Source organism: Brachybacterium sp. AOP42-C2-15, from assembly GCF_052377065.1.
Classification (GTDB): domain Bacteria; phylum Actinomycetota; class Actinomycetes; order Actinomycetales; family Dermabacteraceae; genus Brachybacterium.
The window spans coordinates 1-57671 of the sequence record NZ_JBQSWK010000023.1 but is presented as its reverse complement, the minus strand read 5'-3'; the positions used below and the strand labels follow the sequence as shown (position 1 = coordinate 57671).

The window sequence follows — 57671 nt, the reverse complement described above, 5'->3', positions numbered from 1 at the left end:
CATCGAGGCCCGCGGCCGCGCCGAGGCCGAGGTCGAGCTGCAGCGTCGCTCCAAGGACGCCGAGGCTGTTCGGCTCGAAGGCCAGGCAGAGGCCGACGCCCTGCGTGCCAAGGGCGAGGCCGAGGGTGCGGCGATCCGCGCCAAGGGCGACGCCGAGGCGGAGACCACTCGTGCTCGCGCCGAGGCCTACAAGCAGTTCAACGACGCCGCGGTGCTCAACCAGGTGCTCGAGGTCCTGCCTGCCGTCGCGAACGAGCTGGCAGCCCCGTACTCGAACATCTCCAACCTGTCGGTGTTCTCCACCGACGGCGAGGCGAAGATCGGACAGAACATCTCGGTGGGCCTCGCCCAGGTGCTCGACATGGTCAAGTCCACCACCGGGGTCGACTTCCAGGACACCCTCAAGCGCGCCGCCGACGGCGGTCGCGTGGTGCGTGAGCAGGCCGAGCACACGGAGGGCGCCTCGCGCACCGTCCCGTCGGCCGCTGCTGGCACCGACGCTGAGTCCGGCTCCGGCTCTGACGCCGACGCCGGCTCCGACAGCAAGGCCTGATTCGTCGGAGCGATTCTCCTGAGCGCCCCGGTCCCTCCACGCGGAGGGGTCGGGGCGCTCTGCTGTCCGGGCAGCTCCGGGCGCTTCGCTGTCCGGGAAGCTCCCTGCTCCGCAACCTGCTGTTCACCACCAGGTTTCCCGGGGTCTCAGCAGGCCGGTAGTCCTTCCTCTGCCGCCTCGAGAAGCTCTAGGGTGGAGCCATCTGGCGAGACGGTACGCACCGTTCGCCGCCCCACGCGAGTCAAGAAGAGGCCCTCCCCCATGAAAATCGGAATCCTGACCTCCGGCGGCGACTGCCCCGGCCTGAACGCCGTCATCCGCGGCGCGGTGATCAAGGGCGACAAGTACTTCGAGGACGAGTTCATCGGGTTCAAGGACGGCTGGCGGGGCGTGATCGAGAACGAGTGGATGACGCTCCCCCGCCGGCGGGTGCGCGGCATCGGGCGCATCGGCGGGACCATCCTGGGGACCTCGCGTTCCAACCCCTTCGCCGATGGCGAGGACGGCGCCGAGCTCGTGCGCCGCCATCTGGATGAGAACGACATGGACGCGATCATCGCGATCGGCGGCGATGGCACCCTGTTCACCGCGAACCGGCTCTTCGAGGCAGGCATCCCGGTGGTCGGGGTGCCGAAGACCGTCGACAACGACCTCGACGCGACCGACTACACCTTCGGCTTCAACACGGCGGTGGAGATCGCCACCGAGTCGTTGGACCGGCTGCGCGTGACCGGGGACTCCCACCATCGCTGCATGGTCGCCGAGGTGATGGGGCGCAGCGTGGGCTGGATCGCCCTGCACTCGGGGATGGCCGCGGGAGCGCACGTGATCTGCCTGCCGGAGTTCCCCCTGTCCCTCGACGAGATCTGCGCGCATGTGAAGTCAGCCTTCGACCGTGGCCGAGCCCCGCTGGTGGTGGTCGCGGAGGGATTCGTCCCCCGGGATGCCCCTGAGGACTTCATGAAGTACGACCTCGACGAGTTCGGGCGGCCGCGCTTCGGCGGGGTGGCCGAGGTGCTGGCCCCGCTGATCGAAGAGCGGCTCGGCATCGAGTCCCGAGCCACAGTGCTGGGCCACATCCAGCGCGGCGGCGAGCCGACCGGCTACGACCGGGTGCTCGCCACCCGGCTCGGCACCGCTGCCGTGGATCTCGTCCATGAGGGCGGCTTCGGTCGGATGGTCGCGCTGCGCGGCACCGAGATCGTGAACGTCCCGCTCACCGCGGCGATCGACAGCGTCAAGCGGGTGCCGGAGTCCCGTTGGCGCGAAGCCGAGGTGCTGTTCGGCTAGCGCCGGAGCGCCGCCACAGCGTCCTCGAGGTGGGGGTACTGGAACCGGAAGCCGACCTCGTCCAGCACGCGCGACGTGGCGTGGCGCCCGGTGAGCCCCAGTGCGGGGTCGGTGCGCAGCAGCGCCGCGCCCAGCCGCAGCAGCGGCGCCGGGGTGGGGAGGCCGAACGGCCGGCCGACGGCTCGGCGCAGGGTGCGCATCAGCTCGGCGTTCTGCACCGGGTGCGGGGCAGAGGCGATGACGATCCCGGCGGGCAGCCCCGGCTGTTCGAGTCCGAGTGCAGCGAGCACGATCCGCACCCAGTCCTCGACGTGGATCCAGCTCACCCATTGCCGCCCGGTGCCGACCGGTCCGCCGAGACCCCAGCGGGCCAGCAGCAGCAGCCGCTCGAGTGCCGGGGTTCCGGCCTCCAGCACGATGCCGGTGCGCATCACCACCACGTGGTCGCAGTGCGCTCCGTCCAGAGCGCGCTCCCACCGCTCGGCGACTCCGGTCATCTGCGGCAGCCCGACAGGTATGGGGCTCGACTCGTCCAGCCGTTGCTCGCCGGCGTCGGACCAGATCGCTGTCGTGGAGGCTTGCACCCAGTGCTCGAGCGGTCGCTCGAGCTACTGGGAGGCGTCGACGAGCGCGGTGGTCGCCTCGACGCGGGAGCGGGTGAGGTCGGCGATGTTCTCCGGCGTGGGCCGTGCATCCACCAGTTTGCCCGCCAGGTTGACCACCGCGGTTCCCGGGGCGTCCAGTTCGCGCGCCCAAGGGCCCACGGTGCGGCCGTCCCAGGGCACTTCGCGCACCCCGCCGCGCTGGGCGGGTGGGTGCGGTGAGCGGGTGAGGACTACGACGTCATGACCTCGCTCCGCGAGCGCTGTGCTCAGTGCGCGGCTCAGGGTCCCGGAACCGCCGGCGATGACGATGCGCATCCCTCTGCTCAGCTCTGCAGCGGCGTGTGGTCGGCACCGATCTCGCCGAGCAGTGCCTTGGCGTAGGAGGCGTGCACGGACTCCTCGTCGGAGGGGTGGTACATCCCGGCCCGCACGTCCCGGGAGAGTCGCTCGAGCTCGCTGCGGCGGAAGTACTGGGCGCCGCCGCTGGCGCGGAGCACCTGGTCCACTGCCCTGATCGCTGTCTCGGTGGCCCGGGACTTCACCCCGGAGAAGTGCAGGAACCAGCGCGGGCCGTGGTCCGTGAGACCCGGCCCCTGCACCCCCGTCCCGAGGGCGTCGAGATCGGCCATCACCTTCTCGATCTGCAGGATCACGCCGTCCACCCCGATCGCGGCATCGGCCAGGCGCCAGCGGATATCGGGGTCATCCGCGTGGACGATGCCCTTGGTGGCGTTGCGGCGGGTGGTGGCGACCTGGGTGCCGACGGCGAGCGCACGCTCGGCGATCCCGGTGTACACCGAGGCGATGAGCAGCTCGAAGGCGCCGAAGATCCCCATCACGAAGAGATCGGGGTTCGGGCCGACGGGGGTGGTGGTCAGCACCCGGTCCGCGCCGACGGGCGCCGCGTGAAGCCTGGTGGTGCGGGACTGTGAGGCGCGCATGCCGTGGGTGTCCCAGTCGTCGAGCACCTCGACGGAGTCGCTGCGCTCGATCACGCCGAAGACGAGTCGCGGATCCGCTTCGGTGGCCTCGGCGACCCTGCCGTGCACCACCAGCCGGTCCCAGACCGGGGCAAGGGAGGTGAAGATCTTGGTGCCGGAGAGGCGGAAACCTCCGCCGGACTGCACCTCGGCGCGGGTCGCGGAATCGAAGAGCATCGCGTCGTTGCCGGGTTCGGAGATCCCGAAGGCGAACAGCTTCTCCGCTGCGGCGTCCTCGAGGACGGTGCGCACGGAGTCCACGCCGAGCCGGTGGGCATGCAGCGCCGCACCGGTGACCACCAGGTGCATGTTCATCGACAGGGCCGTGGCCGGTGCCGCCTGGGCCAGGCGGCGCTGGATCCGTGAGGCCTCCAGCAGGGAGGCACCGAGCCCGCCGAGCTCAGTGGGCACCAGCAGGCGAAGATAGCCACGTGCCCGCAGATCCGCGAGGTCGTCCTCCGGGAAGGTGTTCTCCCGGTCATGGGTCACCGCGCGTTCGCGAAAGGTGCCCAGCAGCGCGTCCGGCAGGAAGGCGTCAGGAGCGAGGGCGGGGTCTGCGGCGTCGGGGGTGTCAGAGGCGTTCATGACCCCACGCTAGAGCACCCGCGCTGAAGACGTCTGCCCCTCAGACGACGGCGAGCGCGCTGTACTTCCCCTCCGCGTCCACTCCCCGGATGAAGAACTGCACCTCACCCGTGGGATCGTAGGGAAGGGTGAAGGCGCCGGTGCCTCCGATTGAGGTCCAGGCGTATTTCTCGGTACTGCGCCATTCATAGTTCACTGCCCCGAAGTCCGTGGGCTGAGGCATGATCCTGTCCCCGGTCTGGAAGGGGGCGCCTCTCTCGATCGTGATGCTGATCGGTTCGTACGGCACATCGCCCCAGGCGGGGGTGGTGAAGGTATGGGTGACGGTCTCGCTCTTCAGGCCCTTCTCGTTCACCGCATAGGCCGTGACGGTGTAGGTGGTCGATTCGGCGGGTTCGCACGTGGTGTTCATGTTCGATGAGCTCACGACTGTCCGATTGCAGGACAGGCCCTGCGGCTCGACCACGACGTGCTTGAACGGAACACCTCCGGAATCCGCCGGTCTGGTGAGGTAGACAGCGATCCGACAGTTCCCCGGTGAGTGACAGATGAACCCGGAGTCGTCGGCCTTGATCACCGGCGTGCCGGGCTTCGCGTACGGGGTGACGGAGGCCGTGGGGGCGGAGGGGGCGCTCTCTCCGCCCGCGAAGCGGTTGCGGGCCTGCACGGTGAAGCGATACGCGGTGCCGTTGTCCAGTCCGGTGATCCGCACCGCTTCGATCTCGCCGTCCACCGTCTTGGATCCGCCGTCCCAGCGGATCACGTACTCCTTGATCGGGGTGCCGTTGTCCTCGGCGTGCTCCCAGGACACCGCGGCGGTGCCGTTCGGTCCCTCCCCCTCTCCTTCGCTGGGCAGGGTGGCGGTGACCTGGGTGGGTGCCTCGGGCACTGCGAAGGGGACCACTTCGTTCGAAGAACTGGAGACCGCGCCGCGGCCCACCACATTCACGGCGGTCACGGTGAAGCTGTAGCTGGTGTTGGGATCCAGGCGGTGGAAGGTGTGCGACGTGGCATCTGCATCTGCCGTCTCGCTGGTCCCGTCCGAGCTGGTGACGATGTACGAGGTGATGTCCTCGCCGTTGGCGGTGTCGTCATCCGCCGCCGGCCAGCTGACCTTCATCCCGCCGCCGAGCGGATCGTTGACCCGTTCCGCGGTGACCTTCCCCGGCAGCTTCTTGGGCACGCCCGCCGGGTGCTCCGGAACTGACCAGTCGGACCATTCCGAGGGCTGCTCGGACAGGTTGCTGGCGCGCACCCGGAAGCGATGGACCTCGCCGTTGCGCAGGGGCTCCCAGAGCACCTGCATCGTCGCGGCGTCCACGGTGCGCTCCTTGAGCGCTCCGCTCTCGCTGATCTGCATCTGGAGCGTGTACTCCTGGAGCGCAGATCCCTTGTTCACCGGGGCGCGCCAGTCGACCGTGAGACCGCCATCGCCGCGGGTGACGGCGGGCGCTCCCGGCGGCTCCGGCCGCACATCCGGGGTGGCGGGTGCCGAGGGCGCCGAGATCGGTGAGTCCCCGACCTCGTTGTGCGCGATGACCTGGAAGGTGTATTCGCTGCCGTTGGCGAGGCCGGTCAGGGTGCAGGAGGTCGAGGGGCACTCCCGGGACACCGCCGGGCCGGTGGCCGAGGTGACGGTGTATCCGGTGATCGGGGCGCCGTTGTCGTCCCCGGCGGTGAACACCAGCTCGACGCTCCCGTCCCCGACCTGGCCGATCCGCGGGACCGACGGGGCCGCGGGCTTGCCGCGCACCGTCGCGAGGATCTCGCCGCTGACCCGGCGCTCCGGGTCCCCGGTCTGGTCATCCACGATGTAGGACGCGCTGAGCACTCCGGCGAAGTCCTCGTCCGGGGTGATCACCACCTGGTCACCGCTGATGTCCACCGATCCCTCGCCGTTGATCAGCTGCGCCGAGACCAGGGTGAGCGGATCACCGGGGAAGGGGTTCGAGTCGTTGGCCAGCACCGGCAGGGAGGCGGTGCGGCCGGCGTCGATCTCGGCGTTGTCCAGCACTGCGGAGGGCAGGGGGCGCTTGCTCCCGCCGACGAGGAGCTGGAAGTCGGCAGACACCGGGTCGGTGCTGCCATCGGTCACCGTCACCGGGACCTCCACGCTGGCCCCGCGCACCGCCTCCGCCGAGGCGCTTGCCGTGAGGGTGCTCCCGTCGACCGCGATGCTCACCCCGACGGGCAGCTCGGCCCCGGCGAGCGCGAACCGGAGGTCGTCCCCGTCCGGGTCCTCCGCGGCGGCGGTCAGATCGAAGGTGGTCGCCGCACCGCCCTGCTCGAGCTCGAGCGAGGCACCGCGGAAGGTGGGTGGAAGGTTCGTGTCCCCCGGCAGCACCTCGATCGGGATCACCAGCTGACCGGACGCGGCGGTGGCATCACCGGCTGGCCCGTCGGAGACCTCCAGGGAGATCGAATCCCGGCCGGCGAAGTCCTCGGCGGGCCGGTAGCTCAGCGTGCTCTGGTCCACGACCAGCTGACTCCCGTCGGTGTGCTCCGCACTGACCGTGGCCGCATCGAGGATCTGCGCGCCGGCAGCGCCAGGACGCACCCTCACCAGCAGCGGGTCGCTCAGGTCGATGCTGAGCTCGCTGCCCGCGACCACCTCGAGGGTGCCGCCGGCCCATACCGGGGCGATCATCGAGGTGCCAGGCACCCAGACATAGCCGGTGGAGGACTGCCCGTCGACGTCGGTGATGCGGTAGCGCAGCCGCTGCTGCTGCGCGGAGGGCACCAGGGTCAGGATCCCCGACTCGTCCAGTACGGCGTCCTCGCCGCCCTCGCTACCCTCGCCGACGTCGCCGTCGCCGAGCAGCTCGACCTCGAGGTCGTTGATGCTGCCGTCGGGATCGCGGTCATTGGCCAACACATCGACCTGGATCTCGGTCATCTCGGGGTCCAGGACATCTCTGGGGTCCACGAAGTCATCGATCGCGACCGGTGCCCGCAGCGGTGCATTCGGATCCACCCGCACGGTGAGGGTGGCGGCGCTGCTGAGCTGCCCATCGGAGATCTCGTGGAGCACCGGATGGGTTCCCGCCTCGGCAGGCGTCACCACCGTGATCAGGTCCGTGCGCTCACCCTCTGCCTGTGGAACCACCTCGAGGTCGGTGGTGGCGGAGACGGTCTCATGCAGCAGCGTCAGGGCGTCGCCCTCCGGATCGGAATCGTTCTCGAGCACCTGGGCCTGGACCTCGCGCTCGGGCCGGACGTCGATCACGTCGTCCACCGCGTAGGGCGGCTGGTTCTGCGCGGACGGGGCGGCGGTGCCGATGAGCACCTCGGCGGTGCCCACGGCGCCGGAGCGATCCATCACCTGGTAGCGGAAGCGGTCGGTGCCCACCGATCCCTCGAAGGGCACATACTCGATCCAGTGACCGGTGGCGCTGGTGACCTCGCCGAGCTCGGGGACGGGGTCCGAGATGCCCATCAGCATCACCGAGTCGCCGTCGGGGTCGATGCCGGTGGTGGAGACCGGGATCCGCACCGGGGCGCCCGCCACGGCACGCGCGACCAGGTTCTCCGGGCGGGGCGGGGCGTTGGAGGCATCGATCGGGACGATGCGCACGGTCAGCCGGGCCGCGCCGCTGCGTCCGGTCTCATCCACCACCTCGTAGGTGAGGGTCGCCTCGCCGCTCGCGTCGGGTGCGGCGGAGAAGCGGATCTGCTGATCATGGAGCTCGGCCTGGCCGAGGTCCTCGGATCCCGCGATGTCGGTGAGGTCGCCGAGGTGAAGGTCCGAGTTCGTGGGAGAGAGGTCGTTGTCGAGCACGTCGACCAGGACCATGTCACCGGCGCGCACCACGGCCTCGTCCGGGGCGCCGACGGGGTTGGCGAACTGGGTGTCGGTGCGGGCGAGCATCACCCGGATGGTGCCGGTGGAGCTGCCGGTGGAGTTGGCGACTTCGTAGGTCAGCGGCACCGGTTCCTCGGTGACCTCCGCCCCGGGGGATGCCTCGACCCGCACCAGGTGGTGGCCGACCACGGTCGCCTTCAGCCCGCTGCCCTCGGGGAGCTCCACCGAGCCCAGCACCAGCACCCCTCCGGTGGGGTCCACATCGTTCTCGAGCGGATCCAGCAGGGTGTCGCCCCCGGTGGTGACCAGCCCCATGTCATCCACGGCGACCGGCAGCATCGCATCGCGGCCCGGCGGGACCACGTCGATCCGGATCAGACCGCGCGAGCTGGCCGCCGGAGCGGAGACCGTGTAGCCGACGTAATAGGTCCCCTCCGCTCCGCTGACGCTCACGGAGCCGGTGACCAGGTCCGCGTCGATCTCGAGCCCCTCGACCTCGTCGACATGGGTGAGCTCGAGGGAGCCGCCTGCGGGGTTGATGTCGTTGGCCATCGGCGCGAAGGTCGCAGAGCGGCCGGCGACCACCTGCACATGGTCCGTGGTGGTGATCGGCTCGAGCTCCGTATCGGTCACCGACTCCACCTCGAGGACGTCCTCGGAGGTCTTGCCATGCTCGTCACGGAACGTGAGGGTGATCTGCTTGGTGCCGATCACCAGGCCGGCGTCGTCGAGGGTGACGGTGCCATCGGCACGAAAGCTGAGGAGGTCCTCGGGGGCGATGCTCGCATCGGCGAGGTAGAAGGCGTCTCCCTCCGGGTCCTCCCAGTAGGGCAGCACGTTGAGGGTGACGGTGCTGCCGGAGAGCACCTGCACCCGGATGGCCTGATCGGCGGGGACCGGGGCAGTGTTCTGCGAGGGTGGGTGCACGGTGAGGGTGACGGTGGCGGTATCGGTGCCGCCGCGGCCGTCCTCGACCTGATAGGTGAAGGTGGCGGTGCCGCTCGCGGAGTCCTCGACCGCGATCTGCAGCTGCGTGCCGCCCCGGATGGGGGTAACGGTGCCGATGCCCGGCTGCTCGCCGCTGAGCTCGGCGAGCAGCACGTCCCCGTCGGGGTCGCTGTCATTGCGGGTCACCGGCAGCACCACGTTCGCTCCGGCGCGCACCCCGTACTCGTCGTCGTTCGCGGTCGGGGGGCGGTTCTCCTGGTCGCGGTCCGCCTCGACGTCGGTGATGGTGGAGGTGACCGTCTCGGTCTCCTTCTCCTTGTCGTTCTGCTGGATGTCCTGCGTGATCACCCAGTCATCGACCATGGTCATGTCATCCCGGATCATCCAGGAGAAGCCTTCGACGTGGTCGTTGAGCACCACCAGGTCGCGATTGACCCGCAGCACCAGCTCGGAGGAGGCCGTCGCCTCCGGCACCACGCCGGAGGCCGGCTCCGCTCCCTCGCAGAGGCGGAGGTAGCGCTGTGAGCCGTTCCAGGCACCGTAGCTGCAGCCGGCGACCTGGGCGGGTGCGGCCGGGGTGCCGGTCCCGCCCGCCGGGTGCGCCACCGGTGTGCCGCCGTCCATCGGGACCTGGAGCAGCGAGTCCGTGGTCGCGAGCACCACCTGGTCGGAGTCACCGCCCGGCTGCTGGAGGGCGACGCCGCTGGCATCGGCGACCCCGCTGGAGGTGAGGTCGACGGTGCGCAGCTCGGTGCCGAGGCGCAGCAGTCTCTGCTCCCGATCCAGCACCACGGGCTGCTCCGCGACCGCGGTCAGGGCGACCGAGCCCTCCCTCGTGGAGATCCCGCTGACGGTGATCGGGTCCCGCGTCTCGGGTTTCGCGGTGTCCACGCCGCGTGGGAAGGTGTGGAGCTGGTCGCCGTCGAGCACGAACACGGTGCCGGAGGTGGTGACGGTGACCTCCACGGCGGAGCCGCTGGCCTCGTGCACGGGCTCGACTCCTCCCGGGGTGAAGGCGGCGGCCTGCTCCGGGGTGAGGATCCAGACCCTGCCATCGGCGGCAGCGATCGCCACCCGGTCCCCGCCGAGCGCGAGGGAGGACTCCGGTGGGAGCTCGACGACGCCGCCGCGCAGCACGGAGGCGGTGTTCAGGACGCTGTAGCCACGGGCACCGACGGCGAGGACGACGTAGCCCGACTGCACGATGTCGAGGTCGTCACCCCTCAGCGAGAGGCGGGCGTCGAGCTCCTCGGCGTCCACGTTCAGGCGGCCGACGAACCCCTCAGAGCGATTGGTGACCCAGACCCCGCCATTGGAGACGTCGATGTCGGAGGACTGCAGTCCGGGATAGCGCAGCGCGAACGCTGTGAGCACGAGGGCGAACAGGGTGATCACGGCACTCGAAGCAACCGCTGTGCGGCGTCGACGTGCGGCTGCGGCCCTGGCGCTCACTGCGGTGTTCCTCCCCCGCCGCAGTGCATCCCCGGAGGCCCCCCGTCCGGGCGCCTGCCTGCGGCCGTCACATCGTACCGCTCGGTCGGGCGCCGCGGACAGCACCGCCCGCGATGTCTACCCCGGATCGCTCAGCAGCTCATCCCCCAGCAGCTTCAATCACCAGCAGTTCGCCCTTCAGCCCTTCACGCACCTGCACCTCAGCCGGTCATGCGCACCGTCGCGACCACGGGGCGATGGTCCGAGGAGCGTCGGGTTCCCACCTCGACGCTGCTGACCTCGATCTCGCCGCGCACCCAGAGCGAGTCAATGCGCCGCACGGGAAAGCGGGCCGGATGGGTCGCGAGCCTCAAGCTGCGCAGCGGCGTCATGACCACGTCGAGCTGAGCGTGAATCTGTGAACGCGGGCCTACCCTCCGAGCGGACTCCACGACTCGAGCCGTGGACGCGCCGTCTCCTGAAGCCGCCTCCTGGGCAGCATCTCGCCATAAGGTCTGGGCAGCATCTCGCCATCCGGTGGCGGCGAGAGCGGCCAGCTCCGGAGCGGAGGGATCGGCGTTCATGTCCCCCATCAGCAGCGCCGGACCCGTGAGGTCCGCAGCGAGGCGGATAATGCCCTGCACCTGGGCGGTGCGGTGCGCGCGGCCGGCATTGTCGAGGTGGGTCACCAGCACGTCGAGCTCCTGCTCCCCCGGCCCACGGATCCGCGCATGGAGCACGCCGCGGGGCTCCGTCGGCGGCGCGCAGCCAGGGTGGGCGGGCAGCAGGGCGAGGGAGTGCCTGAGGATCTCGTGGCGGGTCAGCAGGGCGAGCCCGTAGCGGCGGGGCGGCTCACTCTCACGGGCGGGCGGCAGCTCGAGAGCGGCACCGAAGCAGACCTGCATCCCCAGCAGCTCCCCGAGTCGTGCGGCCTGATCCTCGTGCCCGGAGCGGGGTCCGAAGCCCTGGTCCACCTCCTGCAGGCCGATCACCTCGGCATCGAGCGCCGCGATCTCGCGGGCCGTGCGCGCGAGATCCACCCGGCCGTCGTCGCCGAGCCCGTGGCGGATGTTGTAGGTCGCCACCCGCCACGTGCTCATCGCATCACTGCAGGCAGCTGGGGCCCAGCAGCGTCTTCAGCGAGGCGTACAGCGCGGCCGAGGGGTTCACCGAGAGCCGCTTGTCCAGCTGCATCAGGGTGGTGCGGCCCGGCTCCTGCAGGCGCAGCCGCACCTCGCTGGCGCCGGGATTGTCCTCCAGCACCCCGCGCAGCTCGCTGACCACACGCTCGGTCGCGCGGGTCGCCGGCAGGGCGATGACCACGGGCCCGTCGGCCCCTCCCCCGGTCTCGGGGACGGTCATCTCCATCACCCGCAGCTCCGGCATGCCCTTGGAGGTGTCCACCCGCCCCTTCATCGAGACGATGAGATCCTCAGCGAGCTCCCCGGCGACCGTCATATAGGTGGAGGGGAACAGCAGGCAGTCGATCGAGCCCTCGAGGTCCTCGACGGTGACGATCGCCCACATGTCACCCTTCTTGGTGGTCTTGCGCTGCAGGGTCGTGATCAGCCCGGCGATGGTCACCATGGCGCCGTCCTCGACGGCACCGTCATCGGCCAGGGCGCTGATCGTGGTCGAGGAGTTCTGGGCGACGACATGCTCGAGCCCGTACAGCGGATGGTCGGAGACGTACAGGCCCAGCATGTTCCGTTCGAACGCGAGCTTCTCCTTGCGGTCCCACTCGGGAAGATCCGGGATCGTGATGGTCGCTGCGGAGCCGGTGGTCATGTCTCCGTCGTCCGCGCCGCCGCCGAACACATCGGCGAACAGGTCGTACTGGCCCTGAGCCTCCTTGCGCTTCACATCGACCACGGAGTCCACGGCGTCCTCATGGATCAGCACCAGCGAGCGACGGTTCGCGCCGAGCTGGTCGAAGGCACCGCCCTTGATGAGGGACTCGATGGTGCGCTTGTTGCACACCGACAGCGGGACCTTGTCCAGGAAGTCGGTGAAGGAGGTGAAGGCGCCCTTCTCCTCGCGGGTGCGGATGATCTCCTCGACCACGTGGGCACCGACGTTGCGGATCGCCGAGAGCCCGAAGCGGATGTCCTCGCCGACGGCGGAGAAGTACAGATCGGACTCGTTCACATCCGGCGGCAGCACGGTGATGCCGCGGTGGCGGCAGTCGCCCAGGTACAGGCCCAGCCGGTCGCGGTTCTCCTGGGTGGAGGTCAGCAGCGCGGCCATGTACTCGGTGGGATGGTTCGCCTTGAGGTAGCCGGTCCAGTAGGACACCACCCCGTAGGCGGCGGAGTGCGACTTGTTGAAGGCGTAGTCGGCGAACGGCATGAGGGTCTCCCACAGCGCCGTCACGGCGGCCTTGGAGTACCCGTTGTCCTGCATACCGGCCTCGAAGGAGGCGAACTGCTTGTCCAGCTCCGACTTCTTCTTCTTGCCCATGGCGCGGCGGAGGATGTCGGCCTGACCGAGGCTGTAGCCGGCGACCTTCTGCGCCGTCTGCATGACCTGCTCCTGATAGACCAGCACGCCGTAGGTCTCGCCGAGGATCTCCGAGAGGGGCTCCTCGAGCTCCGGGTGGATCGGGGTGATCTCCTGCAGCCCGTTCTTGCGCAGCGCGTAGTTGGTGTGGGAGTTCATGCCCATCGGGCCCGGACGGTACAGCGCCGAGACCGCGGTGATGTCACCGAACTGGTCGGGCTTCATCTGCCGCAGCAGGGTGCGCATGCCGGAGCCGTCCAGCTGGAAGACGCCCAGGGTGTCGCCGCGCTGCAGCAGCTCGTAGGTCTTCTGGTCGTCGAACGGCAGGGTCTCCAGGTCCGGCGGGACCTTCCCGTTGCGCTCCATATTCGCGATCGCGTCGGAGAGCACGGTGAGGTTCCGCAGCCCCAGGAAGTCCATCTTCAGCAGGCCGAGGGTCTCGAGCGTGGGGTACTCGAACTGGGTGATGATCTGGCCGTCCGAGGGGCGGCGCATCATCGGGACGATGTCCTTCAGCGGGTGGCTGGACATGATCACGGCGCAGGCGTGCACGCCCCAGCCACGGGTCAGCCCCTCGACGCCCCGGGCGACCTCGACGACCTTCTGGACGTCGGGATCCTCGTCATGCAGCCGGCGGAACTCCCCCGCCTCGGCGTAGCGCTTGTCCTCGGGGTCGAAGATCCCGTTGACCGAGATGTCCTTGCCCATCACGGTGGGCGGGAGGGTCTTGGTGAGCTTGTCGCCCATCGCGAAGGGGTAGTCGAGCACGCGGGCGGCGTCCTTGAGCGAGTTCTTCGTCTTCATCACGCCGTAGGTGATGACCTGGGCGATGCGGTCATCGCCGTACTTGCGCTCGACGTACTCGATCACCTCGCCGCGGCGGCGATCATCGAAGTCGACATCGAAGTCGGGCATGGACACGCGGTCGGGGTTCAGGAACCGCTCGAACAGCAGGCCGTGCTCGAGCGGGTCGAGGTCGGTGATGCGCATCGCGTAGGCGACCATCGAGCCGGCGCCGGAGCCACGGCCCGGGCCCACCCGGATGTCCTGCTCCTTGGCCCACTTGATGTAGTCCGAGACCACCAGGAAGTAGCCCGGGAAGCCCATCTGCAGGATCACGGAGACCTCGTAGTCGGCGCGCTTCTGCACATCATCGGGGATGCCGGAGGGGTAGCGGTACTCCAGGCCCCGCTGGACCTCCTTGACGAACCAGGACTCCTCGTCCTCCCCGGGCGGGGTGGGGAAGTTCGGCATGTAGTTCGCGCCCTCGTCGGTGGTGCGGAACTCGACCTCGCACATCTCGGCGATGGTCAGGGTGTTGTCGCACGCCTCAGGGAACTCGCGGAACAGCTCGCGCATCTGCCGCGCCGACTTCAGGAAGTAGCCGGAGCCGCCGAATTTGAAGCGGTTGGGGTCGTTCAGGCGCGAACCGGAGTTGATGCACAGCAGCACGTCCTGGATCTGCGCATCGTCCTCGGTGACGTAGTGGAGGTCGTTCGTGGCCACGAGCGGGGCGCCGATCGCCTTGCTCACCTCCAGCAGGTCCTTGGTGACCCGCTTCTCGATGTCCAGGCCGTGGTCCATCAGCTCGATGAAGTAGCTGTCCTTGCCGAACATGTCCTGGAACTCGCCAGCGGCCTTGACCGCCTCGTCGAACTGCCCCAGGCGCAGGCGGGTCTGGACCTCGCCGGAGGGGCAGCCGGTGGTCGCGATCAGGCCCTCGGAGTACTTCGAGAGGATCTCGCGGTCCATGCGCGGCCACTTGCCCATCTGACCGTCGAGCGACGCCTCGGAGGCGAGCCGGAACAGGTTGTGCATGCCCGGGGTCGACTTCGACAGCAGGGTCATGTGGGTGTAGGCGCCGCGGGCCGAGACGTCATCGCCGGCGGCCTGCTGCTCCTTGGTGCCCCACTGCTGGCGGGTGCGGTCATGGCGGCTGGTCCCCGGGGTCACATACGCCTCGACCCCGATGATCGGCTTGACGCCGGCATCGGTCGCGGCCTTGTAGAACTCGTAGGCGCCGAAGAGGTAGCCGTGGTCGGTGATCGCCACCGCGCTCTGCCCCTGCCGCTTCGTCTCGGCGACGAGTTTGTCGATCTTCGCAGCACCGTCCAGCAGGGAGTAATCGGTGTGCACATGCAGATGCACGAAGTCATCAGAGTCCGCGGAAGCCATACCCACCAGAGTAGCCGTGGAGCCTCCGACCGAGGGATTCAGGGAGGGGTCGGAGAGGTCACCCAGCACCTCCGGCGTGTCGCCCGGCCCGCACCGGGCGCGCCGGGCGCGCACCGGGGCTCACCGCGGTGCGGAGACCTCCGCGTGGGTGCGCAGGATCCCCTCGGTGGTGCCCTGCGGAGCACGGCCGATCCCGCATTCGGTGGCCACCCCGAAGGGCTGGTTCAGCGCGGTGGACGCTGCGGCGATGCGCCGCCGCGCCCCCTCGGAGCCGTCCTCGCGGTGCACCAGCCCGAGGTACAGCTCGTCCAGCCGTGGCAGCTGCGCGAGCGGAGCGAAGTACGCCGCATCGTCCCGCTCGATGGGCACCGGCAGATGCAGCCAGGTCAGCTGCCGGGCGGCGCTGTCCACCAGGGCGTCGGCGAGCTGCACCAGCGTGGCGGCATCGCGCGGTTCGACGAAGTGCCGCTCCCCCGCATCGCCGTAGCAGAGGTGCACCCCGGCCTCGACATCCAGCGGCACCGCATCCACCAGCGCCGCGAGCCGGGTCACGATGCCCGCCAGCAGATCCCCACTCCACCAGCCCTCCATAGGGCTGCCGTAGCCGGAGGCACCCTCGAGGATCCCCAGCTCGCTGGCCACGTCCCACTGGATCGCGAGGTCCTCGTGCGGGATCGCCTCGAGGATCTCCTCGAGCTCGCGCAGCAGCGCTTCGGTGTAGATCGGCTCGATGGCGGCCCTGTCCGCACCGGTGAAGAAGGAGGAGATCACTGCGACCGGTGTCGGCAGGGAGACCTGGAAGCGGATCCCCTGCGCGATCACGCCCTGCTCGCGCAGCCGGGCGAAGATCGGATAGGAGTCCTTCGCCGCGGCGGCGTAGCCGAGCGGCGGCAGCGTGATCCCGGCGGGGTCGACGCCGTCGGCCAGCCGCAGCGGCCGCGCATCGATGCCGGCGCCGAAGGGGATCGGCTGCTCGCCGACGCGTTCGATGCCTGCGGCCTGGCCGAGGACGTCCGGCTGGAACATGATCCAGTGGAATCTCTTCCCTACCTCGCCGTCGGGGATGCGCCGGACATGGCGGCCGAGGATCTCCGCCACCGTGCGCATCGTCTTCTCGGCATCATCGAAGTTCACGCTGCCCGTGAGGAGGGCGCCCTGGGGTTCGGTCATGGGGACAGCCTACGGAGGTGGGAGCTCCGGTGCCGGATGCTCCAGCGTCTCGCACTCAGCTCTCGCGTCTCGAGTCTCGCGCTCGGCACGTGCGTCTCAGGAGCCGCTCATGCCGCTCAGCTCCTGGTGCCGTCTCCCTCGGCCTGCTGCTCCCGCCGGGTCTCCTGGAGCAGGGAGTCCAGGTAGTCGTGGACGTCCTCGAAGCTGAGCGAGCGTTCATCGCGGCGCGGCGGGATGCCGCCGACGAAGGCACCGCCGTGCCAGGCCATCGAATCATCCGGGAGCGTGGGATCGTCAACGCGCCACAGATCGATCGGGATCGCATGGGCGACGAGATCACGGGCGACCTCCTCGGCCTGGGCCGGGCTCCCTGAACGCTGCAGCACCGAGACCAACAGCGACTGCGCCGCCCAGGCCACGGCATCGTCCCGGGAGTCCTCCCCCGGGTCCACGGATTCCTGCACCAGGGCGGCATAGCTCGCGGCCAGCTCGTCGGCCCCATCCTCGAAGTGGTCCTTGGCGACCCGGAGCGCGACCCGCGGGACCAGATCCCTGGCTTCCCAGAGGACCGCCGCGCCGACCAGCGCCATGCCCACGCCGGTCGGGAAGTCCGGGTCCAGCGCCATCGGCGTGGATGGCGCCTTGCCGGCGCGACGGTCGTCATCAGCCGCGAGATAGGTGCGCACCGCCTCGGCGACTGCCTCACGGGCCCGCTCAGCATCGCGCAGCGTGACCTCGGCACCGGCCGGATCGATGCCCAGGCGGCGGGCGACCCGGAGGAACGGGAAGTCGGGACGGTCCAGCGCCGCCTCGTGGGAGGGCGTCAGCGCACGGGAGATCTGCTCATCGTTCATCCTTCGACGCTACCGCCTGCCAGACTGTGCGCGTGCCCGCCACCGCTGTGATCCGCCTGCGCCCGCTGCATGTGGCCGATGTCCCGGTCTTCTCTTCCTGGGGCCAAGACCCACGCTTCGTCGAGCACGCCGGGTGGAGCCCCGGCCTCCCCGATTCCGAGCTGCGCGCGTTCTGGACCGGTCTGGTGAACACCCCGCCACCCGAGCTGCTGCGCCTGGGCGCCGTACGGGATCAGGTGCTGATCGGCTATGTCGACCTGCACGGCGTCGGACCGTGGGAGCGCGAGCTCGGCTATGCGATCGGCCCCAGCACCTGCTGGGGGAAAGGGCTCGGCACCGCGGTCGCAGGGGCCGCTCTCCACTACGCCTTCGACGTGCTGGGCCTGGAGTCGGTGTGGGCGGAGGCACTGCCCGCGAATGCAGCATCGCTGCGGATCCTGCAGCGGATCGGGATGCGGAGCACCGGCAGCGGAGAGCAGGAGGAGTTCCTCGGGGGGACCGGGCGCTATGAGCAGTTCCGGATCACCCGCCGGGAGCATGCCCGGCTCAATGACCCCGCAAGGCCTCCAGCGCCGACTGCAGATCTGCCGGGTACTGCGAGACGAACCTGACCTCCTCGCCGGTGGCGGGGTGGATGAAGGTCAGCTCCATCGCGTGCAACCACTGGCGAATCAGGCCCACCCGCTCGGCGAGACGCGGGTCCGCGCCGTACAGCGGGTCGCCCACCAGCGGGTGATGCAGCGCGGCCATATGGACCCGGATCTGATGGGTGCGTCCCGTCTCGAGGCCTACCTTCAGCAGGGTCGCGCCCTGCAGGGCTTCGAGCGTCTCGTAGTGGGTCACCGAGTGCTTGCCGTCGCTGCGCACCGCGAACTTGTAGTCGTGCTGCGGGGAGCGCCCGATAGCGGCCTCGATGGTGCCCGCCGGCTGCTCCGGGGTGCCCTGGCAGACCGCGTGGTACACCTTGCCGACCTCGCGGGCACGGAAGGCATCCTTGAGGGTGGTGTAGGCGCGCTCGGTGCGTGCCACCACCATCAGCCCGCTGGTGCCCACGTCCAGGCGGCTCACGATGCCCTGCCGCTCCGCGTCGCCGGTGGTGCGGATGCTCACGCCCGCGGCGGCCAGATGGCCCAGCACGGTGGGGCCGGACCAGCCGGCGCTCGGGTGCGCCGCCACTCCCACGGGCTTGTCGATCACCACGATGTCGTCATCCTGGTGGATCAGGCTCATGCCGTCGGCGATCTGCGGCCGGACCTCGACCGCGGGCTTCTCGTCCGGCAGCTCGACGTACACCATCGCGCCGGGCTCGAGCCGGGTGGAGCGGGCCGGGACCTGGCCATCGACAAGGACGCCGCCGTTCGTCACGAGCTCTGCGGCGCGGGTGCGGGAGAGACCCAGCATCCGTGAGATGCCCACATCGATCCGCTCCCCGGCGAGCCCCTCGGGCACCATCAGCGTGCGGGAGGAACTCATTGCTTCTCCTGCACGGTGTCATCGTGAGTCGGCTCGGTGTCGTCATGAGCCGGCGCAGTGTCGTCGGCGGCGCCAGCGGCTGGCGCGGTGGCGTCGCCAGCTGGCGCGCCACCTGCAGCTGCGGTATCGGCAGCGGCGTCGCGACGTGCCGGATCCGCGTCGACCCCGAACAGGCCCAGGGCGACGATCAGGATCGCGCCGCCCACCACGGCCATGTCGGCGACGTTGAACACCGGCCAATTGGGCAGTTCGAGGAAGTCGACGACGGCGCCGCGGAAGGGCCCCGGATCGCGCAGCAGGCGGTCGTGGATGTTGCCCAGCGCGCCACCCATGATCAGACCGAGGGCGACGGTGTACCAGGGCGAGCGGACCGCCTTGACGGCGAAGACGATCACGCCGATCACGATCGCGATCTGCAGGCAGGTGACCACCGGGGTGATCTCCGAGCCCATCCCCCAGGCCGCCCCGCTGTTGTACAGCAGGGTCAGCTGGAGGATCTCACCGATGAACGGCTGGGGATCCAGCAGGGGCAGCGACTCCACCGCCCAGTTCTTGGTGATCTGGTCGATCACGGCGAGGACCGCGCCGATCCCGGCGATGGTGCCGAGGACTGTTCCACGGCTCAGACGGCGACGAGCGCCGGACCCCTGGGGCCCGGCGCTCGTCGGCGTGGAAGCAGGGGTGTTCACAGACCGAAGTTCGCCTGCTTGTCCTGCGTCTCGCTGCTGTCGAGATCGCTGAGCTGGTTCTCGAGGTAGTTGCGCAGACGGTTGCGGTAGTCGCGCTCGAAGTTGCGCAGGCCTTCGATGGTCTTGTCGAGCTCTGCCTTCTTGGTCTCGAGGTCGGCGAGCGTGGTGCGGGACTTCTCCTCGGCCTCGCCGACGATGCGCATGTGCTCGTCGTTGGCCTCGCTGATCAGACGATCGCGCTCGTCCTCACCGTTCTTGACGTACTCGTCGTGCAGACGGTTCGCCAGGGCGATGATGCCGGCGGCGGACTGATCGGGGCTCTCCGGCGCCGGCGCGGCCACGGGGGCGGGCTGCTCGACGGCCTCGTCCTCGACCACGGCCTGCGGTGCGGTGGCATCGATCTCGACCTCATCGTCGGCGCCGATGGGCGTGGTATCGATGATCGCGTCCGTCTCACCGGTCGCGGAGACATCGCCGACGGGTGCCGCTGCACTGGTGCCGGTCTCGAGCTCGGCGATGCGGTTGTGCGCCTCCTCGAGCTCCTTCTTCAGGCGCTCGTTCTCAGCGAGGAGTTCCTTCAGGCGAGGTTCCACGTCGTTGTCGAGGAAGTTGTCGACCTCGTCCATGTCGTAGCCCTCGGAGAACCGGACCGGCGTGAACCGCTGATTCTGTAGGTCTTCGGGCATCAGAGCCATGGGTCACCTTTTCTTAGTGCGGGAGTTCAGATGCGCGGTGGGCGCGGCGCGTTCAAGCCTAGCGGATGCTGCAGAGGTTCCTGGACCGGAGCCTCCTCACATCGCCATTCCGCCGAGCACCCGCAGCAGGATCCATCCGAGGACCAGCAGGATCATCAGGCTGAGGTCGAGCGCCACCGCGCCGATCCGCAAGGGCGGGATCAGGCGGCGCAGCCCCAGCACAGGAGGGTCGGTCAGCGTGTAGACGACCTCGAACAGGACCAGCATCAGCCCCGAAGGCCGGTACTCCCTGGCATAGGACTGGATCCACTCGAGCACGAGGCGAGTGATGAGCAGGAGGAGATACACCAGCACTGCGAGGTACAGCACTCCTGCGACGATCTGCACGGGAACGCTCAGCTCTGGTTGTAGAAGCTGCCCTCGTCGGCCGAGGTATCCCCGTCGACCTGGACGAACTCCGGGGAGAGCAGGAACACCTTCGAGGTGACGCGCTCGATGGTGCCGCGCAGGCCGAAGACCAGCCCGGCCGAGAAGTCGACCATGCGCTTGGCGTCGCCGTCCTGCATGTCCGAGAGGTTCATGATGACGGGGACGCCGTCACGGAACGACTCGCCGATCGCCTTGGCGTCGTTGTAGGACCGCGGATGGATCGTGGTGATGCGGTGCATCGACTCCTCCACTGCCGGGGCCATGGCCACCACGTTCGAATGCTGACGGATCGGGGTCACCTGGGCCTCCCGTTCTGGTGCGGCCTCGGGGCCACGCTCGGTGCGGCGGGACGGTGCGGCAACCTCGTCATGGCGGAGCCGTTCGTCCTCGTAGTACTCGTCATCGACCTCGTTGGCGAGGCCGAGTGCGACCATGGCGTTGCGCCAGGTTCCCATCGCAGATCTCCCAGTCTGTTGTTCACGCTGACCAGGGCTCCAGGGAAGCACGGGGAGTGCGCGGGAGCCCTTACCCGTTGAAACTACCGCAGGGATTTCCTCGACCCCGGGAGGTGCCCGGCGTGTCGTGAGCGTGTCTGGGCGGGCGCGTCACTCGCGGCGCAGGATCCCGGCGAAGCGCCCGGTGGTTGCCTGGCGGCGGTAGGAGTAGAAGCGTTCGTCCTCCAGGGTGCACGGATGGTCCGCGTCGATGGCGGAGGGCGGGATACCCGCCGCGGAGAGCACCTCGATCGCGCCCGCGCGCAGATCCACGGAGGGCGTGCCCCAGGAGGTGGTTGCCCAGGTGGCGGGCAGCAGCCGTGCCGACTCCTCCCGCATCGCCGCGGGCACCTCGTAGCAGGCACCGCAGATCGCGGGCCCGATGCTCGCCGTGAGATCCGCCGGGCGGGCCCCGAACTCTGCCATCGCCTCGATGGTCCGCTGCAGGACTCCGGCCAGCAGTCCCACGCGCCCGGCATGGGCTGCAGCGATCGTGCCGGAGACGGGATCGCTCAGCAGCACCGGCAGGCAGTCCGCGACCATGATCGCGAGCCCCACATCCCGGCGATCGGTGACCAGGGCGTCGGCGGTGACCACCGGCGCGGTTCCCGTCGGTGGAAGCACGTGGACGTCCGCGGAGTGGACCTGATCCACGAAGATCAGCGGCACTCCGAGCTCAGTCTCGAGCAGCTCCCGGTTGCGGGTGACGGATCGCTCCTCGTCCCCGACGTGGCGCGCGAGGTTCAACCCGGCGTGCTCACCCGTGCTGACCCCGCCCTCACGCCCCGTGAACAGGGCACGGGCCCCGCGAAGTCGCGAGGCCCGTGCAGGAAGTGCTGAGGTCACTTGAGGAAGGACGGCAGATCGAGGTCGTCATCGTCGGACGGCGGCTCCTCGATGTGCGGGGGGCGTGCCGGCTCGCGCTCGGGGGCTCGCGGTGCGGGCTGCGGCGCGACCCGCTCCTGCTGCGAGTACTGCCCGCCCTCGGTATCCGCCGCGTCGAGCACCTCGGTCTCGGGCTCGGTCGCGCTCGGTCGCGACGGGGAGAAGGCCTGCTGCGGCAGTCCCCAGGCCCCGGGCGCACCGGAACCGGCCGCTCCGGCGCTGGCCCCGTGGGCGGTGCGCTGCTCCTGGTGGGGAGCGCGCGGTGCCGCTGCGCGGGGCTGCTCGGCGCGCGGCTGCTCGGCACGGGGTGCCGGGCGATGCTGCGGGGTGACGTCCTGTCGCTGGGCCGGACCGCCGCCCTCGAAGCCGGCCGCGATGACCGTCACGCGCACCTCATCGCCCAGGGCGTCGTCGATGACGGAGCCGAAGATGATGTTGGCATCGGGGTGGGCGGCCTCCTGGACCAGGCGGGCCGCTTCCGAGACCTCGTACAGGCCGAGGTCGCTGCCGCCCTGGATGGAGAGCAGCACGCCATAGGCGCCGTCGATCGAGGCTTCGAGCAGGGGGCTGGACACCGCGAGCTCGGCGGCCTGCAGGGCGCGGTCCTCGCCGCGGGCCGAGCCGATGCCCATCAGGGCGCTGCCGGCGCCCTGCATGACGGACTTGACGTCGGCGAAGTCCAGGTTGATCAGACCCGGGGTGGTGATGAGGTCGGTGATGCCTTGGACACCGGAGAGGAGGACCTGGTCCGCGCTCTTGAAGGCGTCGAGCATGGAGACCTGCTTGTCCGCGATGGAGAGCAGGCGGTCATTCGGGATCACGATGAGGGTGTCGACCTCGGCCTGGAGTGCGGCGATGCCGGACTCCGCCTGAGTGGAGCGGCGACGGCCCTCGAAGGTGAAGGGGCGGGTGACCACACCGATGGTGAGGGCGCCGAGGCTGCGGGCGATCTTGGCCACGACGGGGGCGCCGCCGGTGCCGGTGCCGCCGCCCTCTCCGGCGGTCACGAAGACCATGTCCGCGCCGCGGATGACCTCTTCGATCTCCTCGGCGTGGTCCTCGGCGGCGCGCTTGCCGACCTCGGGATCGGCGCCGGCGCCGAGTCCGCGGGTGATCTCCTTGCCGACGTCGAGCTTGACGTCCGCGTCGGACATCAGGAGTGCCTGGGCGTCGGTGTTGATCGCGATGAATTCGACGCCCTTGAGGCCGGACTCGATCATGCGGTTGACGGCGTTGACACCTCCGCCGCCGACGCCGACGACCTTGATGACTGCGAGTGAGATCTGGGTTCCGGCCACGTGTTGGTCCTTGCTCTTGTCGTTCATCCGAGGAGGGGGCCTGCGTCGCACCTGGTCGTGGACTTCCGAAACCCTATACCTCGAGTTGAGGTTCGGACTTCGGGGCGCTTCTCCTTTCCCTTGACGCTATGGACGCAATCACCTGCACGCAAACACCACGTGCGCGTGTCGGCGTCCGAGGGCGGGCGAGATCATCGCCACGACCCCAAATTACGTCAGAGGGTGACCGGAGCCACCGGGGAAGAGACATCGATGATGGTGCCGGGCTGTCCGAGCAGCGCCTGGACCACCTCGGCCTTGAGCTCCGCGTCGCGGGCATCTCCCCAGACGACCGTCTTGGTGCCGCCGTCCTCGAGGGCGAGCAGCACCGTCACGTCGCTCAGGCTGGAGGCGGTGACCTCCTGGACCGCTCCGCGCAGCGGTTCGGGCATCCCTGCCATGACATCGGTCATCGCTGCGGCCGCACCCTCGGGATCCGCGGACCCTCCGGAGACGACGAGTGGAACCAGCGCGGTCCCCTCGCCCGCGGCGGGCGGCAGCTCCTGCCCTCCGGCGTCGACCACGGCGGTGGTGCCGTCGGCCTTCGTGAGCAGTCCGATCGGGACGGCTTCGGTGATGCTGACCCGCACGCCGTCCGGCCAGACCCGTTCGACCTCGACCGAGTCGACACCGGGGATCTCGGAGACGTCCTCGGCGATCGCTCCGGTGGCCAGCAGCAGCATGCTGCCGTCGGCGCGCGCGGAGGCCGCGGCCTGGACATCCTGCTCCTGTACGTAGCCGGTCCCCTCGACCGCGATCTTCTGCACCTGCAGCGCGGGCAGGAAGATCGCGGTGACGCCCGCGGCGACCAGCACCAGCACCGTGATCAGGACGCCGGCGATGATCGCGCGGCGGCGACGCCTCCAGGGCCTTCCCGCCACCAGCTCGCGGAATCGTTCGGAGGCCTGCACCACCCGGCCGCCGCCCTCTGCCCCCGCAGCCGGCGACCCCGCGGCGGGCGCGGAGTGCTCCGGAGGGCGGACCTCCGAGGTCTGGGGGCGGCCGACGGTGCGCCCGCGAGGAGCCGGAGCTGATGCCGGTGACTGTGCCGGCGAGGGGGCAGAGAGAGCAGACCGCGCCGAGGGCGCCGAGGGCGACGGACGCCCCGAGCGTGCCGAGGACGACTGGCGAGCAGCGGACGCGGGGCGTGCAGAGCGGACAGACGGCGCAGACGGGGCCGACGGGGCAGAAGGGCCCGTCGGAGCGGACGACGCTGGGGTCGCGGGCGGCGGGGTGGGCTTCTTCGGTCTCGGGGTCGGCGCGGGGGCGGCGCGCCGGGCGCCCTGCCGTGGCTTCGGGGCGGTGGGGCGGCGCGCCATCAGCTGCCGTCCTCGAGCTTGCGCAGAGCGGCCATCAGCGGGGGCGTCATCTCCACGATGTCGCCGGCACCGAGCATCAGGAGCAGGTCCCCCGGCTGGGCCTCGGCGACCGCCTGTTCGATGAGCTCCGTCCCCGCGGCGACCGGCGTCACGGACGCGGCGGCGAGGTCGGTGAGGGTCCGTGCGTCGACCGTGGGGTCCGGGTCCTCGCGGGCCGCGTAGACGGGCAGCACCCAGGCGTGATCGGCGGCAGACAGTGCGGCGGCGAAGTCGATCGCGAAGTCGCGGGTGCGGGAGAACAAGTGGGGCTGGAACACGACGAGCACGCGGCCCGGGGCCGTCTGCGAGGCGACGATGCCGCGGGCGGCGGCGATGGTCGCGGCGACCTCCCGGGGATGGTGGGCGTAGTCGTCCACCACGGTCACTCCCCCGACGGTCCCGGCCACGTCGAAGCGGCGTGAGGCGCCGGTGAAGGTCGCGAGGCCTGCGGCGAGGGCGGCCGCGGAGGAGTCCGGGGCGGCCGCTGCGGTGGCGGCGAGGGCGCCCAGAGCATTGAGCACGTTGTGGTGGCCGGTCACCGACAGCTGGATGGTCAGCGGGCCATGGGGGGTGTCGATCTCGACCTCGGCACCGAGGGGGCCGCTGCGCTCCTCCCTCAGCGACCACTGGGCGTCCGTCTCCGTGCCGTAGTGCACCACGGTGATGCCGCGGGCCCGGGCACGCGCGCCGAGCGCTCGGGCGCCCGGGTCGTCGGCGCACACCACGAGCGTGCCGCCAGGGGCGAGCTGCGCGGTGAGGGCGTCGAAGGCCGCGGTCAGAGTGGCGGCGTCGCCGTGGAAGTCGAGATGGTCGGGCTCGAGGTTCGTGACCACCAGGGAACGCGGGGTGAAGGCGAGGAAGGAGCCGTCGGACTCATCTGCCTCGACGACGGCGAGGCCGGTGCGCGGGGACGACGTGGTCGGGGACGCGCCGAGTCCTGCGTTGCGTCCCAGATCGGGGACCGCGGCTCCGAGCGCCCAGGCCGGGTCGATTCCCGCACCGCGCAGGGCGGACACGGCCATCCCGGTGGTGGTCGTCTTGCCGTGGGTGCCGGCGACGGCGACCAGGTCATGCCCGCGGAGCAGTCCGGCCAGTGCGGCGGCGCGGTGGATGACGGGGATCCCGCGATCGCGGGCGGCCAGCACCTCGGGGTTGTCGGCTCGCACGGCGGTGGAGACGATCACCAGGTCGAGGTCCGCAGCGAGCAGGGAGGCGTCGAAGCCGATGCCGATGCGGGCCCCGGCCTCCCGCAGCGGAGCGATGAACTGGCCGTCCTGGGAGTCGGAGCCGCTGACCTCGAGCCCGGACTCGAGGGCAAGACGGGCGACGGCGCTCATGCCTGCCCCGCCGATGCGCACCACATGCACCGAGCGCACCTCGAGATCGGTGGGCCAGTCCGGCCGGGTGATGACGTCCCCGGCACGCAGGATCGTGCGGGGCGTCGCCTGCGGGGAGGAAGCGTTCTCGAGGCCAGAAGTCATGAGGTCACCGTAATCCGCTCGCCGGGTGTCCCGGGTCAGGCTCGGCGTGCGACCCCGGTCACCACGTCGGCCATCACCTCGGCGGCATCGGTGATGCCGAAGGCGCGGGAGGCCGCCGCCATCGCGGACAGCCGGTCGCGGTCGCGCAGCAGCGGCAGCACCTGGTGGCGGAGGTGGGCCGCATCGAGCTCCCCATCGGCGACCATCAGGGCGCCGCCTGCGGCGACCACCTGCTCGCCGTTCAGCGCCTGCTCACCGTTGCCGATGGGCAGCGGCACCAGCACTGCGGGCAGGCCGACGGCGGTGAGCTCGCAGACCGTCCCGGCACCGGAGCGGGTCAGTGCGAGATCCGCGGCGGCGTAGGCATCCTCCATCGCGCTGACGTACTCGACCACCTCGTAGCCCTCGAGCTCGGGCAGCCCTTCGGCCTTGCCGCGACCGGTGACGTGCAGGATCTGCGCGCCGTCCTCGATGAAAGCGGCAGCAGCGTCGGCCACCGCCGTGTTCAGGCGCAGGGCCCCGAGGGAGCCACCGGTGGCCAGCAGCACCGGGCGGGCGGGGTCCAGCCCGAATCCGCGCACGGCCTGTTCGCGGCGAGCTGCGCGGTCTAGGTGGGCGATCCCCTCTCGCATCGGCATCCCGATGCGGCGCGCACCTGGCAGGCTCGAGCCCTCGAAGGCGGTGAGCACGGCGGCGGCGCGGCGGGCACCGAGCCGGTTGGCCAGGCCCGGCCGACGGTTCGCCTCGTGGACCACCAGGGGGCGTCGCAGCGAGGCCGCGGCGAGGTAGGCGGGCGGGCAGACGTAGCCGCCGAACCCAGCCACCACGTCGATCTCCCGCTCCCGCAGCAGGGTGCGGACGCGGCCCAGGGTCGCGCCGAAGCGGCCAGGGAATCGCAGCGCGTCCCCGTTCGGACGGCGCGGGAAGGGCACCTTGTCGATCGTGACCAGCTCGTAGCCGGCTGCGGGCACCAGATCGGCCTCGAGCCCCTCCCGGGTGCCGAGCACGATCACCTCCGCCTCGGGGCAGCGACGGGTGATCTGAGCGGCGGTGGCCAGCAGCGGGGAGACATGCCCGGCGCTGCCGCCCCCGGCCAGCAGAATGCGGGGCGTGGTGGTGGACATCATGACTTCCGGGAAGAGGGAGCGGAGCCGCGGCCCGAGCGCCGCGAGCGGGAGGAGGATCGCTTGACGGGCTTCGCCGCCGGCGCGCCCTTGGTCGTGGTCGCGCCCTTCGCTGTGGTCGCGCCCTTCGTCGCATTCGAGCTCTTCGTGGCCGACGTCGCGCGCTTCGTCGTCGCTGCGCTCTTCGCCTGCGCGGCGCGCTTCGTCGCCTTCTTCGCGCCCCGGGGGGTGCGGCGGGTCGCGGCGGGTGCACCGGATGCAGCGCGCTCACGCGGCGCCGGCAGCACGCTGATCGAACGGCGCACCGAGCTGAGTCGGGCTCCGATCGCCTCTGCGGCGCCGGGCTCTCGCCGGGCGAAGGAGAGCAGCACGCCCAGTGCGGTCATCGAAGCGAGCAGAGCGGAGCCACCGGCGGAGATGAATGGCAGCGGCACGCCGATCACGGGCAGCAACCCGGTGACCACCATCATGTTCACGAAGGCCTGACCGAGCAGCCAGGCGCTGATGCCGGCCACGGTGATCTGCATGAAGTGGTCATCCAGGCGGGTGATCATGCGGAACATCAGCAGGGCGAGGACCGTGAACAGCAGCAGCACGCCGAGGGTGCCGATCAGCCCGAGCTCCTCGCCGATGATCGCGAAGATGTAGTCGTCCTCGGCGGCGGGCAGGCGTCCCCACTTCTGGCGGGACTGCCCGAGGCCCACGCCCCACCATCCGCCCTCGGCGAGCCCCATCAGGCCCTGTTCCGACTGCAGGCAGGAGTCGCCCGGGCAGGTGCCGTGGAGCCAGTTGTTGATGCGCGCCATGCGGTTCCCGCTGGTGACGGTGAGCGTGATGACTCCGACCAGTCCCGCCGCTCCGGCGGCCATGAACCAGCGGCGCGGTACTCCTGCGACCCAGACGGCGCCGGCGACCAGCATGCACATCACCAGCGTGGTGCCGAGGTCATGGCCGAGCACGACGAGCCCGAGAGCGGCTGCGACGCCCGGGGCCAGCGGGACGATGAGGTGGAAGGGTCGATGCAGGAGCGGGCGCTTCATCGCCAGCAGCGCACCGATCCAGACGGCGAGGGCGAGCTTGAGGAACTCCGAGGGCTGGAGGCGCTGGGAGCCGATCTGGATCCAGTTGCGGTTGCCGTACGCCTCGACGCCGAGGCCCGGGACGTGCACCAGGCACTGCAGCAGGAGGCCGACACCGAACAGGATCCAGGCCGCCTTGCGGTAGAACCCGGGCGGCATCAGAGCCGCGGTGACCAGCGCTACCAGGCCCATCCCGGCGAAGGTGCCCTGGCGCAGCAGGCCGGCGAAGCCGGAGTCGCCGCGGGAGATGTTCCCGACCGAGCTGGAGGACAGCACCATCACCAGGCCCACGCTGATCAGCAGCGCTCCGACCACGATGAGTCCGTAGAAGTCCAGTGCCGGGGACTTCAGCCAACTGCCGATGCCGTCTCGGACGCGGCCACTGATGTTCCCCAGCGGGTGCTCCTCATCAGGGCGCACCACGCCGGCGGAGCGGCGGGCGTCCCCGCGGGGTTCCCGTCGGGTCTCCTCCATCGTCATGCGCGCTCTCCTGGCAGTCGGGCGACGGCCGCCGCGAACAGATCCCCCCGCTCCGCGTAGTCACGGAACTGGTCGATGGAGGCGGCGGCGGGAGCCAGCAGCACCACGTCCCCCGCGGAGGCGAGGGCGCGGGCGGCCTGCACCGCGTCGTCCATCATCCGGGTGCGCCCGGCGACATCGTCAGTGTCGCCCGGATCGATGCGCCGGACGGGGACCTCGGGTGCGTGTCGTGTCAGGGCGGCGGTGAACGGAGCGTCGTCGGCGCCCAGGAGCACCACGCCGACCAGGCGGTCGTGCGCTCCCGCGATCAGCGCGTCGAGATCGGCGCCCTTGGTGTCGCCGCCGGCGAGCCAGACCACCCGCTCGGCGGAGCGCAGTGACGCGGCGGCCGCGGCGGGGTTGGTCGCCTTGGTGTCGTCGACGAAGCTGATGCCGTCGATGGTGGTGAGGTGCTGGGCGCGGTGGCTGCCCATCCGATAGGCGCGCAGACCGTCCCGCACCGCGCGGGGGTCGACGCCGTGCGCGCGGGCGAGAGCCGCGGCGGCGAGGGCGTCGAGCACGAGATGGGGCCCGGCGCCCTGCGGGCCCAGGTGAGCGAGATCGGCCAGGGTGGCGAGCTCCGCGGCGGCGTGGCGTCGTTCGGCGAGGAAGGCCCGGTCCACCAGCACGCCGTCGATCACGCCCAGCTCGGAGACCCCGGGCGGCCCGAGTGTGAGGCCCACGGCGCGTGCCCCGTCGACCACGTCCGCCTCCTCGACCAGGTAGAGGGTGGTCGGATCTGCGGCGTTGTACACGCACGCGGTGCGCACGCCCTCGAAGATCCGTCCCTTGGCCGCGGCGTAGGAGTCCGCGCCGCCGTGCCAGTCGAGGTGATCGGCGCTGACGTTCAGCACCACTGCGGCCTCGCAGTCCAGGTGCTCGGTCCAGTGCAGCTGGAAGCTGGAGAGCTCGAGGGCGAGCACGTCATATCCCTCGGGGTCCAGAGCGGCCTCGATCACCGGCAGTCCTACGTTGCCGCAGGCGACGGCGCGCAGCCCGGCATGCTGCAGGATCGATTCGAGCATGGTGACGGTGGTGGTCTTGCCGTTGGTGCCGGTGATGCCGAGCCAGGCGGGGCCGTCGGCCGTCTGCATGCGACGAGCCAGCTCGATCTCGCTCCACACCGGAATCCCGGCGGCCTGCGCCGCGGCCAGCAGGGGCTGATCAGGGCGCCACCCCGGGGAGGTGACCACCAGGTCGATCTCGGTGTCCTGGGGCAGCTCGAGCGTGTGCTCCCGGCCCAGGCGGAACTTCACCCCGAGCACCTCGAGGATCTGAGCACGCTCGCGCAGCTCGGGGGTGTCGGTGCCGTCGACCACGAGCACGTGGGCGCCGCGCTGCATGGTCTGGTCCGCGATCGCGTATCCGGAGACCCCGAAGCCGGTCACCAGGATCCGCAGTCCGCTGACGTCCAGTCCCGGCCAGGACCGCTCGAGCACGGGGATGCCGGGGGCGCCGGTGGTCATGACGTGAGCCTGGGCAGGGCATCCAGGTAGAAGATGCCCAGACCGATGCCGGCGAGGATCCCGGCCACGATCCAGAAGCGCACCACGATGGTGACCTCGTTCCAGCCCTTGAGCTCGAAGTGGTGCTGCAGAGGTGCCATCCGGAACACCCGCTTCCCGGTGAGCTTGAAGCTGGTGACCTGGATGATGACCGAGAGCGAGATGATCACGAACAGCCCGCCGATGATCGCGCCGAGGACCTCGGTGCGGGAGACGATCGTCAGGCCGGCGATCGCGCCGCCGAGGGCGAGCGAGCCGGTGTCGCCCATGAAGATCTTGGCGGGCGAGGTGTTCCACCACAGGAAGCCGACGCAGGCGCCGATGATCGCCGCGCACAGCACCGCGGTGTCCAGCGGGTCCCGGGCCTCGTAGCAGTGCACCACTCCCCCGGCGTCGAGGTCGATGTTGCAGACCTGACGCCACTGCCAGAAGCTGATGATCAGGTAGGCACCGGTGAAGATGATCGTGGCGCCGCTGGCCAGACCGTCGAGCCCGTCGGTGAGGTTCACGCCGTTGGACCAGGCGGCGACCAGGAAGTTCGCCCAGATCGCGACGAGCAGGAAGCCGACCACGCTGCCCAGGAAGGCCAGGTCCAGCCAGGGGATGTCGCGCACGAAGGAGATGTGGGATGAGGCCGGGGTGGCGCCGTTCTCGTCCGGGAACAGCAGTGCCAGCACGGCGAAGGCGGTCGCGACCACGAACTGCCCGAGGAGCTTGTAACGCGGCCGCAGCCCGGTGCTGTCCTGCTGGGAGATCTTCAGGTAGTCGTCGAGGAAGCCGACCACCCCCAGGCCCACGGCGAGGAAGAGCACCAGCAGCACCGAGACGCTGGGTGGGGTCCAGAGCACCAGGTGGGTGAGGAAGTAGGCCACGAGAACCGCGAGGATGATCGCGACGCCGCCCATGGTCGGCGTCCCGCGCTTGGTGGCATGCGAGGTGGGGCCGTCGTCGCGGATGAACTGGCCATAGCCGCGCCGCTCGAGCACCTTGATGAACAGCGGGGTCCCCAGGATCGAGAGGGTTCCGGCAATAGCGCCGGAGATGATGATCGCGATCACTGGTCGTCTCCGTTCTGCGTCTGGCCACCGAGGTCGCCGCGCCGGGAGAGGCGTTCGACGAGGGGGGCGGCGATATGCCGCAGTCCTGCATCACGCGAGGACTTCAGCAGCACGGCATCGCCCGGCTGCACCGTACGTTCTAGCACAGCGATCGCCTCGTCGACGGTGTCGAGGTACTCGGACTCCCCGCCGAAGCTGCCTTCGAGGCTCGCCCCGTGGTGGATCGGGGCCGCGCCGTCGCCGATCGAGTACAGCTGCCCGATGTTCAGGCGCACGGCGAGCCGGCCGATCTCGTCGTGCAGCCGCACGGTGTCAGCGCCCAGCTCGAGCATCTCGCCGAGCACGGCGATGGTGCGGTGGCTGCGGCCGAGGTGGGCGAGGGTCTTCAGCGCCTGCCGCATGGAGTCGGGATTGGCGTTGTAGGCGTCGTCGATGATCAGGACGCCGGCCGCTTCGAGCACCTGCATCCGCTGACCGGAGGCGAGGGTGGCACCCTCGAGCGCCTCGGCGGCCGTGGCGGGGGCGACCCCGGCGGACAGTGCGGCGGTGAGCGCTGCGAGGACGTTCGCGCCCTGGTGCTCGCCGAGCAGATCCGGGTGCACCGCGTACCGGCCGGCGGCGATGGGCTCGCCGCGCAGCGTCGTGAGTCCCTCGGGGACCACCAGGTCGAAGCGCACGCGGGCGCGCTGGTCCAGGGAGAGGTCCGCACCGCGGACGTCGCCGGTGGTGAATCCCCAGCTGACGACGGGGGCGGCGGAGCGCTGGGCCATGGCGGCGACCAGTCGGTCCTCGGCGTTGAGGATCGCGCGGCCACTCGGGACGAGCGCCTCGATCAGCTCGCCCTTGGCCTGGGCGATCGCGTCGATGCTGCCGAACTCGCCGATGTGGGCGGAGCCGACGTTGAGGACCAGCGCGATGTCGGGCCGGGCTATCGCGGTGAGCTCGGCGATGTGGCCGATCCCGCGGGCACCCATCTCGAGCACCAGGTAGCGGGTCTCGGATGTCACGCGGAGCACGGTCAGGGGCAGCCCGAGCTCGTTGTTGAAGCTGCCGGCGGGTGCCACGGTGGGCCCGTGCGCGGAGAGGATCGTGCCCAGCAGGTCCTTGGTCCCGGTCTTGCCGGCGCTGCCCGTGACGGCGAGGACCACCAGCTCCGGGTTCTCCTCGCGGGCTCGTTCGAGCTGGACGCGGGCGAGTGCGGTGAGTGCGGACCGCACGTCCTGGACCTGCACCGCGGGCAGGCCGCGGTCCTCGGTGACGAGCGCGAGCGCAGCACCGGCACGCTGGGCGGCGTCGAGATAGTCGTGGCCGTCGACGTGCTCACCGTGGAAGGCGGCGAAGAGGTCACCGGGCGTCACATCCCGGGAGTCGATCTGCGCGGTGCCGGTGACCAGCTCATCACCCGTGGCGCCTCCCACGAGGGTGCCGTCTGTCAATGCGGCGAGGTCCCGTGCCGTGATCTGGAGCATGCTCAGCGTCCTTCATCCATGTGGTCGGCGTCGGCGCCTCCGCGCGTGGTCGGTGCACCTCGCAGTGCATCCCGCAGTCGGAGGCGATCATCGAACGGCTGGACGATACCGCCGATCTGCTGTCCGGTCTCGGCTCCCTTGCCGGCGACGAGGATGGTGTCGGACACGTCCGCCAGCGACGCCGCCAGGAGGATCGCCTCCCCGCGCCCATCTACCTCGTGGACCTGCGCGTTCGTGCCATCAGGGATGCCCTGGAGCACCTCGCGGCGGATCGAGGCCGGGTCCTCGGTACGCGGGTTGTCATCCGTGACGATCACCACGTCCGCGAGGCGTGCAGCGATCTCTCCCATCGCCGGTCGCTTGGTCCGATCGCGATCGCCACCGGCCCCCATCACGACCAGCAGCCGCCTGGTGCCGGGGACCGCGCGCAGCGTGTCGAGGGCCTGTTCGAGGGCGTCAGGGGTGTGGGAGTAGTCCACGACCCCGCGGACAGGGCCCTGGGTCACCGACTCCATCCGGCCGGGAACCGTCCCGGCCTCGCCGAGCGCCCGCACGACGTCAGGGCCGGTGTGCCCCAGCGCCGCCAGCAGCAGTTCAGCCGCCAGGGTGTTGGCGACGTAATGGCGTCCCGGCAGTGCGGCGTGCAGCTGCCTCGTGCCCCCGGGCCCGTCGACGACGAATGTCGAGCCGTAGCCGTCCGCGCGGATGTCCCGCGCGCGGTGGTCCGCGTCGATCTCCGGCCGGGTGGTGTAGGTCCTCACCGGAATCTCGGACTCGCGGGCGAGCCGCTGACCCCAGGCGTCGTCGACGCAGATGATCCCGCGGCGTGCATGGGCCGGGGTGAACAGGGTGCGCTTGGCCTCGTAGTAGTGCTCCATGGTGCCGTGGAAGTCGAGGTGGTCCTGCGTGAGATTGGTGAAGCAGGCGACGTCGTAGACCACCTCGTCGGCACGGTGCAGCACCAGGGCGTGGCTGGAGACCTCCATCGAGACCACCGCGACCTCATCCTCGACCATGCGGGCCAGGAGACCGTGCAGCTCCGGCGCCTCGGGGGTGGTGCGCACGGTCGCGATCTCGTGATCCGTGCGGTGGGCATCGCGATAGCTGGTGCCGCTGGTGCCGATCGCGCCGGCCGGCACCCCGAGCTCGAGCAGGGTGCGGGTGATCGCGGTGGTGATCGAGGTCTTGCCATTGGTCCCGGTCACACCGACGGTGGCGAGCTTCGAGGCGGGACGGCCCTGGACGAGGGCCGCCGCGGTGGCGGTGGCCGCGCGGGGGTCCTCGACCACCAGGGCCGGCAGTCCCGCGGCTTCGCACCGGTCCCGCCCGGCGGCATCGGTGAGCGCCATCGCAGCTCCCCGGAGGGCGGCCTGGTCGGCGAATTCGGCGCCATGCGCGTTGGCGCCGGGCAGGGCGCACCAGAGATCCCCGTCTTCCACAGCGCGCGAGTCGAGGGTGACCCCGCGCAGCGTCAGATCGTGGCCTGGCGCCAGGGTGTGGAGGGCGCGGGCAAGGTCCGCCGCGCTCGCACCGTGAGGGTGGCGCGGGCGGGCGGGTTCGGGGACGGGCTCTGCCGGCACGATCACTGCTCTCCCCACTCGTTCTCGAGCTCACGGCCGGTGACGCCGGTCGGCGCAATGCCCTGGTTCTGCAGGGCGAAGGTGGTCAGCTCCGAGAAGGCGGGTGCGGCGGCCCGACTGCCGGAGATGAAGGTGTTCAGGCCGAAGATGAACACGCCGACCACGATCTCCGGGTCATCGGCGGGGGCGAAGCCGATGAAGGAGGCGGTATAGGTGCTGTCCCCGACCTGCGCGGTACCGGTCTTGCCCGCGACTGCGTAGCCGGGCACCGCCGCGCTGGAGGTCTCGTCATCGACCGAGTTGTCCATCAGCTGCTGCATGGTGTCCGCGGTCTCGCTGGAGACCACGCGAGTGCTCTCCGGCTCGCCGAGCGGGCGTACGGAGCCATCGTCCTCGCGGATCCCAGCGATCAGCGAGGGCTGGACCCGCACCCCGTCATTGGCGAAGGTGCCCACCGCGGAGACCATCTGCAGGGCGTTGACGCTGTATCCCTGGCCGAAGGCGGTCGTATAGCGGGTGCGGCCGGTCCACTCCGCTGCCGGGTGGACGAGGCCTGCGGACTCTCCGGGCAGCTCCACGCCGGTCCGCTCCCCCAGCCCGAAGGCCCTGAGGTAGTCGTGACGGACCTCGGGGGTGAGGGTCTCGGAGATCTGCACGGTGCCGACGTTGGAGCTGTTCTTGAGCACGCCCGCGAGGGTCAGCTGCTGGTCCGGATGGTGGTGCGAATCCTTGATGCGGTGGCCGTCGAACCACTTCTCATAGGGGATGTCGTACTGCGTCTCGGGGGTGACGGTCCCCTCTTCGAGCGCGGCCGCGATCGTGAACAGCTTGCCGGTGGAGCCCGGCTCGAAGACGTTGGAGATGGAGCGGTTGCCCCGGTCCTGCTCCTCCGCGTCTCCCGGCTTGTTGGGGTCGTAGCTGGGGTACTCCGCGAGCGAGAGGACCTCGCCGGTCTTCGCGTTGTAGACCACGGCGCTGCCGCCGGTGGCTCCCCACTGCTGGACAGCTCCGGCCACGATCTGCTGCGCCTTCCACTGCAGGTCGCGGTCGATGGTGAGCACCACGTCGTTGCCGTCGACGGCCGGGGTGGTCTGCTGCTTCCCGGTGGGGATGATCTGCCCCTGGGCGCCGCGCTCGTAGGTGGTCTTGCCGTCGGTGCCCCGCAGCTCCTCATCGAAGGAGAGCTCGGTGCCGGCCAGGGCCGTGCCGTCATCGCCGACAAAGCCCAGGACGTTGCCGCCGACCGATCCGGCCGGGTAGATCCGATCAGCCACCGGGGTGGAGCCGATCCCAGGGATTCGCAGGGACATAGCCGCGTCCCGCACCTCGGGGTCGACGTTCTTCTGCAGGTATGAGAATCCGGCGTCGCCGGTGAGCGCCTCCTCGGTCTCCGAGACCGTCCATCCCAGCACCGGGGCGAGCGCTGCGGCGGCGGCGTCGACTCCGGTCACATCCGCGGTCTTCGAGGTGGCGAGGTACTCGTCCACCTGCATCTGGTTGACCCACAGGTCGTAGCGCTGCACGGAGCTGGCCAGGGCGGTCCCGTTGCGGTCGGTGATCTCGCCGCGAAGGGCGGGGATGGTGCGGGTGACGGTGCGCTGCTGCACCGCCTCCTCGGCGCGTGCGCTCGCATCGAGACCCTGTACCCAGATCAGGCGACCGGACAGGGCGAGCACCGCGACCATGATCAGGCACACCAGCAGGCGGTGCCGGGTGGAGGGCTCGCCCAGACGAGCCTGCGGGAGCCGAGCTCGCGCGGTGCCACCGGATCGGGGACGACGGGAGCCCGCTGCGGAGCGGGGGGTGTTCTTCCTGCCGTTCCTGCGCGGTGACGTCATCCTCAGGCCCCTTCGTTGCCCATGCCGTGGTAGGCGTCGGGCTCGTCGTAGATCTGAGCCGGCGGCACGGCGACCTCTGCGGGTACCGCTGCGAGCTCAGGGTTGGCCTCAGTCTGCGCCGTCGGAGACGTCTCTCCGATGATCTGGCCCGTGTCGAGGTCGATATATGCCGGATCCGACACCGGGACCATGCCGATCTCGCGCGCCTGACGCTCGAGCTCCTGGGGCGTGCCGAGGCGTTCATTGGTCTCCGCGAGCGCCTGGCTCTCCTCGTTGAGTCGCTGGGACTGGCCCTGCAGGCGGTTGATCTCGTAGCTCGCGTCCGACATCTGGATGTTGAGGTAGAGCAGCGCTGCGAGGGTCGCTGCGACGATGAGCGTGCAGAGCATCGTGAACGGCATCGAGCTGCCGGCAGCCTTCGGGGTCGCGACCACCGTGAGGCGCGGGCGCGGGGCGGAGGCCGGCTTCGCTCCGCGGACCGGGCGGATCGCGGGCGCATGAACGGCTGTGGTGCTTGCCATCTCAGTGTGCTCTCTCAGCGGGTCGGGTACGGGTCAGTGCGCGGAGGCGGACGGAGGCGGCACGGGAGTTGCTGCCGCGCTCGGTGTCATCAGCCTGGAGTGCGCCGCGCACGATCGGGACGAAGGACGGCTTGTGCTCCTCGAGCTCCACCGGCAGTCCGGGAGGGGCCGAGGATCGGGTGCGTCGCGCGAAGGCCGTTTTGACCAGACGGTCCTCGCCGGAGTGATAGGACTCCACGACGATGCGGCCGCCGACGTGGAGGCAGTCGAGCGCCGACTCGATGGCGGAGGCGAGGATCTCGAGCTCCTCGTTGACCGCGATCCGCAATGCCTGGAAGGTGCGCTTGGCGGGATGGCCGCCGCTGGCCTTCGAGGAGCCGGGGATCGCCCGGTCCAGCAGCTCGACGAGTTCGCCGCTCCGGGTCAGCGGAGCGATCTGTCGCTGCTCGACGATGCGACGGGCGATCCGCTTGGCGAAGCGCTCGTCGCCGAGGTCGTGGAGGATGCGGGAGATCTCGGCCTCGGGCAGATCGCGCAGCAGATCCGCGGCCGTCGGTCCCTCAGAGGCCGTGTCCATCCGCATGTCCAGCGGGGCATCGACCGAGTAGGAGAAGCCGCGGTCGGTGGTGTCGATCTGAAAGCTCGACAGGCCCAGATCCATCATCACGCCATGCGCGCCGGGGAGGCCCAGCTCCTCGAGCACCCCGGGGATCTCGTCATAGGTGGCGTGGACGAGCGTGGCCCGGTCCCCGACCCCCTCACGGTCCAGCCGGCGCCGTGCGAGCTCGAGAGCCTCGGGGTCGCGATCGATGCCGACGAGTCGTGCGTGGGGAGCAGCGTGGAGGACGGCGGTGGCGTGGCCGGCCATGCCGAGCGTGGCATCGACGTACACCGAGCCGGGCTCCTGGAGAGCCGGGGTGAGGAGCTCGACCGAGGTGGCCAGCAGGACGGGGACGTGCCGTTCTTCTGCCGGCAGGTCGCGCTGTGTCTCGTCCATGTCACCTCTCCCCTGGGTCCTGTACGTGCTGTTCGTGAAGAGCGGACCCCTGCGGGTCCTCCCTGTCTGTCTTTCCTGCCTGCCTGTCGACCCGCATCCTGCTCGCGGTGCCGTCCTGCCAGATTCCTCGTCGTTCCCGACCCGCCACCGGGGAAGTTGCGTCGGGGCGGGAACGACGAGAGGTCTCACAGGACGGAGAACCCTCGGGTCGAGCTCAGAACAGGCCGGGGATCACCTCTTCGGAGGTCTCCGCGAAGCCCTGCTCCTTCTGTTCGAGATAGGCGTCCCAGGCCGGGAGCGACCAGATCTCGAGGCGGTCGAGCGCGCCGATGACGGCGCATTCCCGGTCCAGATCCGCATAGGTGCGCAGATGGCCCGGGATGGTGATGCGGCCCTGCTTGTCCGGGATGACGTCCTCCGCGCCGGACAGCAGCACTCGCAGGTAGTCGCGGGTGCGCTGATCGGTGGTGGGGACCCGACGGGCCTCCTCGAGCTTCTGGCGGAACTCCATGAGCGGGTACACGGCGATGCAGTGCTCCTGTCCACGAGTCATGACCAGCCCCGAAGCGAGCTCGTCCCGGAACTTCGCCGGAAAGATCAGGCGTCCTTTCTCGTCCAGCTTGGGCGTGAAGGTGCCGAGGAACATCAGCGCCCTCCTTCACTCACCGAGCCTCACGATCCAGAACCCATCTCCTTCCAACACGCTCCACTTTACCCCACTACCCCCCACCAGATGCCACATATGCGGGAGATCTCCTCCCCTTCTCCACGAACGCCGCAGGTCACAGCCGTGGGGCGAGGTGGGGGGAATTTCCCGTGCGGCGCGTCTCAGGCGGTCTTCTCGGGGTGCAGTCGCCAAGACTGCGAGCACTCTCAGCAGAGAACTGGCAGGTCAGAGAGCCACGACCGGCCAAGGGGCGTGGTCGTGGGGGCCTGTGGAGGGAGAGGGAGGTGCGCGGTGGAGCGATGTGGGGAATGGGGCGGAGATCATCGTCAGGCGCAGCCCGACCGGCAGGTACGACCAGCCTCAGCGGCGAGACTGGAGGACGCCTCGGCACCGCCGGTGCCGGTGCCGGCAGGACTTCACCCGGCTCCGGACATGACGATGCCCCGGCTCATGAGAGCCGGGGCATCGGAGTCTTTGGGCACATCTGTGGGCACAGCAGTGCCGTGCCGTGGTGGGGAGAGGTCAGAGGCGGGGGTCGTCCCCCGCGCGCTTCTCCCAGCGCTCCTCCAGCTTGCGCATGAAGGTGCCGTCGCCACCGGAGGTGGTCGGGCCGGAGCCTCCACCCCCACCGCCGGGCGAGTCGTTGCCCTCGGAGGAGCCACCGGGAGCGGTGACCGCGTAGACCGCGCCGGTCAGCATGCCGATGAAGGCGATCACGCCGAGCCAGACAGCTGGCAGGCTGACGGCGAGCACCAGCACTCCCAGGCCTACGACGACAGCTCCCAACCCGATGAGGATCCGACGCCCGCTGCGGCGCGGCGGCGGCTTTGGCGCGAAAGCTCGCGCGAGACGCGGATCGTCGGCGAAAAGCTGACGCTCCATCTCGTCGAGCATCTTCTGCTCGTGTTCAGACAGCGGCATGATCCCGCTCCTTGTCCCGTCCTCTCGCGCCGGTCGGCGCACCGTTCACCGTGTGAGAAGGCATTGCCCTCATCGGCGGTCTCCCCAGTTTAGAGCGTGTTCCTGGGTTATGGGAACTTTCCCTCCGTTAGGTCTCAGAACAGACCATCACTGGGCTCTCCCGAGCCGTGCGGAGCGCCCTTCTCCGGCGCCGCGCCCTCAGCTCCTGACGCGGTGCGCTGCGACCCGCCCTCCGCGGGACCGAGGGTCGAGCCGCGGCTGAGGCTGTGGGCGCCGAAGCGCTCCATCGCCTGGTCCATCGCAGCTTCGAGGTCGTGCCATCCGGCGGACCGTGCCGACAGCTCCGCCTGCATCGGGACCCCGGCAGCCGGCTCGAGGTGGGTCGCCCGCACCCCCGCCAGGCGGACCCGCGGCAGAGCATCGCGTTCACGGTCCCACAGGGTGACCACCTGTTCGCGCAGCCGTTCCCCGCTCGCCGTCGGCAGATCGAAGGTCGAGGAGCGTGTGATCGTGGTGCCGTCGGGGGCGCGGAGCTTCAGCACCACCGTGCGGGCGACGAATCCTCCGCGACGCAGTTGCCGCGCGACGTCGTCCGCCATCTGGGTGATGCGCCTGCGCACCTCCTGCGCGTCGGTGAGGTCCGCGTCCCAGGTGCGCTCCGTGCCCAGTGAGCGGTCCCGCGTCCGATGGCCGAGCCCCGTGCGGTCGCTGCCATCAGCCAGGGCCGCGACCTCCCGTGCGCGTGGCCCTAACGCTCGCGTGAGAGTGGTGGACGGGATATCTCGGAGCTGACCCACGGTGCGCACCCCGATCCGCTCGAGCGCGGACTGCGCCTTGGGGCCGATCCCGGAGATCACCGACACCGGAAGCGGGGCGAGAAAGGCTGCGGTGTCATCCGCAGGGACGATGAGCATGCCGTCGGGCTTCGCCTGGGCCGAGGCGATCTTCGCCACCGCTCGGGAGACCGAGCCACCCACCGAGCTGGGCAAACCGAGCTCGTCACGGATCCTCCGCCGCAACAGGTCCGCGATCTGCTCCGGCTCCCCGAAGAGGCGGCGCGCTCCGCGCACATCCAGGAACGCCTCGTCGACGCTGATCTGCTCGACATCCGCGACGACGTTGCCCAGCAGCGCCATCACCTCGGAGGAGATCTCGCGGTACACGTCGATGCGGGGAGGGACGATGACGAGGTCCGGGGCCAGGCGCCGCGCCGAGGCCATCGGCATCGCCGAACGGATCCCCCGGGTGCGTGCGGGATAGCTGGCTGCAGCCACCACGCCTCGGGCCCCGGCGCCGCCGACCACGACGGGCAGGCCCCGCAGGCTCGGGTCGTCCCGCACTTCGACGGAGGCGAAGAAGGCGTCCATGTCCAGGTGCAGGATCCCGGGGATCTCATGTCCGGGATCCTCGTCCGCGCGCAGGTTCATCAGCACCTCCCTCGAGCTCGCACTGTACCGGGGCTGGAGACGACCGCTCGGTCCCTCAGCCCGCAGCCGTGAGATCTGTGATGTGCGCGGGAAGATCCTCGAGCAGTCGCTGGGAGATCTGCGTCAGGTGGCAGGCGGTCTCCTCGAGGTGCCGCTCCAGCAGGTCCGGGTCCGGCTGAGCGGAAGGATCCCGATCCAGCCGTGTTCGCTCCGAGACCAGCGGGGCCAGGCGCTCAGCACGCTCGATGTCCTCCCCGCCGAGCCGCGCGAGCGCGGTCCACACGTTCAGCGGCAGAGGCCGGCGGCGCTCCCGATTGGCTCGCGCCACGAGCACCCCGGCGCCGCGCAGCGCAGCGCGATGGGCGAGCTCGAAGGCCTCTCGCGGATCCTCCTGGACCGCCGCCCGAGCCTGCTGCAGCAGGTCCCGTGCACGTTCGAGATCCGCCTGGTCCTGGTCGAGCCGGGCCAGGCGCAGTCGCAGCGAGGGTGCACTGACGGAGAGGACTGCGGCTCCTCGGCGGCGGGATGTCGTCGGTGTCATCGGGCTCCTCCTCCTGGTGCACGGCGGACGGCGCTTCCTGCATCGCCCTGGTACCGAGAACGCTAGAGGCGGGGTGTGACATTCGACGCCGCGCCGGGGCTGCTGTGGACCACCGGCCACTGGGGAGGAACGGTCGACGATCTCCTAGAGTGGGGCGATGTCCCGACGTGACCGCTCGCGCCGCGCTGCCTTCGAGCAGCTCGGACCGCTCGATGCCCTGATCCCCATCTCCACCGGGAGCGCCCGGTTGACCCTCGAGAACGATGGATCGGTCCTGCTGGATGTCAACGGGGTCCCCTCCTCGCACCTCCACCCGGACCCCGAGCACCTGGTCTTCGAGTACATGCGGTGGATGCTGCTGGTGATCGACCGACATCTCGAGGGCCATGAGAGCGCAGGCACCGGGCCAGCGATCCAGCTCGCGCATCTCGGCGGCGGCGGCTGCTCTCTGCCACGGGCGATCGCCTCCCGGCATCCGCGCTCACGCCAGATCGTGGTGGAGATCGACGAGCTGCTCGCGCAGCACGTGCGGATCTGGTTCGACCTCCCCCGCTCCCCACAGCTTCGAGTGCGCACCGAGGATGCCCTCAGCGCCCTGACCTCCTGGCGCGAGGACCGCTTCGACGTGCTGGTGCGGGATGTGTTCTCCGGCTCGCTCACGCCGCCGGAGCTCATCACGGTCCAGGCCGCAGAGCACGCGGACCGGGTGCTCCGCAATGGCGGCATCTACCTGGCCAACTGCGCCGCCCCGCCCGGGACCGGGCTGATGGCCGACGAGGTCGCCACTCTGTCCGCTGTGTTCCCGCATGTCGGCGTCATCGCCGAGCCGGCGCACCTCTCGGGCAAGCGGCGGGGGAACTGCGTTCTGCTCGCCTCACGTCGGCCGCTTCCTGAGGCCATCGACCGGGATCTGCGCTCCGATGCCGTCTCGGTGCGTCTGGCCCGCTCGACGCAGGTCGACGCCCTCGCCCGGGCCGGACGGGTGCTCGGGGCGGCCTGACGTGGTCTGGGCCGCCTGACGCACGCGGAGCTGCCGGACGTAGGCGCGACTGCCGGACGCGCTCGGAGCTGCGCGACGTACGCGCGACTGCCGGAGGCACTCGGGGCCGATGAGGCGCCCAGGGCCCTCACCTGCCCGCAGGCGTGCGGCCCCGCCCAGATGACAGCGAACCGGGCAGGAGCGCAATGCTCCTGCCCGGTCCGTGAGAGTTTCGCGGGGACGCCGTCGGTCAGACCGGGCGGACCTGCTCGGCCTGCGGGCCCTTATCTCCCTGAGTGACCTCGAACTCCACGCGCTGACCTTCGTCGAGCGCGCGGTAGCCATCCATGTCGATCTTGCTGTGATGAACGAAGACGTCTGCGCCGCCTCCGTCGATCTCGATGAATCCGAAGCCCTTTTCGGCGTTGAACCACTTGACCGAGCCCTGTGCCATACCTGTCACCTTCTGTGTCGTCCTTCATCGATCGCACGACGCGATCGCGGTGCCGCGTGAAGCCGTCCCCCGCCGAAGCGGGTGGCGCATTGGTGCATGCCGTACTGCTGTGCCGAGGCACCGTCGTCGGACTGTCCTGCTGGACCTGCATCACCGCAACGCCGCCATTCTGTCACGACCGTGGCCCGGTTCACACGGACTGAGGCAAGACGTGATCACGAAGACGTAACGAACTGGGTCACGAGGTGGCATCTGCTACGCGCGGGACGCGGCTCTCAGCCGGGGAACGGCTCGTCCGGGGAATTCCCGTCGTGGTCGGCGAGGAAGCGCTCGAAATGCTCGCCGATCTCCTCCGCGGTCGGGAGATCCATCGTGGTCGCGAGCGGCGACTGGTCGCTCTCGCTCATCGCGTCGTACTGCTCCTCGAGGGCGCTGACGATCTGGCGCACCTCCGAGTTCTGGGCGAGGGTCCCCTGCAGCGCGACCGTGGCCGCATCGGTGAGGTCACCGAGGTGCACCAGCGGAAGATCGAGCTCAGCCGCTTCGCTGACACGGCGCAGCAGCGCCAGCGCGCCAGCCGGGAAATCGGTGCGCGTGAGGTAATGCGGCACCTGTGCCGCATAGCCCATCGCCGGATGGCCCGCCCGCCCCAGCCGGTGCTCCAGCAGAGCGCTGAACGCGGCCGGGATGATCAGTTCGCCGGGCTCCTCGTCCCCGCTCTCCGGAGCGGTGCCGGGCGCTGGCGTGGGGCGAGTGTTCGGCCGACCCAACAGCGCGGGGTCGTTCGCATGGGCGAACAGACCGATAGGTCGGGTGTGCGGGACCGCCATCGGCACCGCCTGCATGCCCACCACCCGCTCCACATCGAAGAACTCGACCAGATCGATCAACGCCTCCGACAGCCGGCGCCACTGGAGATCCGGCTCCGGGCCGTCGAGGAAGAGGAAGGGACGATCACGTTCGTCATACATCAGCGACAGCGTCAGCTCAGGCAGCTCGACATCCACGTAGGAAGTGCCGTCGAAGGTCGCGCGGGGGCGGGCACCTCGGTAGTCCAGCAGCTCATCAGTGTCGAAGGACACCAGTCGCAGATGGCGCAGCTCGTCACGCAGATAGGTCGCCGCGATGCGGCAGGCATTGCCCGCATCAACCATCCCCGGCAGGGCGTGGACCAGGGTGAGGCCCGATCGCGGAACGGCCTCGAGCACTTCGGTGGCTTCGAAGCGGTAGAGATCTCGGGGGTCGCGCATCGCGGTCTCCTCCCTCGCGGCCGTCTGGATGCTGGTGACCTGATGGCACGCGCACCCAGGCCCGTCCACCATAATGGACCACCGTGCTTCGCCGACCCGGGGTCCGCCCGGTGAAGGCGCGGCGCGAGGATGCAAAGGTGGAGAGGCAGAGCTGTGGACGACGCTGAGGGACAGATCGCCCGGGAGATCGCGCGCGAGCAGGCGTATGCCGACCGGCTCTACACACGACTCGACGAGCTGATGGTCCAGGTCGAGAGCAACCTGGATCAGATCCAGGGATCTCAGCACGCCTCGACCCACCAGAACCGCTCCGAACGGGACTCGTTCATGGCGCTGTACGAGGACCGTCTGGCGCTGCTGCGCTCGGTCGCCCGCAGCGTGGTCTTCGGACGGTTGGACATGGATGACACCGCCCGTCACTACATCGGCCGCATCGGTCTGTTCACGGCGGAGCGCGAGCAGCTGCTGGTGGACTGGCGCGCCCCGGCTGCGGCCGCGTTCTACCGCGCGACCAGCACCGAGCGGCTTGAGGTGCGGCTGCGCCGTCATCTGATCAATCGTGGTCGCACCGTGATCGGTCTCGAGGACGACGTCCTGGACCAGACCGTCCTGGATGATCCCGACCACGACGTGGTCCTCCAGGGCGAGGGCGCACTGCTGGCCGCGGTCTCCGGCAAGCGCACCGGGCGCATGGGGGACATCGTCGCGACCATCCAGGGCGAGCAGGACCGGATCATCCGCTCCGAGAACCGCGGGGTGATGGTGGTCCAGGGCGGCCCCGGCACCGGCAAGACCGCGGTCGCGCTGCACCGCGCCGCCTACCTGCTCTACACCCATCGTCGCCGCCTGGAGCACACGGGTGTGCTGATCATGGCGCCGACGCCGGGGTTCCTGCGGTACATCGAGCGGGTGCTGCCGAGCCTCGGCGAGTCCGGGGTGGTGATGCTCACCCCCGGCGAGCTGTTCCCCGGGGTGGAGACCTTCCTGCACGATGACGACGAGGTGGCACGTCTCAAGGGCGACAGCGCGATGGCCGAGCTGCTCTCGCGAGCGGTCAAGCAGCGTCAGGTGGTCCCTCAGGAGGACGTCCAGCTGCGCATCGACGGCACCCCCATCACGCTGACCCGAGAGGTGATCCGCGCCGCGCGCAGGGAAGCTCGCGCCACTCACAAGCCGCACAACTCCGCGCGCGCCGTCTTCGTGCGCGCTGCGATGGACCGGCTCGTGGACAAGTACGAGAAATCGCTCCGCAGCCAGGGCCACACTGTGATCCCCGAAGATCGGGCGGACCTGCTCGCAGATCTCCGCAACAACCCCGAGGTCAAGCGTCAGCTGAACCTGGCCTGGCTCCCCTACACCCCGCAGGGATTCCTCCGGATCCTGTTCTCCCGCCCCGAGCGTCTGCGGGCGGTCGCCCCCCACAGCCTCGCAGACCGGGTCGAGCTCCTGGTGCGGCCCAAGGATGCACCCTGGACCGTCGAGGACGTCCCCCTGCTCGACGAGGTCGCGGAGCTCCTCGGAGAGGACTCCGCACCGGCCGAGGCGCGGGCCCGCGACGATGCCGAGCGCCGCAAGGCCGACGTCGACTACGCCCGCAGGGTCATCGAGAACGTCGACACCTCCGGGATGATCCGGGCCGAGGACCTCGCAGACCAGGTCAGTCAGGTCAGAGACGGGCGGACCCTCGCCGAACGCGCCTCCTCGGAGCGCAGCTGGACGTACGGGCATGTCGTGGTCGACGAAGCCCAGGAGCACTCGCCCATGAGCTGGCGCGCGCTCATGAGGCGTGCGCCCACGAAGTCATTCACGGTGGTCGGGGATGTCGCGCAGACTTCCTCCGCCGGCGGCACCGACTCCTGGTCGGCCGCGCTCTCGCCCTATATCCAGGATCGCCTGCAGATCGAGCACCTCACGGTCAACTACCGCACCCCGAGCCGGATCATGGACCGTGCGGTGGCGATGGCCCGCGCGCACAACCTGCCGGTGACAGAGGTGAGCTCGGTGCGCGAGGGAGATCGTGATCCCCGCATCGAGCGCACCGAGGAGTCCTCGCTCACCGCCCGGACCGCTGACGCGGTGGTGACGGTGCACCAGGAGCGACTGGGACGTCTCGCCGTGATCGTGGCCGACGAGCGCATCTCCGCGATCGCCGCCGAGCTCCGCTCCCGCAGTGGGCTGCCGAAGGTGGGCGTGGGATCCGCGGGCGTGGACGACGAGATCGCCGTCATGTCGGCGCAGGACGCCAAAGGGCTCGAGTTCGATGCTGTCGTGCTGGTGGAGCCCGCTGAGCTGATCGACGCCCACGGGGCCGGGGATCTCTACGTGGCGATGAGCCGATCCACCCAGCATCTCGGAGTGGTCCATGCGCGCGCACTTCCTGCCGGCATGGCCGGCTGAGGACCACCCCGTCCGCTCACCCGCTGACCGTCCAGCAGACGAGGATCGGCGGCCGTGGCTTCCCCTCCACGACCGCCGATCAGGTGTGCGCTGCAAGAGCGCACGAGGGATATCTTAAGCACAGGAACAGGTGCTCAAGCGCCAGATCCACAAAATCTACGAAACCCGCACGATCCGGCGGCGGATGCATCCCTGCGATCCCGCTCAGCTCGGCTCAGACGGAGGTCTCCTCGACACCCGCCCCATGCAGGCCCTCGGCACGCAGACGTGCGATGGCGGCCTCGAAATCCTCGAGCGAGTCGAACGCCTGGTACACGCTCGCGAAGCGCAGATAGGCCACGACATCCAGTTCCTGGAGGGGCTGCAGGATCGACAGGCCGACCTGATGGGCATCGATCTCCGCGAGCCCGCTCGAGCGAATGTTCTCCTCGACCCGCTGGGCGAGCATGGCCAGCTGGTCGTCGCTGACCGGACGCCCCTGGCATGCCTTCCGTACTCCGGAGATCACCTTCGCCCGGCTGAACGGTTCGCTGACCCCGGAGCGCTTGAGAACCGACAGCGACGCGGTCTCCGAGGTGGAGAAGCGCCGCGAGCAGTTGGGGCACTGGCGGCGCCGACGGATCGTCGCACCGTCATCGGACGTGCGCGAGTCGACGACACGCGAATCGGAGTGGCGACAGAACGGACAGTGCATCCACTCAGGGTACCGGCATCGGATCCGCTCAGCGGATCGCATCCCCTGAGACGGGCAGCTCGATCTGCTGGCCCGCGGTCACACGGCCGGTGGGCAGGTGGTTGAGGGTACGCACCTCAGCGACGAACTCCTGCTCGCTCATGGCCTCCGGAGCGAACTCCTCGGCATAGCCCCAGAGGGTGTCTCCCGCCTCGACCGTGATGGTGACGGGCTGCTGGGAGTCGGTCCCTGCCAGCGCCGCAGGAAGATCCACCGTCAGCAGCACGGCGGCAGCCACGAGCAGTCCCAGCAGGAAGGCGAGGCCAGCGAGGAGGAAGCGTCCCCGACGGGTGGGGACGAGTCGAACGCGTGCTCGATCTGCACCCTCGACGCGCTGCTCGCGCTGCGCCGGAAGAGAGAGGACCGTGGCGGTTCCAGTATTCATATCCGAACTCCTGTTCGATCGAATGTATGTGCGACTGTAGCCCGACGTTCCGGCGACACGCAAGGGAAACATCGAACACATGTTTGGCTTCTGCCTCACGCCGCCCTACGCTGGGTCACACCACATACGGAACCGCGAGGGTCCGACAGACGACGCCAGGAGGCCTCACGATGACGCCGAGCACCCCCAAGCCGATCCGGTCCCGCGGCGAGGCTCCCGCCGATGAGCGCACCGAGGGGCTCAGCCGGCGGCAGAGGCTGATCCTGGAGACGATCAACGCTGCGGTCGCCTCACACGGCTATCCGCCCACCATGCGCGAGATCGGCGATGCCGTGGGGCTGACCTCCTCCTCGTCGGTGGCCCATCAGCTGCAGTCGCTCGAACGCAAGGGCTTCCTGCGCCGCGATCCCAAGCGCCCGCGGGCGATGGAGGTCGTGATGCCAGAGGCGGATGACGCCCCCGCGCCCCTGCCGGTGACCGAGCTCAGCCCGAACTCCGTGACGGTGCCACTGCTGGGGAGGATCGCCGCCGGTGTACCGATCACCGCCGAGGAGCAGATCGAGGATGTCTTCACCCTTCCCCAGCGTCTGGTGGGCGACGGCGACCTCTTCCTGCTCCAGGTGGTCGGGGATTCGATGATCGACGCCGCCATCTGTGACGGCGACTGGGTGGTCGTCCGCTCGCAGAACACCGCGGAGAAGGGCGAGATCGTCGCGGCGATGATCGATGGCGAGGCCACCGTCAAGACGTTCGTGCAGCGCGACGATCACGTCTGGCTGATGCCGCACAACCCTGCCTTCGCACCGATCCTGGGCGACCATGCCGAGATCCTCGGGAAGATCGTGGCGGTGCTGCGCGCGATCTGAGCCCCCGCTCGATCCGGCGCCGGGGCTGCAGCGACGCCCTGCGTCAGCTCTCGGAGAGGCGTCGCAGCGCGCTGATCGCGACCTCCGGGTCCGTGGTCGGCCACAGCGGGGGCATCGACTCCCGCAGATAGCCGCCGTAGCGAGCGGTCGAGAGACGCGGATCCAGCACCGCGACCATCCCGCGGTCCGCCGTGGAGCGGATGAGCCGCCCGGCCCCCTGGGCCAGCAGCAGGGCCGCATGCTGGGCCGAGATCGACATGAAGCCGTTGCCGCCCCGCTGTCCGATCCGCTCCTGGCGGGCTGCGGTGAGCGGATCATCAGGCCGGGGGAAGGGGATCCGGTCGATGGTGACCAGGCGCAGCGAACGTCCGGACACGTCCACGCCCTGCCACAGGGTGAGGGTTCCGAACAGGCTCGCATCCTCCTCGTCACGGAAGGTGCGCACCAGGTTCGCCATCGAGTCCTCTCCCTGCACCGCGATCGTCAGGTCGAGCCGAGCTCGCACATGCTCGGCGGCGAGCTCAGCTCCCCGCCGCGAGGAGAACAGGCACAGCGCACCGCCCTGAGAAGCCTCGACCAGCTCCGTGAGGTGGTCGAGCATTGCCGCGGAGGGCCCCTCACGCCCCGGCTGCGGAAGATGACGAGCGGTGTAGAGGATCCCCTGCCGGCGATACTCGAAAGGACTGCCCACATCGAGTGCCGCCCAGGCGTTGGCGTCCTCCCGCGGCGGCAGCTCCGCCGGGTCCATCCGCGCGGCGCGAGCCAGCCCGACCTCCCCGGCAGCGGGTTCGAAGCGGCCCCCGAGGGCCAGGGTGGCGGAGGTGAGCACGGCAGTGCGGTCCTCGAGGATCGCACCGCGCATCGCACCCGCGACGCTCAGCGGAGCCACCTGGATGCTCGAGCGCCCGGTGGCCTGGGAATGCGAGATCGAGACCACGTCATCCTCATCGGGAGCGGCGAGCCGTTCGCAGACGTCGATGATCTCCTGGAGGTTGGCGCGAACCGTCTTGCGCGCGCCGGCGGAGGATTCGTCCCCCGCATCCTTCGCGTCCGAGTGGGCGGTGCGGGCCTCGACCCGGAGCTGGGTGACGGCGTCCCCGAGCCGCGCCGGGAGATCACCGATCACGCGCCCGTCGGGAGACAGCTCGAGGGCTTCGCGCAGTTCTTCGGAGGCGTCGTCCAGCGCCGTCCCGGCCACCCCGAGGCCACGCAGGTCCCGCACCGTGCCTCGGAGCATGCCGGGGGTGAGCACATCGGTGACGGCGCTGGTCACCCGGGCGGAGAGATCGTGCGCCTCGTCGAAGACGACCACATCGTGGTCGGGGATGATCCCGTGGTTGTCGAAAGCATCGATCGCGAGCAGGGCATGGTTGGTGACCACGATGTCGACCTCGCGCGCGAGCTCTCGGCTGCGCTCGGCGAAGCAGTCCTCCACCATCGGGCAGCTGCTGCCGATGCACTGATTGCCGGTCACGGAGACCTGGCGCCAGGCGCGGTCCGAGACGGCATCCTGGAGCGAGTCTCGGTCCCCGCTGTCCGTCTCCTCCGACCACTCGCGCAGGCGCCGCACCTGGTCTCCCAGGCGCTCGCTCCCGGTGCGGGCAGGATCGGTGGAGGCCTCGGCGAACAACGCCCCCGGATCCACGTCGACCGGATAGCCGCCGGCGATCTTGTGCTTGCACAGATAGTTGGCCCGCCCCTTGAGCAGCGCATAGGTGGGCGTGCGCGACAGATGCGGGGCCACCGCCTCGACCAGGCGCGGGAGGTCCTTGCGGACGATCTGGGTCTGCAGCGCGATGGTCGCGGTGGAGATCACGACCGGACGCCCGCTGACCAGTGCGTGACGCAGGGCCGGCACCAGATAGGCGAGCGACTTGCCGGTGCCTGTGCCTGCCTGCACCAGCAGATGGCGGCCGCCGGACATCGCCAGATCCACGGACTCCGCCATTGCCTGCTGGCCCGGACGGGGCGCTCCGCCGATCGCTGTCACGGCGGCGTCCATCAAGGTGGACAGGGGGATCTCACCAGCCGCGGGGGACGCGGGATGGTCGGTGGCGGCGGTCATCCGGTCAGGGTATCCGCGTCCGGTCCCGCGCCGTCTCAGGCTCTGCCCGACAGGCCGCTCTGCTGCGGCTCAGGCCACACCCCGGAGCTCGGCGGCGAGTGCCTCCTCCACGCGGGCATGGAGCCTGGTGCCCTCCATCAGGTGCTCCTCGGCGAGAACCTCGCCGGTGGAGTGGACCCGGGAGATGAGATCTCCGCGGGAATAGGGCACCACCAGGTCGATCTCCACGGCAGGACGGGGCAGGCGCTCAGCGATCAGCTCGCGCAGCTCCTCCATGCCCATCCCGGTGCGGGCAGAGACGACGATGCTCGTGCCGACCTGGCTGCGCAGCCGCGCGATGGTCTCCGGCTCCGCGACATCGGCCTTGTTCAGCACCACGATCTCGGGGACGTCGAAGCCCTCCAGCTCACCGAGCACAGCACGCACCGCGGTGATCTGCCCCTCGGGGTCCGGATGCGAGGCGTCGACCACATGCAGCAGCAGGTCCGAGCCTCCGACCTCCTCGAGGGTGGAGCGGAAGGCCTCGATCAGCTGCGTGGGCAGATGCCGCACGAAGCCGACCGTGTCCGCGTAGGTGAACTCGCGACCGTCCGGGGTGGTCGCTCGCCGCACCGTCGGGTCCAGCGTTGCGAACAGCGCGTTCTCGACCAGCACACCTGCGCCGGTGAGGCGGTTCAGCAGGGAGGACTTGCCTGCATTGGTATAGCCGGCGATGGCGACCGCCGGCACTCGGTGGCGCGCGCGATCCGCTCGCTGGGCAGCCCGTCCCGGCGCCATCGCCTTGATCTCGCGGCGCAGCTTGGCCATGCGGTCGCGGATGCGTCGCCGGTCCAGCTCGATCTTCGTCTCACCCGGACCGCGCGAGCCCATGCCCGCTCCGGCACCGCCCACCTGGCCGCCGGCCTGCCGGGACATCGACTCGCCCCAGCCACGCAGTCGCGGCAGCAGGTACTCGAGTTGCGCCAGCTCGACCTGCGCCTTGCCCTCGCGGGACTTGGCATGCTGGGCGAAGATGTCCAGGATCAGGGCGGTGCGGTCGATGACCTTCACCTTGACGATGTCCTCGAGCGCGCGGCGCTGGCCCGGCCCGAGCTCACCGTCAGCGATCACGGTGTCGGCTCCGTTCGCGGCGACCAGGTCGGCGAGCTCTGCGGCCTTGCCCTTGCCCAGGAAGGTCGCCGGGTCGGGGTGTGCACGGCGCTGCAGGACGCCGTCGAGCACCTCGGAGCCGGCGGTCTCGGCGAGCGCCGCCAGTTCCTGCAGGCTGACCTCCGCGTCCTCAGCGTTGCCCGAGGTGTAGAGGCCAGCGAGGACCACCCGCTCGAGGCGCAGCTGGCGGTACTCGACCTCGGTGACGTCCTCGAGCTCGGTGGACAGGCCCGCGACGCGTCGAAGAGCCTGCCGGTCGGCGAGGTCGTACTGCTCACCGTCGGCGTCAGAGCTGAAGGTGACGGAGGAGACCGAGGCGTCCGCGCGCGAGAGGATCCGCTCGGTGAGGGCGTCACGGGGACGGGACGAGGCCGTCGGGGCGGACTCTGCGGGGCCATCCGCGCTGTTCGAGTGCTCCGCGGCCCCGGTCCTCCCCGTGCTGGTCCCGTCGACGTCGGAGTCGGAGTCGGGTTCGGGATGGAAGGCGATGGGCACGGTCGGGGTACTCCTTGGCGTCGGGGAACTGCAGTGATCCCAGAGTCCCACGTCCGCACCCGCCGGTCGAGTGATTTTGCGCAGGGCGGAGCAGGCGTGAGCGTGGGCCATGACGCTTCTGCTCGGCACTCCTCCTCTGCCTCCGTATCCTGCAGGGGTGGACGAGCACTACTTCACCCCCTCCCCTGCGGCCGCAGATCGCCGCTTCCCCTTGCCGGTGCGCCTGGCGGGTCGTGAGCTGGACCTGGTCTCGAGCACCGCGGTCTTCAGCGGGCACGGCCTGGACAAGGCCACCGCAGTGCTGCTGGGCCGACTCGACGAGGTGACCCAGCCGCCTCCTGCCGCGACGATCCTCGACCTCGGCTGCGGCTGGGGCCCGATCGCTTTGACCGCCGCCATGCGACACCCGGACGCGCAGGTGTGGGCGGTCGACGTCAGCGAGCGAGCGCGTGAGCTGACCATCGAGAACGCACGCCGCGCGGGACTGAGCAATGTGCAGGTGATCTCCCCGGACGAGATTCCAGAGGATCTCGCTGTGGATGCGATCTGGTCGAATCCGCCGATCCGCATCGGCAAGCCGGCGCTGCGAACCCTGCTGCTGGAGTGGACAGGCCGGCTGCGTCCCCAGGGCACGGCGGCGCTCGTGGTCGGCAAGAACCTGGGAGCAGATCCGCTGGCGCGCTGGCTCGGCGAGCAGCTGCCGAACCGGACGGTCGCGAAGGTGGCAAGCGCGAAGGGCTTCCGGATCCTGGAGATCGGCCCGACGAACACCTGAGCCCGGCCGCGCCGTTCTTCCGGAGTGTGGCGCGGACCGGTCAGATCAGCGTGTTCCCGTCGGCCACCAGCTGGGCGGGGCCGGTGAGCGTGATCTCGCCGGTCGCGGTCCAGCCCACCTGCAGGCGCCCGCCGGGGACGTCCACGGTCCAGGGCTCCCGGGAATCATCGCCGGCGCGGTGGGCGGCAGCGACTGCTGCCGCGGCGACTCCGGTCCCGCAGGAACGGGTCTCCCCCACTCCGCGCTCGTGGACCCGCATCGCGATATGCCGTGGACCGCGCGCGCTGACCAGCTCGATGTTGGCGCCGCCGGCCGGTTCGGGGTCGAGGGCAGGTCGGTGGCCGAGGTCGAGCTGCTCGAGCACGACGTCGGCAGGGAGGAAGGCGACCGCGTGCGGGTTTCCCATATCGACGTCGGTCACCTCGAGGCGTCGGCCTGCGATCTCGACGGCGCGGTTCCCGGAGCTGATGCGCGAGGTGCCCATGCCCACCTGGACGCTCCAGGGCGCGCCCGGGGTGGTGGGGCGGTGGAGGATCTCCACCGAACGCACCCCGGCGCGGGTGAGGATCGCGAAGCTGTCCTCGCGGACATGCCCGGCGCGCTGCAGATGCGCGGCCAGCACTCGGACTCCATTGCCGCACATTTCGGCGATCGAGCCGTCGGCGTTGCGGTAGTCCATGAACCACTCGGGGGCATCGGCCGGGATCTCGAGACCGGCGCTGCGGGAGCGGACGGCGCGGATCACGCCGTCGCCACCGATGCCGGCGCGGCGATCGGCGAGCGCGGCGACCGCGGCGGCGTCCAGGTCCAGCGCGCCCTCGGGATCATCCAGCACCACGAAGTCGTTCTCGGTCGCGTGCCCCTTGGTGAAGTCGATGCGCTCGTCCATGCCCCGAGCCTACGACCATGGCCCGTGCCGATGACGCCCCGACCCTACGACTGCGAGCGCTGCGGCGCGATGATGGACGATTCGATCTGCCGCAGCGCATGCTCGACCAGGTCTGCCCCGAGCGCGGCATCGAGCCAATGCACCCGCGGGTCACGACGGAACCAGGTGTCCTGCTTGCGCACCAGACGCCGGGTGCCCGTGATCGTCCCTTCGATCGCGTCGGGGCAGCTCATGGTGCCGGCGAGCACGGCGAGCCCCTGCTCATAGCCGATCGCCCGGCGTGCGGTGAGACCCTGGTCCAGCCCTCGGTCGCGCAGCGCGCGGATCTCCTCCATGAGCCCCTGGTCGACCATCCGCTGCACTCGGGCGGCGATCCGTGCATGCAGCAGCGGACGCTCCAGGCGCAGGCCCAGCTGGATGGTGCCGGGGTCGAGGTAGCGGGGCTGCGGGAGGAACGCGGCGAAGGGACGTCCGGTCAGCTCCCCGACCTCGAGCGCCCTGACGATCCGCCGGGTGTCGTGGTGGCCGATCGTGCGCGCCGCCTCCGGGTCCGTTCCGGCCAGCTCGCGGTGCAGGGCCTCGGGCCCCTCCTGGGCCGCACGCTCCTCGAGACGGGAGCGGACCGCTGGGTCCGTGGGCGGGAACTCGATGTCATCGAGGGCGGCGCGCACGTACAGCCCGGAGCCGCCCACCAGGATCGGCACCCTCCCCCGGTCGCGGATCTCTGCGGCAGCCGCGCGCGCATCGCGCTGGTAGGCGGACACGCTCGCCTCCTGGGTGACCTCCAGGACGTCCAGCAGGTGGTGCCGGACCCCGCGGCGCTCCTGCGCGGTGACCTTCGCCGTGCCGATGTCCATCCCCCGGTACAGCTGCAGCGCGTCGGCGTTGATGACCTCGCCGTCCAACTGCTCTGCGAGCGCGATCGCGAGATCGGACTTGCCGGTGGCGGTGGCGCCGACCACCGCGATCAAGGGGCTGCGGGAGGCCGCTGCAGCGGTCCCGGGCTGAGCGGCGTGGGCATCCATGGGAGGCACCCTATCGGCGCCCTGCATCGATGGTCAGCGGGATCACCACCGCGAGGCGGGACCTTCCCACGAGGAGGGAGTAGGGTGATCCGCGATCCGAGACCTCGGATCGCTCTGATCCCTACGTCGAACGCCTGAGGTTGGAAGTGACTGCACCGAACGAGTCCCCTGTTCACATGGACACGGACTCTGCCGAAGGTCTGGCGCCCCTGTCCCTGTCACGGGTCGAGGACAGCCTCACCCGCTATGGCTACGCCTACGTCGAGGATGATGAGCATCCCGATATCGTGCGTGCCCGGTTCGACGACTACAGATTCCAGTTCATGATCTCCGGGGACGAGCACGGCGTGCTGCAGACCCGAGGCCGGTGGAGCCATTCCGTGGATGTCTCCCGCAAAGTGGAGATGATCAAGCTCTGCAACGAGTGGAACATGAACCGGATCTGGCCCAAGGTCTACGTCCGCCGCGAATCGGAGGGCCTGCTCGGCGTCTACGGCGAGCTCGCCGCGGATTTCCGTGCCGGTGCCCTGGATTCTCAGATCGACAACGCGATCAAGTGCGGGCTGAGCACCGTGATCGCGTTCTTCCACAGCCTTGAGGAGCGTCTCGGCCCCGAGCTCGACGAGCTCGACAGCTGACGCGCCGCCGGTTCACTGCCGGCCATCGTCATCTGGTCACAGTGCTCGATCCGGTCGCGATGCTCGATCTGGTCGCGGTGCTCGCTCTGATCCCTCGCACCGGCCGCAGTGCTCAGGCGCGCCGCAGCCCCGGAATTCCGAGGGTGACCGGGCCATTCGCCGTCGTGCCGCCACCGGTCCCGCAGGAGCCTCCGGCATCGAGCCCCTGCACGCCGGCCTCCCAGGCGTCTCCCGAACGGGTGCGTCGCACGGAGAACCGCTCCGGACCGAGCGCAGCTTGCTCCGCCGTGCCGTCGACCAGCGCGCTGTCCGCGATGAGGTAGAAGGGCGCGGCATGGGTCACGGTCGCCGTGACCAGATCCCCGGGGCGGGGACGCTCCGCGTCCGTGATCCCCTCGGGCAGCGAGAAGTGGACCAGCCGGTGATCGCGGGCCCGGCCTGAGAGCCGCCGGGTCTGTGCATCGCGGCCGCCCTCCCCTTCGGCCACCAGGATCTCGACCGTGCTCCCTCCGAGCTTCTGGTTCTCCTCGTGGGCGAGCCGGTCCTGGAGCGCGGTCAGGCGCTCGAACCGCTCCTGGACGATCTCCTTGGGGATCTGGTCGTCCATGGTCGCCGCAGGGGTGCCGGGGCGGATGGAGTACTGGAAGGTGAAGGCGCTCGAGAAGCGGGAGGCCTCCACGACGTCGAGGGTGCGCTGGAAGTCGTCTTCGGTCTCCCCCGGGAAGCCGACGATGATGTCGGTGGTGATCGCCGCCTCCGGGATACGTCCCCTGACCTTCTCCAGGATGCCGAGGAACTTCTTGCTGCGGTAGGACCGCTTCATCCGGCGCAGCACATCATCGCTGCCGGACTGCAGCGGCATGTGCAGCTGCGGCATCACGTTCGGGGTCTCTGCCATCGCGTCGATCACGTCGTCGGTGAACATCGCCGGGTGCGGGGAGGTGAAGCGCACCCGCTCCAGCCCGTCGATCTCACCGCACGCGCGCAGCAGCTTCGCGAAGGCGCCGCGGTCACCGAACTCGACGCCATAGGAGTTCACGTTCTGCCCCAGCAGGGTGACCTCGATGGCACCGGAGTCGACCACATCGCGCACCTCCGCGAGGATCTCCCCTGGGCGGCGGTCCTTCTCCTTGCCCCGCAGCGAGGGCACGATGCAGAAGGTGCAGGTGTTGTTGCAGCCCACGGAGATCGAGACCCAGGCGGCGTAGGCGGATTCGCGTCGGGTGGGAAGGGTGGAGGGGAACACCTCGAGCGACTCGAGGATCTCCACCTGCGCCTCGGCGTTGTGTCGGGAGCGGTCCAGCAGCACCGGCAGCGAGCCGATGTTGTGGGTGCCGAAGACGACGTCGACCCAAGGCGCCCGCTCGACGATCGTCTGGCGGTCCTTCTGGGCGAGGCAGCCGCCGACGGCGATCTGCATGCCCGGGTTGGCGTCCTTGCCGGGGCGCAGCGCACCGAGGGTGCCGTAGAGCTTCTTGTCCGCGTTCTCGCGGACGGCACAGGTGTTGAACACGATCACATCGACTTCGCCGCGGCGGGCGTCGGCGCTCTCCGGTGCGGCGACGTAGCCGGACTCCTCGAGCATGCCGGTGAGGCGCTCGGAGTCGTGGACGTTCATCTGGCAGCCGAAGGTGCGCACCTGATAGGTGCCTCGCGCGGTCGCAGGACCGTCGAGCGCGGAGGAGTGCAGGTCGAGTGTCGGGGTGTGGGAGCTGAGGGACATAGTGGTGCCAGAGTACGTCTCCCACTCCTCAGTCGGCATCCCCGCGGCACCTCGATGCGGGCAGCGACCTGGAGGTTCGTCGCTGCTGGAGGAAGGTCACAATGCCATGACAGACCCCGACACCGCTGTCGGCTCCTCGGGAGGCGAGGAGGTCGGCGGGCGACGCGGTCCCCCCTCGGGTCGCCAGGCTCAGTCCGCCGGCTCCTGCGCGGCAGCACGGAGCTCTGCGGAGATCACGTGGATCGCGAGGCTGCCCGGGTACCCCTTGCGGGTGAGCAGGGCATCCAGCCGCCGTGAGAGCCGTCGGCGGTGGGCGCCGTCGCGTTCGGTGCGCAGCTGCTCACGGTCCCGATGGCCGATCCTGGACTGCACCAGGTCCCGGCAGCGCTGCTCCTCATCACCGGAGTCCTGGACGGAGGACAGTGCCTCCTCGATAAGCTCGGTCGCGACGCGCTTCTTCTCGAGCTCGCGGCGCAGCGCCTCATCCCCCAGGGCCCGCAATACCCGCCTCTGCTGGACCCACTCGTGGGCGAAAACGGCATCGTCGATCAGGCCGGCCCGGTCGATGCGGGCCATCGCCTCATGGGCGATCGCCCCCGGGACTTCCCGCTGGGTGAGGCGCTCCCGCATTTCGCCAGCTGACCGGCGGCGTGTGGACAGCAGTCGCATCAGGTACCGGCATTCGTGGACCACGGCCCGTTCACGCTCGGCGTGCTCGGGGTCCACGACGGGGCGGGGACGGTCCAGAATCTCCTGGGTGCGTTCGGTCAGCCGGGTACGGGTCCGCGCCTCCCGGGACGGGGCGGGCGGTGAGGACTTCTGGTCAACAGCGGCGGGGCCGGCGGCCCGGGGGGCGTCGGCCGCGCCGC

General features: G+C 70.1%; 48 protein-coding genes (1 of these 48 running past the window's edge). 8 read left to right on the top strand and 40 right to left on the bottom strand.

The window, feature by feature from the left end:
• Together ACT3SQ_RS13010 and ACT3SQ_RS13005 are read left to right on the top strand one after the other, a co-directional pair.
• Window positions 1-553, top strand: the 3' portion of a protein-coding gene (locus ACT3SQ_RS13010; RefSeq protein ID WP_444601187.1) for a flotillin family protein. Its footprint begins 1040 nt before the window's first position; 553 of the gene's 1593 nt are visible here — the last part of the coding sequence; the start codon falls outside the window, past its left edge; the stop codon is at window positions 551-553.
• A 261-nt stretch (window positions 554-814) separates the two neighbouring features.
• Window positions 815-1843: an ATP-dependent 6-phosphofructokinase gene (locus tag ACT3SQ_RS13005; protein ID WP_444601186.1), complete on the top strand. Its 1029-nt coding sequence runs from the start codon at window positions 815-817 to the stop codon at window positions 1841-1843.
• Here ACT3SQ_RS13005 and ACT3SQ_RS13000 read toward each other — a convergent pair.
• The 8 genes from ACT3SQ_RS13000 to ACT3SQ_RS12965 form a co-directional block, all read right to left on the bottom strand.
• Complete coding sequence (locus ACT3SQ_RS13000; RefSeq protein ID WP_444601185.1) at window positions 1840-2427, bottom strand: DUF1731 domain-containing protein; 588 nt, start codon at window positions 2425-2427, stop codon at window positions 1840-1842. The two genes, ACT3SQ_RS13005 and ACT3SQ_RS13000, sit on opposite strands and share 4 nt — an antisense overlap.
• A 24-nt stretch (window positions 2428-2451) precedes the next feature.
• Entirely contained in the window at window positions 2452-2763 is a 312-nt protein-coding gene (locus ACT3SQ_RS12995) for an NAD-dependent epimerase/dehydratase family protein (protein ID WP_444601184.1), read from the bottom strand.
• A gap of 8 nt (window positions 2764-2771) precedes the next feature.
• Complete coding sequence (locus ACT3SQ_RS12990) at window positions 2772-4013, bottom strand: acyl-CoA dehydrogenase family protein (RefSeq protein ID WP_441443502.1); 1242 nt, start codon at window positions 4011-4013, stop codon at window positions 2772-2774.
• Window positions 4014-4053: 40 nt separating this feature from the next.
• A complete protein-coding gene (locus ACT3SQ_RS12985) occupies window positions 4054-10215 on the bottom strand; it encodes an Ig-like domain-containing protein (protein WP_444601183.1) in 6162 nt (2053 codons plus the stop codon).
• Between the two features lie 200 nt (window positions 10216-10415).
• Window positions 10416-11294: an endonuclease/exonuclease/phosphatase family protein gene (locus tag ACT3SQ_RS12980; RefSeq protein ID WP_441443504.1), complete on the bottom strand. Its 879-nt coding sequence runs from the start codon at window positions 11292-11294 to the stop codon at window positions 10416-10418.
• Window positions 11295-11298: 4 nt separating this feature from the next.
• Entirely contained in the window at window positions 11299-14868 is a 3570-nt protein-coding gene (dnaE, locus tag ACT3SQ_RS12975; RefSeq protein WP_441443505.1) for a DNA polymerase III subunit alpha, read from the bottom strand.
• Window positions 14869-14988: 120 nt separating this feature from the next.
• On the bottom strand, window positions 14989-16038 hold the full coding sequence (locus ACT3SQ_RS12970) for a hypothetical protein (protein ID WP_441443506.1): 1050 nt from the start codon (window positions 16036-16038) through the stop codon (window positions 14989-14991).
• Between the two features lie 116 nt (window positions 16039-16154).
• Window positions 16155-16892, bottom strand: a complete 738-nt coding sequence (locus ACT3SQ_RS12965) for a hypothetical protein (RefSeq protein ID WP_441443507.1) — start codon at window positions 16890-16892, stop codon at window positions 16155-16157.
• Window positions 16893-16924: 32 nt separating this feature from the next.
• On the opposite strand from ACT3SQ_RS12965, the gene ACT3SQ_RS12960 reads away from it, so the two are divergent.
• Window positions 16925-17503 carry a GNAT family N-acetyltransferase gene (locus tag ACT3SQ_RS12960; RefSeq protein ID WP_441443508.1) on the top strand — a complete coding sequence of 193 codons (579 nt, stop codon included), beginning with the start codon at window positions 16925-16927 and terminating at the stop codon, window positions 17501-17503.
• Here ACT3SQ_RS12960 and ACT3SQ_RS12955 read toward each other — a convergent pair.
• The 22 genes from ACT3SQ_RS12955 to ACT3SQ_RS12850 form a co-directional block, all read right to left on the bottom strand.
• Complete coding sequence (locus ACT3SQ_RS12955; RefSeq protein ID WP_441443509.1) at window positions 17439-18365, bottom strand: RluA family pseudouridine synthase; 927 nt, start codon at window positions 18363-18365, stop codon at window positions 17439-17441. The two genes, ACT3SQ_RS12960 and ACT3SQ_RS12955, sit on opposite strands and share 65 nt — an antisense overlap.
• Complete coding sequence (lspA, locus tag ACT3SQ_RS12950) at window positions 18362-19054, bottom strand: signal peptidase II (RefSeq protein ID WP_441443510.1); 693 nt, start codon at window positions 19052-19054, stop codon at window positions 18362-18364. The genes ACT3SQ_RS12955 and lspA overlap by 4 nt, the downstream gene beginning before the upstream one ends.
• Window positions 19051-19749: a DivIVA domain-containing protein gene (locus ACT3SQ_RS12945; protein WP_442331813.1), complete on the bottom strand. Its 699-nt coding sequence runs from the start codon at window positions 19747-19749 to the stop codon at window positions 19051-19053. The genes lspA and ACT3SQ_RS12945 overlap by 4 nt, the downstream gene beginning before the upstream one ends.
• Before the next feature lie 96 nt (window positions 19750-19845).
• The gene (locus tag ACT3SQ_RS12940) at window positions 19846-20136 is read right to left on the bottom strand and encodes a YggT family protein (RefSeq protein WP_441443512.1); all 291 of its coding nucleotides are present in this window, start codon (window positions 20134-20136) and stop codon (window positions 19846-19848) included.
• Window positions 20137-20144: 8 nt separating this feature from the next.
• A complete protein-coding gene (locus ACT3SQ_RS12935; RefSeq protein ID WP_441443513.1) occupies window positions 20145-20633 on the bottom strand; it encodes a cell division protein SepF in 489 nt (162 codons plus the stop codon).
• A 150-nt stretch (window positions 20634-20783) separates the two neighbouring features.
• Entirely contained in the window at window positions 20784-21518 is a 735-nt protein-coding gene (pgeF, locus tag ACT3SQ_RS12930; RefSeq protein ID WP_442331812.1) for a peptidoglycan editing factor PgeF, read from the bottom strand.
• Window positions 21515-22855 carry a cell division protein FtsZ gene (gene ftsZ, locus ACT3SQ_RS12925; protein WP_441443617.1) on the bottom strand — a complete coding sequence of 447 codons (1341 nt, stop codon included), beginning with the start codon at window positions 22853-22855 and terminating at the stop codon, window positions 21515-21517. Before ftsZ ends, pgeF begins: the two co-directional genes overlap by 4 nt.
• Before the next feature lie 215 nt (window positions 22856-23070).
• Window positions 23071-23808 (bottom strand): cell division protein FtsQ/DivIB, encoded by a 738-nt coding sequence (locus tag ACT3SQ_RS12920; protein WP_442331811.1) that lies wholly within the window; start codon window positions 23806-23808, stop codon window positions 23071-23073.
• A gap of 404 nt (window positions 23809-24212) precedes the next feature.
• Window positions 24213-25733, bottom strand: coding sequence for a UDP-N-acetylmuramate--L-alanine ligase (murC, locus tag ACT3SQ_RS12915; RefSeq protein ID WP_442331810.1), 1521 nt, complete (start codon window positions 25731-25733; stop codon window positions 24213-24215).
• A gap of 35 nt (window positions 25734-25768) precedes the next feature.
• The gene (gene murG / locus ACT3SQ_RS12910; protein WP_441443618.1) at window positions 25769-26857 is read right to left on the bottom strand and encodes an undecaprenyldiphospho-muramoylpentapeptide beta-N-acetylglucosaminyltransferase; all 1089 of its coding nucleotides are present in this window, start codon (window positions 26855-26857) and stop codon (window positions 25769-25771) included.
• Window positions 26857-28416: a putative lipid II flippase FtsW gene (gene ftsW, locus ACT3SQ_RS12905; RefSeq protein ID WP_441443517.1), complete on the bottom strand. Its 1560-nt coding sequence runs from the start codon at window positions 28414-28416 to the stop codon at window positions 26857-26859. Before ftsW ends, murG begins: the two co-directional genes overlap by 1 nt.
• Window positions 28413-29921, bottom strand: coding sequence for a UDP-N-acetylmuramoyl-L-alanine--D-glutamate ligase (gene murD, locus ACT3SQ_RS12900; protein WP_441443518.1), 1509 nt, complete (start codon window positions 29919-29921; stop codon window positions 28413-28415). The genes ftsW and murD overlap by 4 nt, the downstream gene beginning before the upstream one ends.
• Complete coding sequence (gene mraY / locus ACT3SQ_RS12895; protein WP_444601182.1) at window positions 29918-31018, bottom strand: phospho-N-acetylmuramoyl-pentapeptide-transferase; 1101 nt, start codon at window positions 31016-31018, stop codon at window positions 29918-29920. Before mraY ends, murD begins: the two co-directional genes overlap by 4 nt.
• Complete coding sequence (locus ACT3SQ_RS12890; RefSeq protein WP_441443520.1) at window positions 31015-32487, bottom strand: UDP-N-acetylmuramoyl-tripeptide--D-alanyl-D-alanine ligase; 1473 nt, start codon at window positions 32485-32487, stop codon at window positions 31015-31017. Before ACT3SQ_RS12890 ends, mraY begins: the two co-directional genes overlap by 4 nt.
• Before the next feature lie 2 nt (window positions 32488-32489).
• Window positions 32490-34067, bottom strand: coding sequence for a UDP-N-acetylmuramoyl-L-alanyl-D-glutamate--2,6-diaminopimelate ligase (locus ACT3SQ_RS12885; protein ID WP_441443521.1), 1578 nt, complete (start codon window positions 34065-34067; stop codon window positions 32490-32492).
• Window positions 34068-34069: 2 nt separating this feature from the next.
• Window positions 34070-35905, bottom strand: a complete 1836-nt coding sequence (locus ACT3SQ_RS12880) for a peptidoglycan D,D-transpeptidase FtsI family protein (RefSeq protein ID WP_441443522.1) — start codon at window positions 35903-35905, stop codon at window positions 34070-34072.
• 2 nt (window positions 35906-35907) lie between these two features.
• Window positions 35908-36426 carry a hypothetical protein gene (locus ACT3SQ_RS12875; RefSeq protein ID WP_441443523.1) on the bottom strand — a complete coding sequence of 173 codons (519 nt, stop codon included), beginning with the start codon at window positions 36424-36426 and terminating at the stop codon, window positions 35908-35910.
• Between the two features lies 1 nt (window position 36427).
• Entirely contained in the window at window positions 36428-37423 is a 996-nt protein-coding gene (gene rsmH / locus ACT3SQ_RS12870) for a 16S rRNA (cytosine(1402)-N(4))-methyltransferase RsmH (RefSeq protein WP_441443524.1), read from the bottom strand.
• Between the two features lie 214 nt (window positions 37424-37637).
• Complete coding sequence (gene mraZ / locus ACT3SQ_RS12865; RefSeq protein WP_299299844.1) at window positions 37638-38069, bottom strand: division/cell wall cluster transcriptional repressor MraZ; 432 nt, start codon at window positions 38067-38069, stop codon at window positions 37638-37640.
• A gap of 543 nt (window positions 38070-38612) precedes the next feature.
• Entirely contained in the window at window positions 38613-39011 is a 399-nt protein-coding gene (locus ACT3SQ_RS12860) for a DUF3040 domain-containing protein (protein WP_441443525.1), read from the bottom strand.
• A 134-nt stretch (window positions 39012-39145) separates the two neighbouring features.
• Complete coding sequence (dinB, locus tag ACT3SQ_RS12855; protein WP_441443526.1) at window positions 39146-40438, bottom strand: DNA polymerase IV; 1293 nt, start codon at window positions 40436-40438, stop codon at window positions 39146-39148.
• Between the two features lie 55 nt (window positions 40439-40493).
• On the bottom strand, window positions 40494-40979 hold the full coding sequence (locus ACT3SQ_RS12850) for an SAV_6107 family HEPN domain-containing protein (protein WP_441443527.1): 486 nt from the start codon (window positions 40977-40979) through the stop codon (window positions 40494-40496).
• A 157-nt stretch (window positions 40980-41136) separates the two neighbouring features.
• Here ACT3SQ_RS12850 and ACT3SQ_RS12845 point away from each other — a divergent pair, with 157 nt between their 5' ends.
• Window positions 41137-41979 (top strand): spermidine synthase, encoded by an 843-nt coding sequence (locus ACT3SQ_RS12845; protein WP_442331809.1) that lies wholly within the window; start codon window positions 41137-41139, stop codon window positions 41977-41979.
• Window positions 41980-42208: 229 nt separating this feature from the next.
• Here the strand turns inward: ACT3SQ_RS12845 and ACT3SQ_RS12840 are convergent, their stop codons facing one another.
• Entirely contained in the window at window positions 42209-42412 is a 204-nt protein-coding gene (locus ACT3SQ_RS12840; RefSeq protein ID WP_193104230.1) for a cold-shock protein, read from the bottom strand.
• 275 nt (window positions 42413-42687) lie between these two features.
• Window positions 42688-43662 carry a proteasome assembly chaperone family protein gene (locus ACT3SQ_RS12835; RefSeq protein WP_441443529.1) on the bottom strand — a complete coding sequence of 325 codons (975 nt, stop codon included), beginning with the start codon at window positions 43660-43662 and terminating at the stop codon, window positions 42688-42690.
• Between the two features lie 153 nt (window positions 43663-43815).
• Between ACT3SQ_RS12835 and ACT3SQ_RS12830 the strand changes: the two genes are divergently transcribed.
• Window positions 43816-46059, top strand: a complete 2244-nt coding sequence (locus tag ACT3SQ_RS12830; RefSeq protein WP_444501731.1) for a HelD family protein — start codon at window positions 43816-43818, stop codon at window positions 46057-46059.
• A gap of 214 nt (window positions 46060-46273) precedes the next feature.
• On the opposite strand, the gene nrdR is transcribed toward ACT3SQ_RS12830, so the two are convergent.
• Together nrdR and ACT3SQ_RS12820 are read right to left on the bottom strand one after the other, a co-directional pair.
• Window positions 46274-46753 (bottom strand): transcriptional regulator NrdR, encoded by a 480-nt coding sequence (nrdR, locus tag ACT3SQ_RS12825; protein WP_442331807.1) that lies wholly within the window; start codon window positions 46751-46753, stop codon window positions 46274-46276.
• A gap of 28 nt (window positions 46754-46781) precedes the next feature.
• Complete coding sequence (locus ACT3SQ_RS12820; protein ID WP_441443532.1) at window positions 46782-47177, bottom strand: peptidoglycan-binding protein LysM; 396 nt, start codon at window positions 47175-47177, stop codon at window positions 46782-46784.
• Window positions 47178-47347: 170 nt separating this feature from the next.
• Between ACT3SQ_RS12820 and lexA the strand changes: the two genes are divergently transcribed.
• Window positions 47348-48043: a transcriptional repressor LexA gene (gene lexA, locus ACT3SQ_RS12815; protein ID WP_441443533.1), complete on the top strand. Its 696-nt coding sequence runs from the start codon at window positions 47348-47350 to the stop codon at window positions 48041-48043.
• Window positions 48044-48086: 43 nt separating this feature from the next.
• Here the strand turns inward: lexA and ACT3SQ_RS12810 are convergent, their stop codons facing one another.
• Both ACT3SQ_RS12810 and hflX read right to left on the bottom strand, forming a co-directional pair.
• A complete protein-coding gene (locus ACT3SQ_RS12810) occupies window positions 48087-50108 on the bottom strand; it encodes an ATP-dependent DNA helicase (protein WP_444592176.1) in 2022 nt (673 codons plus the stop codon).
• A gap of 69 nt (window positions 50109-50177) precedes the next feature.
• Window positions 50178-51752 carry a GTPase HflX gene (gene hflX, locus ACT3SQ_RS12805; protein ID WP_441443535.1) on the bottom strand — a complete coding sequence of 525 codons (1575 nt, stop codon included), beginning with the start codon at window positions 51750-51752 and terminating at the stop codon, window positions 50178-50180.
• Between the two features lie 157 nt (window positions 51753-51909).
• Here hflX and ACT3SQ_RS12800 point away from each other — a divergent pair, with 157 nt between their 5' ends.
• The gene (locus tag ACT3SQ_RS12800; protein WP_441443536.1) at window positions 51910-52527 is read left to right on the top strand and encodes a class I SAM-dependent methyltransferase; all 618 of its coding nucleotides are present in this window, start codon (window positions 51910-51912) and stop codon (window positions 52525-52527) included.
• Window positions 52528-52567: 40 nt separating this feature from the next.
• Here ACT3SQ_RS12800 and dapF read toward each other — a convergent pair whose 3' ends face one another.
• Both dapF and miaA read right to left on the bottom strand, forming a co-directional pair.
• Window positions 52568-53416, bottom strand: coding sequence for a diaminopimelate epimerase (dapF, locus tag ACT3SQ_RS12795; RefSeq protein ID WP_441443537.1), 849 nt, complete (start codon window positions 53414-53416; stop codon window positions 52568-52570).
• A gap of 44 nt (window positions 53417-53460) precedes the next feature.
• Entirely contained in the window at window positions 53461-54441 is a 981-nt protein-coding gene (miaA, locus tag ACT3SQ_RS12790; protein WP_442331805.1) for a tRNA (adenosine(37)-N6)-dimethylallyltransferase MiaA, read from the bottom strand.
• A 176-nt stretch (window positions 54442-54617) separates the two neighbouring features.
• On the opposite strand from miaA, the gene ACT3SQ_RS12785 reads away from it, so the two are divergent.
• Complete coding sequence (locus tag ACT3SQ_RS12785; RefSeq protein WP_441443539.1) at window positions 54618-55079, top strand: YbjN domain-containing protein; 462 nt, start codon at window positions 54618-54620, stop codon at window positions 55077-55079.
• 112 nt (window positions 55080-55191) lie between these two features.
• Here ACT3SQ_RS12785 and miaB read toward each other — a convergent pair whose 3' ends face one another.
• The gene (gene miaB / locus ACT3SQ_RS12780) at window positions 55192-56802 is read right to left on the bottom strand and encodes a tRNA (N6-isopentenyl adenosine(37)-C2)-methylthiotransferase MiaB (RefSeq protein WP_444592175.1); all 1611 of its coding nucleotides are present in this window, start codon (window positions 56800-56802) and stop codon (window positions 55192-55194) included.
• A gap of 189 nt (window positions 56803-56991) precedes the next feature.
• On the bottom strand, window positions 56992-57671 hold a 680-nt coding region (locus ACT3SQ_RS12775), incomplete at its 5' end, for a regulatory protein RecX (RefSeq protein ID WP_444601181.1).

What these genes read in the sequence shown, in the direction of transcription:
- mraZ (WP_299299844.1), bottom strand. Translation starts at nt 38,069, where the DNA reads ATGTTCCTCGGCACCTTCACGCCCAAGCTGGACGAGAAAGGACGCCTG.
- ACT3SQ_RS12965 (WP_441443507.1), bottom strand. Translation starts at nt 16,892, where the DNA reads ATGAACGATGAGCAGATCTCCCGTGCGCTGACGCCCTCCCACGAGGCG.
- dinB (WP_441443526.1), bottom strand. Translation starts at nt 40,438, where the DNA reads ATGAACCTGCGCGCGGACGAGGATCCCGGACATGAGATCCCCGGGATC.
- ACT3SQ_RS12990 (WP_441443502.1), bottom strand. Translation starts at nt 4,013, where the DNA reads ATGAACGCCTCTGACACCCCCGACGCCGCAGACCCCGCCCTCGCTCCT.
- ACT3SQ_RS13005 (WP_444601186.1), top strand. Translation starts at nt 815, where the DNA reads ATGAAAATCGGAATCCTGACCTCCGGCGGCGACTGCCCCGGCCTGAAC.
- ACT3SQ_RS12875 (WP_441443523.1), bottom strand. Translation starts at nt 36,426, where the DNA reads ATGGCAAGCACCACAGCCGTTCATGCGCCCGCGATCCGCCCGGTCCGC.
- ACT3SQ_RS12995 (WP_444601184.1), bottom strand. Translation starts at nt 2,763, where the DNA reads ATGCGCATCGTCATCGCCGGCGGTTCCGGGACCCTGAGCCGCGCACTG.
- ACT3SQ_RS12935 (WP_441443513.1), bottom strand. Translation starts at nt 20,633, where the DNA reads ATGGGAACCTGGCGCAACGCCATGGTCGCACTCGGCCTCGCCAACGAG.
- rsmH (WP_441443524.1), bottom strand. Translation starts at nt 37,423, where the DNA reads ATGGACGAGACACAGCGCGACCTGCCGGCAGAAGAACGGCACGTCCCC.
- ACT3SQ_RS12850 (WP_441443527.1), bottom strand. Translation starts at nt 40,979, where the DNA reads ATGACACCGACGACATCCCGCCGCCGAGGAGCCGCAGTCCTCTCCGTC.
- ACT3SQ_RS12880 (WP_441443522.1), bottom strand. Translation starts at nt 35,905, where the DNA reads ATGACGTCACCGCGCAGGAACGGCAGGAAGAACACCCCCCGCTCCGCA.
- murD (WP_441443518.1), bottom strand. Translation starts at nt 29,921, where the DNA reads ATGACCACCGGCGCCCCCGGCATCCCCGTGCTCGAGCGGTCCTGGCCG.
- nrdR (WP_442331807.1), bottom strand. Translation starts at nt 46,753, where the DNA reads ATGCACTGTCCGTTCTGTCGCCACTCCGATTCGCGTGTCGTCGACTCG.
- ftsW (WP_441443517.1), bottom strand. Translation starts at nt 28,416, where the DNA reads ATGACGATGGAGGAGACCCGACGGGAACCCCGCGGGGACGCCCGCCGC.
- ACT3SQ_RS12980 (WP_441443504.1), bottom strand. Translation starts at nt 11,294, where the DNA reads ATGAGCACGTGGCGGGTGGCGACCTACAACATCCGCCACGGGCTCGGC.
- miaA (WP_442331805.1), bottom strand. Translation starts at nt 54,441, where the DNA reads ATGGATGCCCACGCCGCTCAGCCCGGGACCGCTGCAGCGGCCTCCCGC.
- ACT3SQ_RS12845 (WP_442331809.1), top strand. Translation starts at nt 41,137, where the DNA reads ATGTCCCGACGTGACCGCTCGCGCCGCGCTGCCTTCGAGCAGCTCGGA.
- murG (WP_441443618.1), bottom strand. Translation starts at nt 26,857, where the DNA reads ATGTCCACCACCACGCCCCGCATTCTGCTGGCCGGGGGCGGCAGCGCC.
- ACT3SQ_RS12955 (WP_441443509.1), bottom strand. Translation starts at nt 18,365, where the DNA reads ATGAGTTCCTCCCGCACGCTGATGGTGCCCGAGGGGCTCGCCGGGGAG.
- lexA (WP_441443533.1), top strand. Translation starts at nt 47,348, where the DNA reads ATGACGCCGAGCACCCCCAAGCCGATCCGGTCCCGCGGCGAGGCTCCC.
- dapF (WP_441443537.1), bottom strand. Translation starts at nt 53,416, where the DNA reads ATGGACGAGCGCATCGACTTCACCAAGGGGCACGCGACCGAGAACGAC.
- ACT3SQ_RS12890 (WP_441443520.1), bottom strand. Translation starts at nt 32,487, where the DNA reads ATGCTCCAGATCACGGCACGGGACCTCGCCGCATTGACAGACGGCACC.
- ACT3SQ_RS12840 (WP_193104230.1), bottom strand. Translation starts at nt 42,412, where the DNA reads ATGGCACAGGGCTCGGTCAAGTGGTTCAACGCCGAAAAGGGCTTCGGA.
- ACT3SQ_RS12785 (WP_441443539.1), top strand. Translation starts at nt 54,618, where the DNA reads ATGGACACGGACTCTGCCGAAGGTCTGGCGCCCCTGTCCCTGTCACGG.
- ACT3SQ_RS12860 (WP_441443525.1), bottom strand. Translation starts at nt 39,011, where the DNA reads ATGCCGCTGTCTGAACACGAGCAGAAGATGCTCGACGAGATGGAGCGT.
- miaB (WP_444592175.1), bottom strand. Translation starts at nt 56,802, where the DNA reads ATGTCCCTCAGCTCCCACACCCCGACACTCGACCTGCACTCCTCCGCG.
- ACT3SQ_RS12945 (WP_442331813.1), bottom strand. Translation starts at nt 19,749, where the DNA reads ATGGCTCTGATGCCCGAAGACCTACAGAATCAGCGGTTCACGCCGGTC.
- ACT3SQ_RS12810 (WP_444592176.1), bottom strand. Translation starts at nt 50,108, where the DNA reads ATGACCGCCGCCACCGACCATCCCGCGTCCCCCGCGGCTGGTGAGATC.
- dnaE (WP_441443505.1), bottom strand. Translation starts at nt 14,868, where the DNA reads ATGGCTTCCGCGGACTCTGATGACTTCGTGCATCTGCATGTGCACACC.
- ACT3SQ_RS12970 (WP_441443506.1), bottom strand. Translation starts at nt 16,038, where the DNA reads ATGACCGAACCCCAGGGCGCCCTCCTCACGGGCAGCGTGAACTTCGAT.
- ACT3SQ_RS12835 (WP_441443529.1), bottom strand. Translation starts at nt 43,662, where the DNA reads ATGCGCGACCCCCGAGATCTCTACCGCTTCGAAGCCACCGAAGTGCTC.
- ACT3SQ_RS12820 (WP_441443532.1), bottom strand. Translation starts at nt 47,177, where the DNA reads ATGAATACTGGAACCGCCACGGTCCTCTCTCTTCCGGCGCAGCGCGAG.
- murC (WP_442331810.1), bottom strand. Translation starts at nt 25,733, where the DNA reads ATGACTTCTGGCCTCGAGAACGCTTCCTCCCCGCAGGCGACGCCCCGC.